This is a genomic window from Haloarcula ordinaria, assembly GCF_029338275.1.
GTDB classification, from domain to species: Archaea; Halobacteriota; Halobacteria; order Halobacteriales; family Haloarculaceae; genus Haloarcula; species Haloarcula ordinaria.
The window spans coordinates 57,672-115,342 of the sequence record NZ_CP119790.1 but is presented as its reverse complement, the minus strand read 5'-3'; the positions used below and the strand labels follow the sequence as shown (position 1 = coordinate 115,342).

Annotated in this window: 55 protein-coding genes and 2 pseudogenes (2 of these 57 cut by a window edge); 31 read left to right on the top strand and 26 right to left on the bottom strand. The window is 60.2% G+C overall.

Features of this window, described 5'->3' with window-relative positions:
- Positions 1-414 carry the 5' portion of a zinc-dependent alcohol dehydrogenase gene (locus P1L41_RS17395; protein ID WP_276298713.1) on the bottom strand. 675 nt of this gene lie to the left of the window's left edge, so the window shows 414 of its 1,089 coding nt (coding positions 1-414); it begins with the start codon at positions 412-414; its stop codon lies off the left edge, out of view.
- A gap of 196 nt (positions 415-610) precedes the next feature.
- Here P1L41_RS17395 and P1L41_RS18695 point away from each other — a divergent pair.
- From P1L41_RS18695 to P1L41_RS17385, 3 genes and pseudogenes are all read left to right on the top strand, one after another.
- Positions 611-829 (top strand): annotated as a pseudogene (locus P1L41_RS18695) (hypothetical protein); the annotation flags it as partial.
- Positions 830-1,624: an ABC transporter permease gene (locus P1L41_RS17390; RefSeq protein WP_276298712.1), complete on the top strand. Its 795-nt coding sequence runs from the start codon at positions 830-832 to the stop codon at positions 1,622-1,624.
- A 2-nt stretch (positions 1,625-1,626) separates the two neighbouring features.
- Positions 1,627-2,547 (top strand): ABC transporter permease, encoded by a 921-nt coding sequence (locus P1L41_RS17385; protein WP_276298711.1) that lies wholly within the window; start codon positions 1,627-1,629, stop codon positions 2,545-2,547.
- Between the two features lie 562 nt (positions 2,548-3,109).
- Here the strand turns inward: P1L41_RS17385 and P1L41_RS17380 are convergent.
- From P1L41_RS17380 to P1L41_RS17355, 6 genes are all read right to left on the bottom strand, one after another.
- Entirely contained in the window at positions 3,110-4,525 is a 1,416-nt protein-coding gene (locus P1L41_RS17380) for an ABC transporter ATP-binding protein (RefSeq protein WP_276298710.1), read from the bottom strand.
- A gap of 2 nt (positions 4,526-4,527) precedes the next feature.
- Positions 4,528-5,814, bottom strand: coding sequence for an ABC transporter ATP-binding protein (locus P1L41_RS17375; RefSeq protein ID WP_276298709.1), 1,287 nt, complete (start codon positions 5,812-5,814; stop codon positions 4,528-4,530).
- A gap of 115 nt (positions 5,815-5,929) precedes the next feature.
- Positions 5,930-7,771, bottom strand: coding sequence for an ABC transporter substrate-binding protein (locus P1L41_RS17370; RefSeq protein WP_276298708.1), 1,842 nt, complete (start codon positions 7,769-7,771; stop codon positions 5,930-5,932).
- Between the two features lie 177 nt (positions 7,772-7,948).
- On the bottom strand, positions 7,949-9,181 hold the full coding sequence (locus tag P1L41_RS17365) for a M24 family metallopeptidase (protein ID WP_276298707.1): 1,233 nt from the start codon (positions 9,179-9,181) through the stop codon (positions 7,949-7,951).
- Positions 9,182-9,297: 116 nt separating this feature from the next.
- Positions 9,298-9,456, bottom strand: a complete 159-nt coding sequence (locus P1L41_RS17360; RefSeq protein ID WP_276298706.1) for a hypothetical protein — start codon at positions 9,454-9,456, stop codon at positions 9,298-9,300.
- Positions 9,457-9,522: 66 nt separating this feature from the next.
- The gene (locus P1L41_RS17355) at positions 9,523-10,506 is read right to left on the bottom strand and encodes an amidohydrolase family protein (RefSeq protein ID WP_276298705.1); all 984 of its coding nucleotides are present in this window, start codon (positions 10,504-10,506) and stop codon (positions 9,523-9,525) included.
- 120 nt (positions 10,507-10,626) lie between these two features.
- Here P1L41_RS17355 and P1L41_RS17350 point away from each other — a divergent pair, with 120 nt between their 5' ends.
- The 7 genes from P1L41_RS17350 (at position 10,627) to P1L41_RS17320 (ending at position 19,060) form a co-directional block, all read left to right on the top strand.
- Positions 10,627-11,529 (top strand): DMT family transporter, encoded by a 903-nt coding sequence (locus P1L41_RS17350; RefSeq protein ID WP_276298704.1) that lies wholly within the window; start codon positions 10,627-10,629, stop codon positions 11,527-11,529.
- Positions 11,530-11,574: 45 nt separating this feature from the next.
- On the top strand, positions 11,575-12,978 hold the full coding sequence (locus P1L41_RS17345; RefSeq protein WP_276298703.1) for an MATE family efflux transporter: 1,404 nt from the start codon (positions 11,575-11,577) through the stop codon (positions 12,976-12,978).
- A gap of 70 nt (positions 12,979-13,048) precedes the next feature.
- Positions 13,049-14,131, top strand: a complete 1,083-nt coding sequence (locus P1L41_RS17340) for a zinc-dependent alcohol dehydrogenase (protein ID WP_276298702.1) — start codon at positions 13,049-13,051, stop codon at positions 14,129-14,131.
- A gap of 157 nt (positions 14,132-14,288) precedes the next feature.
- Positions 14,289-15,311 (top strand): alcohol dehydrogenase catalytic domain-containing protein, encoded by a 1,023-nt coding sequence (locus P1L41_RS17335; RefSeq protein WP_276298701.1) that lies wholly within the window; start codon positions 14,289-14,291, stop codon positions 15,309-15,311.
- A gap of 96 nt (positions 15,312-15,407) precedes the next feature.
- Entirely contained in the window at positions 15,408-16,511 is a 1,104-nt protein-coding gene (locus tag P1L41_RS17330) for an alpha/beta hydrolase (protein WP_276298700.1), read from the top strand.
- Positions 16,512-16,576: 65 nt separating this feature from the next.
- Positions 16,577-17,209, top strand: a complete 633-nt coding sequence (gene rdfA / locus P1L41_RS17325; RefSeq protein ID WP_276298699.1) for a rod-determining factor RdfA — start codon at positions 16,577-16,579, stop codon at positions 17,207-17,209.
- A gap of 75 nt (positions 17,210-17,284) precedes the next feature.
- Positions 17,285-19,060, top strand: a complete 1,776-nt coding sequence (locus P1L41_RS17320; RefSeq protein ID WP_276298698.1) for an archaea-specific SMC-related protein — start codon at positions 17,285-17,287, stop codon at positions 19,058-19,060.
- A gap of 28 nt (positions 19,061-19,088) precedes the next feature.
- Here P1L41_RS17320 and P1L41_RS17315 read toward each other — a convergent pair whose 3' ends face one another.
- Together P1L41_RS17315 and P1L41_RS17310 are read right to left on the bottom strand one after the other, a co-directional pair.
- A complete protein-coding gene (locus tag P1L41_RS17315; RefSeq protein WP_276298697.1) occupies positions 19,089-19,562 on the bottom strand; it encodes an Lrp/AsnC family transcriptional regulator in 474 nt (157 codons plus the stop codon).
- A 108-nt stretch (positions 19,563-19,670) separates the two neighbouring features.
- Positions 19,671-21,104, bottom strand: coding sequence for an aldehyde dehydrogenase family protein (locus P1L41_RS17310; RefSeq protein ID WP_276298696.1), 1,434 nt, complete (start codon positions 21,102-21,104; stop codon positions 19,671-19,673).
- Positions 21,105-21,316: 212 nt separating this feature from the next.
- Here P1L41_RS17310 and P1L41_RS17305 point away from each other — a divergent pair, with 212 nt between their 5' ends.
- Positions 21,317-22,498 (top strand): pyridoxal-phosphate-dependent aminotransferase family protein, encoded by a 1,182-nt coding sequence (locus tag P1L41_RS17305; protein ID WP_276298695.1) that lies wholly within the window; start codon positions 21,317-21,319, stop codon positions 22,496-22,498.
- 32 nt (positions 22,499-22,530) lie between these two features.
- Here the strand turns inward: P1L41_RS17305 and P1L41_RS17300 are convergent, their stop codons facing one another.
- Positions 22,531-23,670: an MFS transporter gene (locus P1L41_RS17300; RefSeq protein WP_276298763.1), complete on the bottom strand. Its 1,140-nt coding sequence runs from the start codon at positions 23,668-23,670 to the stop codon at positions 22,531-22,533.
- Positions 23,671-23,900: 230 nt separating this feature from the next.
- Here P1L41_RS17300 and P1L41_RS17295 point away from each other — a divergent pair, with 230 nt between their 5' ends.
- Positions 23,901-24,296 carry a CopG family ribbon-helix-helix protein gene (locus P1L41_RS17295; RefSeq protein WP_276298694.1) on the top strand — a complete coding sequence of 132 codons (396 nt, stop codon included), beginning with the start codon at positions 23,901-23,903 and terminating at the stop codon, positions 24,294-24,296.
- A 164-nt stretch (positions 24,297-24,460) separates the two neighbouring features.
- Positions 24,461-27,055, top strand: a complete 2,595-nt coding sequence (locus P1L41_RS17290) for a heavy metal translocating P-type ATPase (RefSeq protein ID WP_379789233.1) — start codon at positions 24,461-24,463, stop codon at positions 27,053-27,055.
- A 411-nt stretch (positions 27,056-27,466) separates the two neighbouring features.
- On the opposite strand, the gene P1L41_RS17285 is transcribed toward P1L41_RS17290, so the two are convergent.
- Positions 27,467-27,619, bottom strand: coding sequence for a hypothetical protein (locus P1L41_RS17285; RefSeq protein WP_276298693.1), 153 nt, complete (start codon positions 27,617-27,619; stop codon positions 27,467-27,469).
- A 111-nt stretch (positions 27,620-27,730) separates the two neighbouring features.
- Complete coding sequence (locus P1L41_RS17280; protein ID WP_276298692.1) at positions 27,731-28,504, bottom strand: DUF7847 domain-containing protein; 774 nt, start codon at positions 28,502-28,504, stop codon at positions 27,731-27,733.
- Positions 28,505-28,580: 76 nt separating this feature from the next.
- On the opposite strand from P1L41_RS17280, the gene P1L41_RS17275 reads away from it, so the two are divergent.
- Positions 28,581-28,859 (top strand): hypothetical protein, encoded by a 279-nt coding sequence (locus P1L41_RS17275; RefSeq protein ID WP_276298691.1) that lies wholly within the window; start codon positions 28,581-28,583, stop codon positions 28,857-28,859.
- 729 nt (positions 28,860-29,588) lie between these two features.
- Here P1L41_RS17275 and P1L41_RS17265 read toward each other — a convergent pair.
- A complete protein-coding gene (locus P1L41_RS17265; RefSeq protein WP_276298690.1) occupies positions 29,589-30,503 on the bottom strand; it encodes a hypothetical protein in 915 nt (304 codons plus the stop codon).
- A 361-nt stretch (positions 30,504-30,864) separates the two neighbouring features.
- Between P1L41_RS17265 and P1L41_RS17260 the strand changes: the two genes are divergently transcribed.
- The 3 genes from P1L41_RS17260 (at position 30,865) to P1L41_RS17250 (ending at position 33,120) form a co-directional block, all read left to right on the top strand.
- A complete protein-coding gene (locus P1L41_RS17260; protein ID WP_276298689.1) occupies positions 30,865-31,674 on the top strand; it encodes a DUF7847 domain-containing protein in 810 nt (269 codons plus the stop codon).
- 91 nt (positions 31,675-31,765) lie between these two features.
- Entirely contained in the window at positions 31,766-32,218 is a 453-nt protein-coding gene (locus P1L41_RS17255) for an ArsR/SmtB family transcription factor (protein WP_276298688.1), read from the top strand.
- A gap of 62 nt (positions 32,219-32,280) precedes the next feature.
- Positions 32,281-33,120 carry a DUF7847 domain-containing protein gene (locus P1L41_RS17250; protein ID WP_276298687.1) on the top strand — a complete coding sequence of 280 codons (840 nt, stop codon included), beginning with the start codon at positions 32,281-32,283 and terminating at the stop codon, positions 33,118-33,120.
- Between the two features lie 21 nt (positions 33,121-33,141).
- On the opposite strand, the gene P1L41_RS17245 is transcribed toward P1L41_RS17250, so the two are convergent.
- Positions 33,142-33,741, bottom strand: a complete 600-nt coding sequence (locus tag P1L41_RS17245; RefSeq protein WP_276298686.1) for an LURP-one-related family protein — start codon at positions 33,739-33,741, stop codon at positions 33,142-33,144.
- Positions 33,742-34,124: 383 nt separating this feature from the next.
- Between P1L41_RS17245 and P1L41_RS17240 the strand changes: the two genes are divergently transcribed.
- From P1L41_RS17240 to P1L41_RS17215, 6 genes and pseudogenes are all read left to right on the top strand, one after another.
- Complete coding sequence (locus P1L41_RS17240) at positions 34,125-35,393, top strand: RNA-guided endonuclease InsQ/TnpB family protein (RefSeq protein WP_276298685.1); 1,269 nt, start codon at positions 34,125-34,127, stop codon at positions 35,391-35,393.
- Between the two features lie 442 nt (positions 35,394-35,835).
- Complete coding sequence (locus tag P1L41_RS17235) at positions 35,836-37,236, top strand: COG1361 family protein (RefSeq protein ID WP_276298684.1); 1,401 nt, start codon at positions 35,836-35,838, stop codon at positions 37,234-37,236.
- A gap of 3 nt (positions 37,237-37,239) precedes the next feature.
- Complete coding sequence (locus P1L41_RS17230; RefSeq protein ID WP_276298683.1) at positions 37,240-38,010, top strand: ABC transporter ATP-binding protein; 771 nt, start codon at positions 37,240-37,242, stop codon at positions 38,008-38,010.
- A gap of 22 nt (positions 38,011-38,032) precedes the next feature.
- Positions 38,033-39,211, top strand: coding sequence for an ABC transporter permease (locus P1L41_RS17225; protein WP_276298682.1), 1,179 nt, complete (start codon positions 38,033-38,035; stop codon positions 39,209-39,211).
- Positions 39,212-39,284: 73 nt separating this feature from the next.
- The gene (locus P1L41_RS17220) at positions 39,285-40,436 is read left to right on the top strand and encodes an ABC transporter permease (RefSeq protein WP_276298680.1); all 1,152 of its coding nucleotides are present in this window, start codon (positions 39,285-39,287) and stop codon (positions 40,434-40,436) included.
- Positions 40,437-40,549: 113 nt separating this feature from the next.
- Positions 40,550-40,979 (top strand): annotated as a pseudogene (locus P1L41_RS17215) (EamA family transporter).
- A gap of 206 nt (positions 40,980-41,185) precedes the next feature.
- Here the strand turns inward: P1L41_RS17215 and P1L41_RS17210 are convergent.
- Complete coding sequence (locus P1L41_RS17210; RefSeq protein WP_276298679.1) at positions 41,186-41,998, bottom strand: hypothetical protein; 813 nt, start codon at positions 41,996-41,998, stop codon at positions 41,186-41,188.
- A gap of 374 nt (positions 41,999-42,372) precedes the next feature.
- Between P1L41_RS17210 and P1L41_RS17205 the strand changes: the two genes are divergently transcribed.
- Positions 42,373-42,831 (top strand): DUF5518 domain-containing protein, encoded by a 459-nt coding sequence (locus tag P1L41_RS17205; RefSeq protein ID WP_379789228.1) that lies wholly within the window; start codon positions 42,373-42,375, stop codon positions 42,829-42,831.
- A 53-nt stretch (positions 42,832-42,884) separates the two neighbouring features.
- Here P1L41_RS17205 and P1L41_RS17200 read toward each other — a convergent pair whose 3' ends face one another.
- From P1L41_RS17200 to P1L41_RS17185, 4 genes are all read right to left on the bottom strand, one after another.
- Positions 42,885-44,495, bottom strand: a complete 1,611-nt coding sequence (locus P1L41_RS17200) for a hypothetical protein (RefSeq protein WP_276298677.1) — start codon at positions 44,493-44,495, stop codon at positions 42,885-42,887.
- Positions 44,492-45,268: an ABC transporter ATP-binding protein gene (locus P1L41_RS17195; protein WP_276298675.1), complete on the bottom strand. Its 777-nt coding sequence runs from the start codon at positions 45,266-45,268 to the stop codon at positions 44,492-44,494. Before P1L41_RS17195 ends, P1L41_RS17200 begins: the two co-directional genes overlap by 4 nt.
- 192 nt (positions 45,269-45,460) lie before the next feature.
- Positions 45,461-45,964 (bottom strand): DUF3592 domain-containing protein, encoded by a 504-nt coding sequence (locus P1L41_RS17190; protein ID WP_276298674.1) that lies wholly within the window; start codon positions 45,962-45,964, stop codon positions 45,461-45,463.
- Positions 45,965-46,173: 209 nt separating this feature from the next.
- Positions 46,174-46,575 (bottom strand): hypothetical protein, encoded by a 402-nt coding sequence (locus tag P1L41_RS17185; RefSeq protein WP_276298673.1) that lies wholly within the window; start codon positions 46,573-46,575, stop codon positions 46,174-46,176.
- Positions 46,576-46,862: 287 nt separating this feature from the next.
- Here P1L41_RS17185 and P1L41_RS17180 point away from each other — a divergent pair, with 287 nt between their 5' ends.
- Complete coding sequence (locus P1L41_RS17180) at positions 46,863-47,513, top strand: hypothetical protein (RefSeq protein WP_276298672.1); 651 nt, start codon at positions 46,863-46,865, stop codon at positions 47,511-47,513.
- 62 nt (positions 47,514-47,575) lie between these two features.
- Here P1L41_RS17180 and P1L41_RS17175 read toward each other — a convergent pair whose 3' ends face one another.
- Together P1L41_RS17175 and P1L41_RS17170 are read right to left on the bottom strand one after the other, a co-directional pair.
- Positions 47,576-47,731, bottom strand: a complete 156-nt coding sequence (locus P1L41_RS17175) for a hypothetical protein (protein WP_276298671.1) — start codon at positions 47,729-47,731, stop codon at positions 47,576-47,578.
- A gap of 890 nt (positions 47,732-48,621) precedes the next feature.
- Complete coding sequence (locus P1L41_RS17170) at positions 48,622-48,849, bottom strand: hypothetical protein (RefSeq protein WP_276298670.1); 228 nt, start codon at positions 48,847-48,849, stop codon at positions 48,622-48,624.
- 391 nt (positions 48,850-49,240) lie between these two features.
- Here P1L41_RS17170 and P1L41_RS17160 point away from each other — a divergent pair, with 391 nt between their 5' ends.
- From P1L41_RS17160 to P1L41_RS17140, 5 genes are all read left to right on the top strand, one after another.
- Positions 49,241-49,540 (top strand): DUF8011 family protein, encoded by a 300-nt coding sequence (locus P1L41_RS17160; protein ID WP_276298669.1) that lies wholly within the window; start codon positions 49,241-49,243, stop codon positions 49,538-49,540.
- Positions 49,541-50,207: 667 nt separating this feature from the next.
- On the top strand, positions 50,208-50,792 hold the full coding sequence (locus tag P1L41_RS17155) for a YdeI/OmpD-associated family protein (protein WP_276298668.1): 585 nt from the start codon (positions 50,208-50,210) through the stop codon (positions 50,790-50,792).
- A 237-nt stretch (positions 50,793-51,029) separates the two neighbouring features.
- Positions 51,030-51,452, top strand: a complete 423-nt coding sequence (locus P1L41_RS17150) for a cupin domain-containing protein (protein ID WP_276298667.1) — start codon at positions 51,030-51,032, stop codon at positions 51,450-51,452.
- 226 nt (positions 51,453-51,678) lie between these two features.
- Entirely contained in the window at positions 51,679-52,356 is a 678-nt protein-coding gene (locus P1L41_RS17145; protein ID WP_276298666.1) for a hypothetical protein, read from the top strand.
- Positions 52,357-52,724: 368 nt separating this feature from the next.
- Complete coding sequence (locus tag P1L41_RS17140; protein ID WP_276298665.1) at positions 52,725-52,967, top strand: hypothetical protein; 243 nt, start codon at positions 52,725-52,727, stop codon at positions 52,965-52,967.
- Positions 52,968-53,166: 199 nt separating this feature from the next.
- On the opposite strand, the gene P1L41_RS17135 is transcribed toward P1L41_RS17140, so the two are convergent.
- The 3 genes from P1L41_RS17135 to P1L41_RS17125 form a co-directional block, all read right to left on the bottom strand.
- Positions 53,167-53,613 carry a hypothetical protein gene (locus P1L41_RS17135; RefSeq protein WP_276298664.1) on the bottom strand — a complete coding sequence of 149 codons (447 nt, stop codon included), beginning with the start codon at positions 53,611-53,613 and terminating at the stop codon, positions 53,167-53,169.
- 138 nt (positions 53,614-53,751) lie between these two features.
- Positions 53,752-54,648 carry a DUF3267 domain-containing protein gene (locus P1L41_RS17130; protein ID WP_276298663.1) on the bottom strand — a complete coding sequence of 299 codons (897 nt, stop codon included), beginning with the start codon at positions 54,646-54,648 and terminating at the stop codon, positions 53,752-53,754.
- Between the two features lie 192 nt (positions 54,649-54,840).
- Positions 54,841-55,290 (bottom strand): universal stress protein, encoded by a 450-nt coding sequence (locus tag P1L41_RS17125; protein WP_276298662.1) that lies wholly within the window; start codon positions 55,288-55,290, stop codon positions 54,841-54,843.
- Between the two features lie 1,126 nt (positions 55,291-56,416).
- Between P1L41_RS17125 and P1L41_RS17120 the strand changes: the two genes are divergently transcribed.
- Complete coding sequence (locus tag P1L41_RS17120; RefSeq protein WP_276298661.1) at positions 56,417-56,836, top strand: DUF6069 family protein; 420 nt, start codon at positions 56,417-56,419, stop codon at positions 56,834-56,836.
- Positions 56,837-56,964: 128 nt separating this feature from the next.
- On the opposite strand, the gene P1L41_RS17115 is transcribed toward P1L41_RS17120, so the two are convergent.
- Positions 56,965-57,312 (bottom strand): nitrogen regulatory protein GlnK1, encoded by a 348-nt coding sequence (locus P1L41_RS17115; protein WP_276298660.1) that lies wholly within the window; start codon positions 57,310-57,312, stop codon positions 56,965-56,967.
- Positions 57,313-57,584: 272 nt separating this feature from the next.
- On the bottom strand, positions 57,585-57,671 hold the 3' end of the coding sequence (locus P1L41_RS17110) for an asparaginase (RefSeq protein ID WP_276298659.1). It continues 933 nt past the right edge of the window; 87 of the gene's 1,020 nt are visible here — the last part of the coding sequence; the start codon falls outside the window, past its right edge — the gene reads right to left on this strand; it ends in the stop codon at positions 57,585-57,587.

Genomic DNA, 57,671 nt, shown 5'->3' with positions numbered 1-57,671 from the left:
GAGCAGGTGCAGGGCGCGCGTGTCCACCGCGACGTACTCGGCGAGGCCGCCGTTCGAGGTGAACCCGATGTGCGAGTGACCGTGGTCCGACTCGCCGTAGTGCTCACAGAGGTTGTACAGTCCCTCCATGCATCTCGCACACTCCCCACACCCGACGTGGGGTTCGGCGGCGACGCGGTCGCCCGGCTCGAGGCGGACAACGTCCTCCCCGACCTCCACAATCTCGCCCGACCACTCGTGGCCGGGGATATGGGGGTACTCCGTCGCACCGTACTCGCCGTGGAGGATTTTCACGTCGCTGCCACAGATGGTCGACGACTCGACACGGACGAGGGCCTCACCCGGACCCGGTTCGGGACGTTCGACCTCGCGGATCTCTATCTCGTCAGGTTCCGGAAAGACTACTGCCTGCATGGCTACACGTGTCAAGACGTGGGGGCCACATAAATTCGTGGGGCCGTCCCGGTCGCGACGGGTGGGCTCTCTCTGAAACGACCTAAGGTAGTTTCAATGACCGCGACATCCCGCCGTCGTGATGTTTTGTTGTTCATTGATGTCCGTGGGAGTTTGGCACAAGTATAAGTGGGTTCGTTAGCAACGTGGAAACAGGATGGAACCGAAAGATTATGCTATCCGCCGGATACTGTGGTCAATACCCACACTGCTGTTCGTAACGGTGGTGCTGTTCGTCCTGACACGTCTGTCAGGCTCACCGATTGCGATCTATGTCGGCAGGTTCACCACGGAAGAACAGGTTGCACAGCTTCGGGAGACGTACCACCTCGGAGAACCGATATACGTCCAGTACTTCTACTGGCTCAGAGGTATTTTGCAGGGTGACTTCGGCTGGTCACCGAGTGCCGGAACGGCAGTCACCGACGCCATCGCGACGTTCGCCCCGGCGACGATCGAACTCGCCGTCGCGGGCCTGCTCATCGCGCTCGTGGTGAGTCTCACGCTGGGGACTCTCGCCGGGAAGTACCAGGACACGTGGATCGACCACGTCTCCCGGGCGCTCGCGGTCGGTGGACTGTCGACGCCGCAGTTCTGGTCCGCACTCATCTTCGTGTGGCTCTTCTTCGTCCAGCTGGGGTGGTTCCCGCTGGGACGGGCGACGCAGTCAGTCTTCCTGACCATCGACCACCCGACCGGGATGTACACGGTCGACTCTATCCTCGCACTGAATCTCGAGGCATTCATCGACGCGGTCAAGCACATCGCGATGCCGGCGATGGTGCTTGGCTACACGAACGCGGCGCTGATTATGCGTCACCTCCGCGGTGAGATGGTCGAGAAGAAGAACAAGGATTACGTCACGGCTGCCCGCGCACGCGGGGTCAACAACGACACGGTCTACAAGCGCCACGTCCGCCGTAACTCGCTCATCCCGACGCTGACCATCGCCGGTCTCAGTTTCGCGTTCCTGCTGCGGGGCGCAATCCTTGTCGAGATCGTGTTCAACTACCCTGGGTTGGGGACGTGGATTGCTGCTGCGGCGACGTCGAACGACTTCGCCGCGCTGATGGGGTTCATCATCATCACCGCCATCGCCGTCATCTCGGTGAACCTGATCGTCGACATACTGTACGCGTACCTCGACCCGCGAATCGAACTGGGTGAGTAATCATGTTGCAAACGATACTCTCCGTCATCAACCAGACGGTCGATCGAAGGTCGCTCGAACGGCGGTACAGCCGAATCAAGAAGATCTCGCGCGAGATGCTCGCGAACCCGCTCACTGCGATCGGGCTCGTGATCGTCGCCACGTTCATCTTGGTCGGCCTGCTGGCGCCGGTCATCCGACCGCCGGTCAGCGACCAGGTCTACCAGATGCCACGCGTCTGGGGCACCCAGCTGGCGCCGCCGCTGACGCCAGGCCACCTGCTTGGAACGACCCGGACCGGTGGGGACATCCTCTATGGCATCGTCTGGGGCTCGCGCCTCTCGATCGCCATCTCGCTCGGCGTCGTCACCATCTCGGTCTTCATCGGCGTCCTCTTCGGGACGGTCGCCGGCTTCGTCGGCGGGAACGTCGACGAGATTCTCATGCGAGTCGTCGACGGGATGATCGCGATTCCCGCCATCGTCCTCGCGCTGGCGCTGGTCGTCGCGCTCGGCCCGTCGTACCTCAACATCGGTATCGCACTCTCCGTGATGCTGTGGGGGACCTACGCCCGCATCATCCGTGGTGAGGTCATCCACGTGAAAAACGAGGAGTACGTCGACGCGGCGCGGGTGACTGGCGTCAAGGAGCACACCCTCGTGCTCAAAGAGGTGCTGCCCAACGCCATCCAGCCAATCTTCATCCAGGCGACGCTGGAGATGGGGAGCGTCGTCATCATCGCGTCCGGGCTGGCCTTCATCGGGCTCGCCGAGCCGGGACTCGCGGAGTGGGGCCGTCTGACCGCCCAGGGGCAGCAGGACCTGCTCCGTGGCGCCTGGTGGCCGTCGCTCGTTCCGGGTATGGCGATCTTCCTGTGGGCGTTCGCCTGGAACATGATCGGCGACGGACTCCGTGACGTGCTCGACCCAGAACGGCACGACTGAACACCGCGGCATCTTTTCGGTTTACGCCTCGCTTTGCAGAGCCGTTGGTCGCAGCGACACAGTGCCATCTCCATCATCTCCACTCGGCCGCGAGCCGAACGCTCAGCTGGTCTGTGGCGGCTGTCCATGGCGCGTGCGCCTCTCCGGCGCTGTCAGCACTGGTACGGAACAGTACAGAGGGTCAAGCACTATCTCTGGGTATCACCGTCCATCCCGCTGACTCAGAAGGGTTCTCGCTGACGGAGTGATGCTCGCACGCACAAATTAGAAAGCCGAACGGGACTTCGAAGTCAGACAACGGTTCGTTGGTCAGATAGCAGGAGTCCGCCATCGATGTGGGGTGGGGATGTCCCAGTCCGAGACCCAACCCGTCTGCTGGATACCGGGTGATTCCCTGAGGAAACGTGGGCTTACCACCAATTGACGTCTCATTCGAGAGAGCCGTTCGCAGCGAGGTGGGAGGCGACCGATCCGATACGCGACTCAACTGTCCGGCAGTCAATCGGATGTGCGCGCGGTGTACGTTCGGCGAAGAAGGGATGTCGGTGACAGCAGTACGCAGTTACTCTAGTTCCGCCGCGTACTCCTCGTCGTAGAGGTGACAGGCGACGGTGCGGCCCGGCTGGTCCTCGATGAGCTCCGGCGTCTCGGACTCACGGAACGAGAGCGTGACCGTCCGCCCGTCGACAGAGACGTCCGTGATTGCTTCGAAGGGAATCTCGTTGAACGACCGTAGCGTGTCGTCCTCACCCGCGAGTGCACGTCGCGCGTCGTCGATGTCGGTGCTCCCGTCGAATGTAAAGCTCGCCTCGTACCCGTCGAACTCCGTGTCTTCGAGCGTGTCGTTCAGCTCTTCGACGAACGGGTCCTTGGTCACGTTGGCCTGGACTATCGAGAGCACGTCTGTACCGCTCCAGCCACAGAACGATTCGGCCTTGTGACACCGGGTGTGGAAGAAACACCCCCTCGGCCGGTCCTGCGGGTCCGGGACGTCACCACGGAGTCTGATGCGCTCCTCTCTGTCCATCTCGATGGCCGGGCTCGACGAGATGAGCGCCTCGGTGTAGGGATGCTGCGGGTCCGAGAACAGTTCCGCGCGTGAGGCGTTCTCGACGATCTTCCCGAGGTACATCACGGCGATGTCGGTCGCCATGTGACGGATGACCCCAAGGTCGTGGGTGATGAACAAGTATGTCAATCCCAAGTCGGCCTGGAGGTCCTGCAGGAGATTCAGGATCTGGGCCTGCACGCTCACGTCGAGCGCGCTCGTCGGCTCGTCGAGCACGACGAAGTCCGGGTTCGTGGCAATCGCGCGGGCGATGGCGACACGCTGTTTCTGTCCGCCCGAGAGCTGGTGGGGGTACCGATACAGGAAGTCCGCACCCAGCCCGACTTTTTCGAGTAGGTCTGCAATGCGGTCTTCTCGTTCCTCGGCGGACATGTCCGTGTGGACCTTCAACGGTTGCTCGACCGTCTGTCGGATGAGCTTTCGTGGGTTGAGCGAGCTGTTCGGGTTCTGGAAGACGAACTGCGTGTTCTGGCGGTAGTGTTTCGCACGCTTGCCCGAGATGGTGTTGATCTCGTACTCCTTTCGGAGTTCCTTGAGTCGGTTTTTCTCCTCCTGCGAGCGCTCCCCTTCTGGCGTGGACTCCAGGTCAGAGATTTCGTCTGCAGTCTCTTCCGGGACGTCGAAGTAGATGTTCCCACCAGTGGGTGCATTGAGATTGACGAGGACGCGCGCGAGCGTCGACTTGCCACAGCCACTTTCGCCGACGACACCCTGTATCTCACCGCGGCGGATGCGGATGTCGACGTTGTCGACGGCTTTCACCTCACTGATCTTCCGTTGCAGCACGCCGCCGGTGACCGGGTAGTACTTCTTGACCCCGGTACACTGCATGATGATCTCGTTCTCCGTCTCACTGCTGAGCGATGCGCCGACATCCGAAACGGTCGATGTGTCTGTAGATTGAGCCATTATTAGTTACCGTTGTTCTCGTCTTCAGTGTACAGGTGACACGCGACTGTGTGCCCGTCCTCCTCTTCGAGTATCTCCGGACTCTGCTCCGAACAGTGGTCCATCACGTCGGGACAGCGGGTACAGAACCGACATCCCTCGGGGGGATTCGTCAGGTCCGGAATCGAACCATCGATTCCCTCCAGCCGCTTACCGACCCGCGCTTCGGACGGAATCGACTTGATGAGCCCCCTCGTGTACGGGTGAAGCGGGTTGTTGTATACCTGTTCGACGTCGCCGATCTCGGCCATACTCCCGGCGTACATGACGCCGACGCGGTCGGCGATGTCCCGGACCAGTTCGAGGTCGTGCGTAATGTAGAGGATGCCCGTGTCGTACTGGTCCTGTAGATCCCCGATAAGTTCGAGAATACGGGCCTGCGTGGTCACGTCGAGCGCCGTCGTCGCCTCGTCGGCGATAAGCAGGTCGGGTTCTGCCGCCAGCGCCATCGCGATCATGACCCGCTGGAGCTGGCCGCCGGACAGCTCGTGTGGGTAATCGGTCAGTACGTCCTTCGGCTGGGGCACCTGCGTCTGGCCCAGGAGTTCCAGACTCCGCTCCCGAACGACCCGGTCGATGGCCTGCTTGTGCTTTCGGAACGGCGGGACCGAACCGATCCAGGAGAGTATCGTCGAACGTTCCGCCGTCGCGCGGTCACGCGCAAGCGCGCCCGAGAGCGGGTCGAGATTGTCCACGTCGACGCCTGCCTCGCGCATCACGGAGCGGCCCTGATGGGCCAGGATCGCCTCCGCGAGGTGTGAGCGGATGGTCAGCGACGGATTGAGCGTCGCCTCCGGGTCCTGGAAGATCATCGCGATGCGGTCGCCCCGCATCTGCTCCATCTCTTTCGTCGTGATAGAGAGCAGGTCCTCCATCCCGTAGCCGGTCGAGCCACAGGCCTCGCAGCCAGCGCCGCCACATTCCGTACAGTCGCCTTCGGAGCGCATCAGCACTCGCCCACTGGGGTACCGTCCCGGGGGTGTCGGTACCAGCTGCATGAACGACCGGGCAGTGATGCTCTTGCCACAGCCGGTTTCACCGACGAGTGCGAATATCTCACCTCGGAAGAGGTCGAAGTCGACGCCGTCGAGCGCCTTGACCACACCTCTGTCGGTGTCGAAATGCAACCGCAGGTCTTCGACCCGCGCGAGTAATCTATCAGCGTCTGACTCGGTTCCCGCAGCGGGCTCGCTCATGTCGAGTTGATTGTCGCCAGTCGCAGCCCCTGGGCTAGTGGGAGAGTCTGACATTAACAATACACACAGTACGGTAGTAATTAGTCTTTTTGATGGATGACAGTCAGAAATTCGCCAGTGCAGCCGCTCAGTATCCAGTGAACGACAGAAACGGGCGGCGAAGCCCTAGTTAGAAGTCGATCGGGTCACACTGCGAGATGTCCCACCGCTTGGCGATGGGCTGCGACGCGACCGGGCTGGTCTCGGGCTCGACACACGGCAGCGTGATGCGGACGAGGCGCTCGCCGTTCATCGAGATGGCCGGCGGGTCCTCGTACCCGAGCGTCTGGAGCTCGGAGTAGAGCTCGGCACGACGGTCCGGGTCGAGCGACCGCCTGGCCTCTGCGGCCGCTTCGAAGAACCGCTCGTCGATGTAGTCCTGGTGCCGACCGCCGGCGCCGGGCGGACCGTTGAGCAGCTGGTCGTAGTACGGGGCCGGGTCCGGACCGAACGCCGGGAAGCCACCGATGTCGCACGTGAACGCCCACGGCTCTTCGTTCCGCCGCTCGACGTACTGCGACTCGGTGAACGTCTGGGTGTTGATAGTGATCCGGTCGTTCAGGTTCTCGATGCTGTCCTTGACATAGAGGACCGCGTTCGCCGCTTCGGCGAAGTTCTCGGACATCATCGTGAACGTGAAGCCTTCCTCCCAATAGCCGGCCTCGCGCAGGAGCTCTTCGACCCTGTCGGGGTCGTAGTTGAAGTTCGGCGCGTCCTCGTCGTAGTACTGGAGTGGACCCAGGTGACACGGCTGGTTGGAGATGTAACCGTTCCCGCCCCAGACGGACTCGATGTAGTCCTCGTAGTCCACCGCGTGGCCGAACGCCTGCCGGACGTTGGGGTCCTGGAAGAAGCTCGACGGCACGGTGTCGTTGCTCGGCATGTCGTCCCTGTCGTACGGAATCTCGAAGTTGAAGAACAGGAACAGCTGGGCGAGCGACTCGTAGTAGTTGAACTCGGCGCCGGTCCCCTCGAAGGAGTCGACGCTGGCGAGTTCGTACCCCGACGCGTGTGCGTCACCGCGGTCGATGAACGCCACGGCGGTCGAGACGTCGGTCGTGATGCGCATGAAGATGCCACCCGGACCGACGGATTCAGGGTCCCAGTAGTCCTGGAAGTAGTCGTATCGGAGGTTGGAGCCACGGTTCCACTGTCCCAGCTGGTACGGACCGGTCCCGGCCGTGTTCTGGGCCATGAACTGGTTCCGCGTCCCCTCCTGGACGCCACCGTTGTTCTCGACGGCCTCCTGGCTGACGACGACCATGTTCTTCGACGGGATTGTCCCAGTGAGGAACGACGCGTCGGTTTCGCTGATGGTGATTCGCACCGTGTAGTCGTCGGGAGTCTCGATGCTCTCGATGACGTCCAGGTTGCTGGCGCCGGGCGCGAGGTTCATCGTCCGGACGCGGTCCAGGGAGAACCTAACGTCCGACGAGGTCATCTCCCCGCCGGTGTGGAACTGGACGCCCTCGCGGAGCGGGAACTCGAACGTCTGGTTGTCGTTCGTGATGAGCCCGTTGTCGACCGTCGGAACCTCCTCTGCGAGGACCGGAATCAGGCCTGAACCGCCCTGTTCGTAGAACAGCAGCGGTTCGTACGCGTTCATCGGGAAGACACCCCAAGAGGTGTTCGCCGTCGGCCCGACCGCGTGCGGGTCGAGGCTTGTCGGGTTCCCGTTGATGTCGGTGATGAGATACTGGTCTATCGGACCGCTTCCACCGTCACCGCCATCGCCGCCGTCACCGCCATCGCCGCCGTCACCGCCGGACCCACCGTCGCCGCCGGACCCGCCGTCGCCGGACCCGCCGTCACCGCCAGATCCACCGTCGCCGCCGGACCCGCCGTCACCGCCACAGCCGGCTAGAAGGGTTGTTCCTGCGCCAATCGCTCCGAGGACACCACGACGACGGAATTTCCGCCGTGAGTCTGATTTGGTTTCGTTATCCGAGTTGTCTGAGCTACCCGATGGCATGAGTACATGGTACTGCCCCCTGTACATAAAAGTTCGGCTTAAATTATGAGGAACACCGTGGTAGTGAAACGAGGAAGAAGCAATTGTTGCTCACTCTCGACCTTGGTGAAACACTCTCAGTCTGTATCATTTGGCTCACGCGCCCGCTGAACGCGCGAGTATACGAGACCGCGGGCGTTACACCTGCTGGATTGAGAGCGGATACTGCTGTAACACTTCTGGGCCGTCGTCGGTGACGATGACGGCCGACCCCAGTTGGAGCCCGTGACGCTCCTCGGTCGTGACGACGTTTGGCTGAACGACGACGACCATCCCCGCTTCGAACGTCCAGTCCTCGGTGACCGGATCCTCGGCACCCGGCCAATAGTTCGAGGCCGACGTTCCGACGTACGGGGGCAGGTAGCCGCTGCCGTATCCGTGCAGCGCCACGTCGTAGAGTTTGTACGGCGATGCCTCCAGCGGCTCGAGCGCAGCGTGGACGTCCGCCACCGTGTTCCCCGGCTGCACCGCGTCGAGCATGGCGTCGTACGTCTCCTTGGCAACCGTCCACATGTCGACGTACTGGTCGCTGGGCTCCGTGCCGACGGTGAACGTCCGATGGACCTGGCTCCGGTAGCCCGCGAACGACGCGCTCATCTCCGTCGTGATCACGTCGCCCGACTGTAGTTTCCGTTTCGACGGCTTGTGCCAGGGGAGCGGCTCGCCGGGCTCTGCGTCGTTCATCGGCGCCGAGGTGATGAAGGCCATCCCGAGCGCCCCATCCGTTTCGAGGTAGGTTCGGGTAAGCGCGTCCTGGAGCTCCGTCTCGCGGACGCCCGGCTCGGCAGCGTCTGCGATGGTTTCGAGTCCTTTGTCGGTGAGTGCTGCGGCGCGTCGGATACGCTCCAGCTCCGGCTCGCTCCGACGGCTGACCACGTGGATGAACGGGACTGTCGCGTCGACGAGCTCACCAGCAAACGCGTCTTCGAGGGCGTCGTACTGTTCGTACGAGAGTGACTGCTTGTATCGTGGGTGATGTCCGACGAGTCCAACGGTCCCGTCGCCGACGCCGCCGGCTTCGAGTCGGGTGGCGACTGATTGCATCGGGTCGGGCAGCATCACGTCCACGTCGTCGGCCTCCGAGACCTCCCGAACGTACTGTTTGTGGTTGCTGAGCCCGGCCAGCAGCAGTGAGTTCGCCTCCGGGTCGCGGAAGAAGACGAAATAACTCACGAACGGGGGCGAGTAGTTCGTGAGGTAACTGATGTGCGTGCCACCGAAGCCGGCGTCGCCGCAGATGACCAGCGCGTCGAGTCCCTCACTCACCATCATCTCGCGGACGGCCTCGCGACGACGGTCCATCTCGGCTGCCGAGAAGCGTCCGTAGTACTCGCGACGGCGGTTCTGCTGTCCGAGCCGATAGTCTTCCATGCTGCGCGAGTTCGAGGGGCCCGATATTAAACACCGGGGCGCGACTGACGGCTCGCGAACTACGGCACCTTCGTCTGCGCAGCGGCCGGCCCCTTTCAGCGGCGTGACGACAGGCTTCAGTCGTCTACGTCGTCTACGTCGTCTTCCTCGATTTCCTCGACGTCCTCCAGCGCCGGCAGCCAGTACTTCGCAGCGACGTACTTGTTCAGCGCCAGGAGACCGAGCAGCACCCCGATACCGAGGAGGATGGTCGCGATCCTGATTTCGATCTGCATATGCACAATCATGCAGTTCGACGGTTAATAGCCGTCGGTCCCACCAGTCGGGTGGTCTGTCAGCGACTACAGCCCGAACACGTCGATCGCCGTGTTCCCGAGTATCGCCGCAGCAGCCTCCTCGGTCGGCGCTCTCGCATCGATATCTGCCACCGTCGCCGGCGCGTCTTCCATGTTGAAGGGGTAGTCCGTTCCGAACAGGAGATGGTCGTCGCCCACCGTCTCTATGGCAGCGCCAACCGCCGGCGCGTGGAAGGAGATGGCGTCGTAGTAGAACGACTCGATGTAGTGGTAGATGGAGTGCTCCGGGGAACTGTCGGGGTCGTCACGGAACCGCTCCCGGCCCCGTTCGAGCCGGCCGACGAGATACGGGAGCGCGCCACCCATGTGCGCGATGATAACGTCGAGGTCGTGCCGGTCGAAGAACCCGTCGAAGATGAGGCGCGTTAGCTGGACGGTGGTGTCGACCGGGAAGACGACGGTCGGGTCGAGGCCCCCTTCTTCCGGCTCGAACTGCTCGCTCAGGACGTTGCGCGTCGGGTGGACGAACACCGGTAGCCCGTGGTCCTCGATGCGGTCGAAGATGGGTTCAAATGCCGGGTCCGACAGCGTCCGTCCGCGAACCGCGGTGGGGACTGCCACGCCAGCGAGCCCCAGGTCGGCGATTCGGTCGACCTCGTCGACGGCCGCGTCGGGGTCACGGAACGGCACCGTCCCGAAGCCCGCGAACTCGTCAGGTCGCTCCGCCTGTGCATCGGCGAACCCGTCGTTTATCGCCCGGACCAGTTCGACCGATTCCGCGTCGGTGAACGTCTCGTCGTGTGGGCTCGGATTCGAGATGGACGCGACCGTGCGGTCGATGTCGTGTTCGGCCATCCACTCAGACCGCGCTTCGAGGTCTCGGAAGCCCGGCGCCAGTTCCCGAGCGGTATCGCCGTAGACCGCGTGTGGTGTGCCGTTCCGGTCTTCGACACGGACTTCTTTGCCCCACTCACGGAGCAGGTCACGATACGCTGCCGGCAGATAGTGCGTGTGGACGTCGACGCGCATACGATACTCCTGGACTGCACGGTGGTAAAAATATCCCTGTCTTCGGGAAGTCGCCTTCGAGGGTGTTCGTGGTCTGGTACCCACAACCATTATCAATAGGTCCGTCGAACCGGCAACGCAATGCAACACGATGTGATCGCGCTCGCACTACTGACCGCTGCCGGGTGGGGGGCCTCGGACCCGCTCGCAAAGACTGGGATGGAACGGGGTGGGACTCCGTTACAGGTGTCCCTGACGGTCGTCTTCGTGAGCGTCGTGGTGTACTGTGCCGTGTTGCTCGCCCGTGGCGTAGCCCTGTTCTCCCACCCCTACTGGGTACTCGGCCTGTTCCTCGCGACTGGCTTGACCGCGACCGCGATAGCGCGCCTGTTGAGTTACACCGGCGTCCAGCGCGTCGGTGCGAGCATCAGTAGCGCGACGGTGAACACGCGCCCGGTCTGGGCGATGCTGCTCGCCGTGGTGTTCCTCGGTGAAGCTGTCACCGCACAGGGGACCATCGGCATCGGGTTCGTCGTCGGTGGACTCGTCACGCTGGCGTTCTCGAAGGGCGGCGACATCTCGGGGTGGCATATCCGCGACCTGCTCTTCCCGCTCGCCGCGGCACTGACCTTCGCCGCCGGGAACGTCGCACGTCGCTACGCGTTCACGACGACGGACATCAGTGCCATCGAAGGCGTCGCTATCAACGAGGCGGCGGGGCTCTTCGGACTCCTCGTCTACCTCCTGTTTCGCCACGGGCGTGACTTCGGCGAGTTCATGATGGCCCCACGAGAGGCGTACGCGTACTTCGTCGGCTGTGGGCTGCTCAGCGCTCTGTCGCTGTTTACCCTCTTCGAGGCGCTGGACCGCGGGCAGGTGGTCCTCGTCGACCCGCTCTCGAGTCCGACGTCGCTGTTCGCGATTCTGTTCACCTTCATCTTCCTGCGCGAGGTCGAGCGCGTGACGAAGCGCCTGCTCCTCGGAGCGGTACTCGTCATCATCGGTGTCGTCCTCATCACCGGTCCGCAGGTGTTCACGCTGTGAGCGGCAACGGACGGGCGTACTGCCGGTGACACCCCTTCCGAAACGATGAGCACGGAGACTTCGAATCCGGACGGAGACTGGATAGAACAGGCCAAAGAGGTCTGGCGGTGGACGCTGTCGCTATCGTGGCCCGTGATGATACAGCAGGTCTTCCAGACGCTGATGCGGACCACCGACATCATCGTCACCGGACTGTTTTCCCCGGTCGCGGTCGCCGCCATCGGGCTCGCGGACCTCTACGCACAGATCCCGCTCCGACTGGGGCAAGGGTTGGGCGGCGCTGCCATCGCCCTCTCGAGTCAGGACACCGGCGCCGGTGCCGACGCCAACCGTGACGAGGCAGTCACGCAAGCCCTCATCATCGGAGCGCTCATCGGTGTCCCGCTGGCAGTCGCCGGCGCGCTGTTCGGCTCCACGGCCATCGACCTCCTCGGCGCGGCACCGGAGGTCGTCCGGCTCGGCGGGCTGTATCTCGCGGTCATCCTCGTCGCGAGTCCCGCGAAACACGTCGCCATCATCGGCGTTCGGGCCCTGCAGGGGACCGGCGACACGAAGACCCCCATGCTCATCAACATCGGGTCGAACGTTATCAACATCGCCTGTTCCGTCGTCCTCGGACTCGGAATCGGGCCGTTCCCGCGGCTCGGTATCTTCGGGGTCGGGCTCGCGACGGCGCTCGCCAACGCCTTCACTGCGGCGAGTATCCTCCTGGCGTTCACCACGGACCGAATCGGCCTCTCGTTTCGCCGGCCGCGAGACTGGACCATCACCCGCCAGCTCGTCGTCGTCGGGACGCCACAGTTCGCAGAGGGCATGTCGTCGACCGTGGCGATGTTCCCGTTCAACGCGCTCTTGCTCGGGTTCGGGACCGAAGTCGTCGCGGCGTTCCACATCGGGCGGCGGATGCGCCAGCAGGTGACGGCGCCCTTCTACCGCTCGTTCAGTACCGCTTCGAGCGTCATCACCGGTCAGACGCTGGGCGGTGACGACCCCGAGGCGGCGCGGTTCAACGGGTTGGCAGTGATCGCCCTGGCGTTCGTGCTGCTCGGACTATCGGGCGGGGCGCTCATCGTTGGAGCGGCCCCCCTCGCGCGCGTGTTCACCAGTGACCCGGCTACGCTGGCCTACGCGGTCGACTTCGCCCGCGTGTTCGGTCTCGGGGGCATCTTCTTCGGCATGTTCTTCGTCGTCGCCGGTTGTCTCCGAGGGAGCGGTGAGACCCGCATCCCCTTCATCGCGCGGATGGTCGGCGCCTGGGTGATTATGCTCGGGGGAACGTACCTGGCTGGGGAGGTACTGGACGTCGGTATCGTCGCCGTCTACGCCGTCCTCATCCTCTCGTACCTGTGGATGGTCTCCCTCGCCACCGTCTGGTTCTTCAAGGGCGACTGGGAAGCACGTGCCTCGACGATGATGGACGAACGCGGGACCTCGGACTCCGACTCTTGAGGAATTCGGTTCCCGACGCAGGCTTCTACAGCACCGTAACAATTATACTTGCGTTGCCCGAAGCGAGCCCATGGCAGTAGAAGTAGGTGAAACTATCCCCGAGAGTATGCAGGCCATCGTGCTGGAGGGCCCCGACGACTGGTCGATGGAGACTATCGACACACCGGAGCCTGACGAGGTCGAGAACGTTCTGTGCCGCGTCGAAGCCGCGTCGATCTGCGGGACCGACCCGAAGATCTTCAGCGCTGACGTCGACGGCTGGCCGCCAGAGTACCCGTTCATCCCAGGACACGAGTGGTCCGGTGAAGTCGTCGCAGTTCACGACAGTGTCGACCGGTTCGAACCGGGCGACCGCGTGTTCAGCGAGACCCACTCCGGCTGTGGCTACTGTGAGATGTGCCGGAAAGGACGGTACAACCTCTGTGACAACTACGGTGACTTCGACACTGGCCACCGACAGATCGGCCACACCATGGACGGGTCGTTCGCGGAGTACGTGACCATCCCGGCCGACTCCCTGTACAAGTTCGACGACAGCATCTCGTGGTCCGAGGGCGCGCTGCTCGACGTCAACGCCATCGCGCTCCAGTGTTCCGTCCGTGGGAACATCGAGCCCGGTGACGACGTGGCTGTCATGGGGACCGGCACTGTGGGGCTGCTCTGCCTCCAGCACGCCGTCGCCATGGGCGCAAACGAGGTCATCGGAGTCGGGAGCCCGAACCGAAACGAGCTCGCCGAGAAGCTCGGTGCCACCCACACCGTCTCTTACAAGGACGACGACGTCGTCGAGCAGGTCAGGGAGCTGACCGGCGGGACCGGCGTCGACGTGACCCTCGAAGCGGCCGGGAGCGAGACCGGCTTCCAGCAAGCGGTCTGGATGACCCGGAAGGGCGGAACGGTCAGCCTCGACGGCATCCCGAAGGAGAACCTCCTGAAGATCCCGATGGCCGACCTCGTCAAAGAGGAGATCGACTTCCGCGGTGCGCGAGCCCACGCCAACAAGGCCGAAGCCAGCGCCCGGATGGTCGAGAACGGACAGACGGACGTCGACTCGCTCATCACGCACGAGTTCGACTTCGAGGACTTCGCCGAAGCGTTCGATACGTTCAAGAACCGGAAGGAAGGCGCCATCAAGGTCGTCTGCCGGTTCTAAACGGACGAACAACCAGCGTTTTTTCGCGGTCACGACTCGACGAGTATCGACGACGGACCTCACTTGCGCTGTCCAACCGTCCCCGGCCACCACACCGTGCCGAACCAGAACCCTCCACCAGGGCTACAATTATAGGCCGTCGGTGAGTTGAGCGGCCATGGACTGTCTCGAAATCCAGCAGTGGGGTGGCCCGCTCACACGCAGCGAACGGTCGATTCCGGAGCCAGATGCCGCATCGGTACGCGTCGAGGTCGAGGCGACCGGCGTCGGCGGGACCGTCAGGAACGTCATCGACGGGAACCTCGGGAACGACCCCGAGGGCCTCCCGCGTATCCCCGGCCACGAACTGGTCGGTACCGTCGACGAGGTCGGTGCGGGCGTGACTCACCTCGACGTCGGGGACCGCGTCACCGCATACTTCCACATCGTCTGTGGGCACTGTCAGCAGTGTCTGGCCGGGCACGACTCGCTCTGTACGAACCATGCCGGGTGGATAAGCGTCGACACCGACGGCGGGTTCGCAGAGTACACCTGCCTCCCGGCGGGCAACGCCCTCCGGATTCCCGAGGGTATTCCGCCGACCGACGCGACGGTCATCCCCGACGCCGTCGCGACGCCGGTCCACGTCGCGAACCAGCGAGCGAACGTCGAACGCGGCGACCGCGTCGCGGTGCTTGGAGCGGGCGGTGGGGTCGGTATCCACATGGTCCAGGTCGCCGACTACTTCGGGGCCGACGTGACCGCCGTCGACATCGCGACGGAGAAACTCGACTCCTGTGCGGCGGTCGGGGCCGATATCGTGCACGACCCCGGCCCCGACAACGACCTCTCGGCGCTCGACGCGGGGTCGTACGACGCCGTCATCGACTTCACCGGCGCGACTGACCTGTTAGAAGCCAGTCTCGACTTGCTCGGGCCACGCGGTAGGCTGGTGAACCTGACGACGTTCCCCGGCAACGACATGTCGCTGTCGCCCCGTGCCGAGGTGATGAACGAACTGGACGTCGTCGGGAGCCGGTACTGCTCGAAGCACGAACTCAAACAGGCGGCGTCGCTCGTCGCAGACGGCGACGTCGAGCCGGTCGTCTCCGAGAAGACCGACCTCGATGGCACCGCCGCGCTGCTGGACCGCATCGTCGACAACGAAATCGTCGGGCGGGGCGCGATGCGGCCGGTCTGATTCAGCGTCCCGACTACAGCACAACTGTCGGCTACGGGGTCCACCTCGATATTTCTGGGGACAACACTTTAGTCGGCGCCAATCGACGGTTCGGGCATGTCAGAGTCCGAGGAGCCGACAGAGCGTGGCGCAGACTTCGCGACAGAGTCACTCGAGAAGTGGACACCGCGGTTCGTCGCGAACGGGATCGACTACAACGACCTCGCTCGACTGCAGGAACGCATCGACGACTGGTCGGACTGGTGCAGCGAGTTCGCCGCTATCGGTGACGAGCACGAGGCCCTGGGTACAGCCGCGCTGGACCGGGGGGACGAACTCGCTGCCGGACAGCACTTCCGCCAGGCGTCGATGTACTACCACTTCGGGTCGCACGTCTGGCACGTAGACGACGAGGAGCGTGACGAAGCACACATGGAGGCCGTCGACCTCTTCGAACGGGCCGGAGAGTACCTGGACCCACCGGTTCATCGAATCGAGGCACCGTTCGAGGACTTCACCGTCCCCGGAAACCTCCGGGTGCCGGATGCAAGCCCGGGCGGTGACGACGGCGATTCACCACTCGTCGTCCTCCTGCCGGGCCTCGACTCCATCAAGGAAGAGCTGTCCGCATACGACGCTGACTTCCACGACCGCGGTATCGCGACACTGGCTGTCGACGGCGCCGCACAGGGCGAAACCTGGTACGAACAGGGGATGTCGCCACGGTACCCCGAACTCATCTCGGCTGTCGTCGATCACATCCAGTCGCTGGACCCGGACGGCGTCGACACCGACAGACTCGGCGTCTACGGCGTCTCGCTGGGCGGGTTCTATGCGCCGTACGTCGCTGCCAACGAGCAGCGGTTCGACGCCTGTGTCGGTATCTCCGGTCCGTTCACCGTCGGGTCAGTCAGTGGCCGCAGTTCAGACTTGCTGAGAGAGCAGTTCCAGTGGGCCTGCAAGACGGACTCGCTGGTCGACGTCGACGAGACGACCGACGCGATGTCGCTCCGGGACGACATCGAGGACCTCACCGCCCCGTCCCTGATGGTCACCGGCGCTGACGACCATATCATCCCGCCGGCACAGACCGAGCGGATCGCCACGCGCGCGGAGAACGGTGAGTACGTCCTCTACGATAACGGCAACCACGTCTGTAACAACATCCCGTACAAGTACCGGCCGATGGCTGCAGATTGGCTTCGAGAACAACTCGCCTGACTCCGGCGTCCGCTGATGCCCGGTAACCGTGAAAGTATAACCCGTCCCACCCAGTACCGGTCGATATGACCAAGCGAACGCGCTGCAAAGTCGACGCCGCCGTCGATACGTACGGTATCGGCGCGCAAGGCGAAGCGTTCGATGACGTCCACGAGGAACTCGTTTCGCTGTGGAAAGGAGAGACGAATCGCGAGGCGCTCGGATACCGTTCGCTCGCCGACTGGTTCAACAAACACCTTCTACGAACGGTATACAAAGACAACAATCGATTGACGTTCGGCACACAACTGGACACGGAATACGACATCCTGACGGGGTCTGACGAAATCGCTCGCGGGGAGCTCGTAGACGAGCTCGAACTCGCGGACATCGACGCCCAGCAGGTCCGCGACGACATGGTTTCGTTCAGCACGATGCGCAGGCACCTGACGGACTGTCTCGACAGCGAGAAAGCGCGCCAAGAAGCTGAGACGGACTGGCAGCGGACGAGTGTCGAGATTGCTACAGACCAGTTGTTAGAGAAAGTACAGAAGGCCCTGTCTTCGTACGAACACGAGGGTCGCGTGGCCGGTGCGACAGAGGCCGAGGTGTCGGTACGGGTTCAGCTTTCGTGTCCACACTGCCCGACCCGGCGAAGCCTGGAGGATGCGCTTCGACACGGGTACGTGTGTGAGGAGCATCACGGCGGCGATTCCTGACGATTGATACCCACAATTTACCGTTTTCTGTTCCAATCATTAAACTCATACGTGAGGTTGTAGAATACTCTAGTAATGAACTGCACCATCGAGATTGAGAATATCGCGGGGATTTCGGAGGGGATTGCGACGGTAGAGTCCGGAGTCAATACCGTGAAGGCGTCCAACTGGCAGGGGAAATCTAGTTTTATTCGCGCCATCGAGACAGCCTTCGGGACGAAGACCGCGCTCACCGAGGGAGAAGACGAAGGGCACGTCGCTGTCGACATCGACGGCGAGCGCCACGAGGTACGCCTCGACCGGTCCGGCGGGACGGTCGCGCGACACGGGAATCCGGTCTTGGAAGACGAGTACGACAGGCTCGTCGCGGATCTCTTCGCGTTTCTCGGTGAGGACAATGCGATTCGGCAGGCGGTTCGGAACGGCGACAACCTGGCGCCGTTGCTGACGAAACCGCTCGAGGTCTCGGATATCAACGAGCGGATTGCGGATCTCAGGGAGGAACGGGACGCGGTCGAGATCGAACTGGCGAAGGCGCGAGCGAGTGCTGATGACCTCGTGTCGTTGCGAAAGCAAAAAAACACGCTGGAGTCGGAACTGGCGGACCTCCGCGAACAGGAGCAACGGTTCGACGACGCGATGGCCTCCGATGCCCGGGAGGAGCTGAGCGACCTGCGGGCGGAGCGCCAGCGTGTGAGCAGCCTCATCGAACGGCTCGAGAACACTATCGAACGGGCACAGGAGAAACTAACCGACACCCACGAGGAGTACGAGTCCATCGAGGTTGCCGACCCCGCTGACGTCGAAGACGGGCTCGCAGAGGTACGCGACAAACACGAGCGAGCAGAGCAGGACCTCGAGCTCTTGCAGTCGGTCTACTCGGCAAACAAACGGCTCGTCGAAGAAGAGCGGTTAGACCTCCTCACAGACGTCGACCACGGGCTGCTGGGGGACGCACACACGTGCTGGCTCTGTGGGAGCGAGACGACAGCCGACGAAATCGAATCGCAACTCGACGAGGTCGGTGCGAAGGTGCTCGACCTGCGTGAAGAGGCGAGGATGTACGAGGAGCGTATCGAGGAGTTGGAGTCGAAGCGTGACGACATCAGAGACCAACAGCGACGAAAGACTGACCTCGAGGACCGCATCACGGAACTAGAATCGACCGTCTCCGAACGGTCACAGAACCTCTCGAGCGCGAAGCAGCGACTCGAAACGGTCGAGGAGCAAATCGCGGAACTGGAAACGGAAGTCGAGGACGTCGACCGGGAGATCTCAGACATCCGGAGCGACATCAAGTACAAAGAGGCCGAACTCGAGGACGTGGTCGACGACATCCAGGCAGCCGAGCAGGCAGCCACAACCGTCGAGACGCTCGAAGAGGAGAAAGAACAGCTGTCCCAGGAGATCACCCAGCTCCGGACCCGGAAAGACGAGATACAGACCCGGATTCGGACGGAGTTCGACAACTCGATATCGACCATCGTCTCCATGTTCGAGACGAGCTTCGAGAGCGCGCGACTCACCAGCGAGTTCGAACTCGTCGTCGCCAGAGACGGGCGTGAAGTCGGCCTGAATGCGCTCAGCGAGGGCGAAGTCGAACTGATCGGGCTCGTGACTGCAGTCGCTGGCTTCGAAGCCTACGATGTCGATGAGGTGACGCCGGTCATGCTCCTCGATCAGCTCGGCGGGCTCGCAGATGCGAATCTCGAGACACTGGCGGACTATCTCGACGGGCGGACCGAGTCACTGGTGTTGACGGCGTACCCGGAGAACTCCACCTTCGGCGACCACAGAATCGACCCCGCAGAGTGGACCGTCATCGTCGCCGCGCAATCTGCAGGCGTCTGATTCTGCGGTTGCGACGACCGATTCGTTCCTATTCCCCGCTCTCGGAGACCGGGAGCGCACTGCCGTCGTTGAGAACTGATTTGGTTGCTATCGATGTCTCGTAGTTCGCGATCCCGTCGATGTCGTGGAGGGTCTCCGAACTGAACTCCTGGAACTCGGTAATGTCCCGGAAGTTCGCGTGCGCGATGATGTTGTGCCGGCCCGAGAGAATCCACAGCTTGTAGATGTTGTCGTACTGGCTGAGCAGATTTGCGATCTCGTCGGCCTTCCCAGGTTCAACAGAGAACCCGAACGCGACCGAGACGTAGCCCAGTTTCGAGGTGTCGAACATCGTGGTGAAGCGTGTGATGACGCCCTCCTCCTGCAGCCGTTCGATCCGTTCGCTCACCTCCGCGGGCGAAACACCGACTTGCTCTGCGAGCTCCTCGTCGGGCGTTCTCGCGTTTTCGTTCAAGAGTGCGAGAATTTCCTCGTCCGTCGGGTCGAGGTCGATTGTTTCCATAGTTAACCGTACCCGAGTCAACGCATATAGTCGTTGATGTTATTGGTGGGCACTCCCAGACGCTGGCTGTTCCTCGACCGAATGGCTACGAGCGGGTGGGTCCGCCGATCAGATCGACAGGTCGCTGGTCGGGCGGAAACAGATCACGCGCTCTTCGGTGAGCTCTTCGATCGCGTACTTTGGCCCTTCGCGGCCGATGCCGCTCTCTTTCGCACCGCCGTACGGCTGCTGGTCGGCCCGGAACGTTGGGATGTCGTTGATCATGACCCCGCCGCACTCGATGTTCATCGCCGCGGTGAGTCCCACGTCGTGGCTCGCAGTGAAGATACCGGCCTGGAGCCCGTACGGGGTATCGTCGGCCAGTTCGATGGCCGTCGAGAGATCCTCGTACGTCTGGACGGCGATGACAGGTGCGAACGCCTCCTGGCAGACGACGTCCATCTCCTGGGTCGCCCCGTCGACGATAGTGGGCTGGACGACAGCACCGTCTCGAGTTCCACCGAATTCCACGGTCGCACCGTCTTCTTTGGCCGATTCGACCCACTCGATGATTCGCTCGGCGTCGTCCTCGGAGATGAGCGGTCCGACGTCGGTGTCCTCGTTCAGCGGGTCGCCCACGACGAGTTCGGACGCCTGCGAGACCAGTTCGTCGAGCAGTTCGTCGTGGCGCGACTCGTGGACAAGTATCCGCTGGGTGCTGATACACATCTGTCCGCCGTACGAGAACGCGCCGTCGATGATCCGGCTCGCCGCGTCGGCGATGTCGGGGGCGTCCTCGTGGACGATCGCGGGTGAGTTGTTCCCGAGCTCGAGCGAGACGCCCGCAAGTCCGGACCGTTCTTTGATTCGCTTGCCGATGGCGCGGCTCCCGGTGAACGAGTAGTGGTCGATATCGTCGCTGTCCAGCAGCGCCTCGCCGACCGTCGACCCACTCCCGATGACGAGGTTGAGCGCGTCACGCGGGAGCCCGGCCTCGAACAGGGTCTCGGCCAGTTTTACTGCAGTCAGTGGGGTCGTCGTGGCCGGTTTGTGGACGACCGTGTTGCCACCGGCGAACGCCGGTCCGAGCTTGTGCGCGACGAGATTCAGGGGGAAGTTGAACGGGGAGATAGCGCCGACGACGCCGACCGGGAACCGCTTGGTGAACGCGAGTCGGTTGCCGTTACCGGGCTGGGCGTCGATCGGAATCTCCTCCCCGGAGAGGCGTTCGGCCTCGCCGGCCGAGAGCTGGAACGTACTGACCGCGCGTCCGACTTCGCCTCGGGCTGTCTCGATCGGCTTGCCTGCTTCGGCCGCCATGACCTCTGCGAACTCGTCTTTCCGCTCGTCGATGAGTCGACTCGTCTCTCTGAGAATCGACGCGCGCTCGTGGGCCGGCATCGAGGCCATCGTGTCCTTCGCGTCGTTGGCCGCCTCGATGGCTCGGTCGACGTCCTCACGCGTTGCTCTGGTCACCTCGTCGATAACGCTCCCGTCGAACTTGTTCAGAACCTCGATAGTCTCGTCTCGCTGTATCCACTCTGATGCGATATGGATTGACATAGTCTACAATGGTCGATAGACGTACTGCGTATTAAGTTCTGTCGGGAAGCCGGTGTTCCCGGGGAGTTCCGGTCGGAAAGTGGTGTCTTTCGACTGTCCCGTCGGACCGCGGTAGTCTGCTTTGTTTCTCTCACTCGAAGCCCCAGACCGACCGCCGACTATAGCGCAAAGCAGTACATTTAATAATTATGATTGAGTGCGTCGCCACTGGTATGGTTGACGCACCAGCCGTCGGGGAGCTTACACCACCGAACCGTACGTTGATGGGGCCCGGTCCGAGCGACGTCCATCCACGCGTTCTTCGGGCGATGAGCACGCCGCTCGTCGGCCACTTGGACCCGTCGTTCATCGAGGTCATGGACGACGTGCAGGACCTGCTTCGGTACACGTTCCAGACCGAGAACCAGTGGACGATTCCCATCTCCGGGACCGGATCGGCGTCGATGGAAGCTGCCATCGGCAATCTCGTCGAGCCGGGTGATACGATGCTCGTTCCGACCAACGGCTACTTCGGCGACCGGATGGCGAGCATGGCGAACCGTGCCGGTGGCGAAGTGGTCACCGTCGACGCGCCGTGGGGGGAGCCACTCGACCCGGTCGACGTCGAAGCCGCGTTCGACGAGCACAGCCCCGACGTGTTCGGGTTCGTCCACGCGGAGACGAGTACTGGTGTCCTCCAGCCGTCGGTGCCGGAGCTGACGAGTATCGCCCACGCGAACGACGTCTTAGTCATCGCGGATACGGTCACCTCCCTCGGTGGCGTGGAGTTCAGGACCGACGACTGGGACGTCGACGTCGCGTACTCGGGGCCCCAGAAGTGCCTCTCCTGCCCGCCGGGAGCCAGTCCACTGACGCTCAACGACGACGCGATGGACAAGGTACTCTCCCGCGAGACCGACCCGCGGTCCTGGTATCTCGACCTCTCGCTACTGGAGGGATACTGGGGCGACGAGCGGGCGTACCACCACACGGCTCCGATTACGAACGTCTACGCCCTCAGGGAGGCGCTCCGACTCGTCAGCGAGGAGGGCATCGAGCAGCGATGGGACCGTCACCGGTCGGTCGCCGGGGCACTGAAAGCCGGCGTCGAGTCCATGGGGCTCGAGATGAACGCCCCCGACGAGTACTGGCTCCCGAGTCTCAACACGGTCCGAGTTCCCGATGGCATCGACGATGGCACCATCATCCAGTACCTCCTCGACGAGTACGACCTCGAGATTGCCAGCGGCCTCGGTGCGCTCTCGGGTGACATCTGGCGCATTGGCTGTATGGGTCACTCCGCTCGCCCGAGGAACGTCAGTTATCTCCTGACTGCGCTCGGCGATGCCCTCGCCGAACACGGCGCTGACGTCGACGTTGACGCTGGACTGGCCGCGACCAGCGACGCGCTGTAAGGGCGACCGAATCTCGGTCACGGTTTACGCGCTCAGCCGGCTTCCTCTTGTTCTGACTCCGCAATCGGTGCCTCCCAGAGTAGAATGCCCAGAGAGCTGACGACGAGGACACCGCCGGCCATGGCGAGGGCGAACGACGGGGAGACGATATCCGAGATGATGCCGCTCCCGAGCTGGAACGGAACGACTGCCAGCCCGCTAACCATCGCCATCGCACTGAGAACAGTTGCACGGCCGGTCGTCTCGATACGGTCGTTGACGTACTGGCCGGCGAACGACTGCGTCACGTCAGACAGGCCGCGAATCAGGAGGAAGGCCGGCAAGGCTAGGACTGGAATGAAGTACAGTCCAATCAGAGCGGTGCCAACGACGAAGGGCAGCCACAGAAACCATCTTCGGAGGCCGAAGCGAGCACGGATTGCGCCCGTGTAGTAACTCAGTCCAGCGCCGAAGAGACTGTATGCCGCGTAGAACCACCCGAGCAGAGCTCTGACCTGTGACTGTGTCGCACCGAAGTCGAGGACGACCGTCTCGAAGATCGGCTGCAGGAACACGAACACCAGGTAGGTCACGGCAGCGTAGAGAACGTAGTAATACAGGACGAAGGCACGGATATTTCGCTGCGAGAGAGTTTTCCGGACGACCGAAAGCGTCCGACGGAGACTCAACGCTGCCGCGTCGGTCCGCTCGTAGGTCGTTGGTTCCTCCACGGTCAAGAGGACGGGCACACCGAGCGCCGTAACTGATGCGGCGACGAACCAGGGATACGACAGGTCGATGGTCCCGAGGTAGCCACCGACGATCGCCGCGCCGGCCCCGACGGCTAGCGAGACAGATTCGCCACGGCCACGAACGTGCGCGAACTCCGCCGCAGAGAGGTCCTCCGTGAGCGTATCGTACAACCAGGCGTCTTCGCTCCCCGAGCGGAAGTTGTAGCCCATCGACCAGCAGATGTACAGGCCGGCTAATATCACGAACGAACTTGCAAGCCCGATGCCGAGCAGTGTGAGTGCGATAAGCGTGCTCCCGATGAGGAGACTGGTGCGCCGCCCGACACGGTCCCCGATATAGCCGGTCGGAATCTCACCGACGAGTGTCGTGAGGTTGTACAGCGCCTCGAGGATCGCGATTTGGGTGAAGGAAAGCCCCTGCGCGAGGAAGAAGAGGTACATGACCGGCCGGTAGAACTCGACCGCCTTGGTGGCCTTGTAGAGATAGTATTTTACGACGCTCGTCGGCGGTCGGTTTGGGCGTGAAGACCAGGACAGGGCGGTCGTATCGAGCGTCATTGGAACGAGCGCGTATCTGATACCGCAACGAGAACACGGATAACACCTGTTAATACCGCAGTCGGATCGGCGTAATACGGGGTGTCTTGTGTATCGAGGGAGAATCGCCCCCTATGCGTACGAGTTTCAACATCCCCGACGCGGTGGTCGACGAGTTCGACCAGGTGTGGCAGGAGGAAGGCATGGAGAACCGGTCGCGAGCGGTCAGAGAGGCCATGTTGGAGTACATCGAGCGTCACTCGCGGCTCGAAGCCGCCACCGACGAGGTGGTCGCCCTCATCGGCTTCGATTATCGATACCACGACGTGATCGAGGCAGTCCACAGCGTCCAGCACGAGTACCAGGACGTGATTCTGAACACGAGCCATACCCATCAGGGCGAGTGGTGCCTCGAGTCACTGTTCTGTCGGGGTGACGCAGCCCGAGTACGTGGCCTCACCTACCGGCTCCGGGACTTCGACCGCGTGCGACGTGTGAAGATTATGAGCATCCGCGGTCAGAGCGAGTGACGGGACTCCGGTTGTTCTCTGCCAGCCAGCCGTCTCCGGTACCGCTATCGAGTGACGCGACGCGAACCATATTAACTCACACTCCAAATTTTAACAAACTGTATGACTTAGGCGGCACTTGATAACAGCCAATTTAATAAACCGCTGGCGGCTAGATCCATCTAATGAATACTTCCGGTTCGGACTGCGACGAGCGTCGTAGTTCCGACGACGGTGTGTCACCGGACACGCCGGATGGGAACACGACGATACGGCTCAGTGTCCCGGACATGGATTGTGCGTCGTGTGCGGGGAAGGTCGAAAGCGGTCTCGACAGTGTCGACGGCATCTCCGACTACGAGACACACCCGGCGACGGGCCGAGTCGTCGTCTCCTACGACCGTGAGCGGACTACAGAATCCGCCATCGTCGGCGCAATCGAAGGCGCGGGATACGAAGTTACCGACAGCGACGGGACCGAGACGGTGCGACTCTCGGTCCCGGACATGGACTGTGCGTCGTGTGCGGGGAAGGTCGAAAGCGGTCTCGACAGTGTCGACGGAATCACTGGCTACGAGACGCACCCGACGACTGGGCGAGTGGTCGTCTCCTTCGACGCCGACCGCACGAGCGAGCGCGAGCTCGTCGCTGCAATCGAGGGGGCGGGATACGAGGTCACAGACAGTGACGGTGGGGCTTCCGAGGAGGAGGGCGAGCAGGAGACCGCACCGGGCGTCTGGCGGAGCGAGCGTGCGAAGAAGACCGGTGTCGGCGCCGTCTTCCTCGCTGTCGGTCTGGCACTGGAGTTCTTCCTCGCGGGTCTCAATCCATCGATCGCGACTATCCTCGGGGAGCCACTCCACGTCGCCGACCTGCTGTTCCTCGTCTCGGTCGGGGTCGCCGGCCAGTCGATCGTTCGCAACGGGTACTACTCGGCGAAGAACCTGAACCTGGACATCGATTTCCTGATGACGGTCGCTATCGTCGGGGCGCTGTCTGCCAGTCTGGCCTTCGGCGAGGCGTTGTACTTCGAGGCGGCGACGCTGGCGACGCTGTTCAGCTTCGCCGAGCTGCTTGAACGCGCCTCGATGGACCGTGCCCGTGATTCTCTGCGGGAACTGATGGACCTCTCGCCCGACGAGGCGACGATCAAACGCGGCGGTGACACCGAAACGATTCCCGTTGGAAACGTGGCCGTTGGCGACGTCGTCGTCGTCAGGCCGGGCGAGAAGATACCCATGGACGGCACCGTGACCGACGGAACCAGCGCCGTCAATCAGGCCCCTATCACTGGTGAATCCGTGCCGGTTGACAAGACGGTTGGCGACGAGGTGTACGCAGGGACGATAAACGAGGAGGGCTATCTCGAACTCGAGGTCACGTCCGCGGCCGGGGACAACACGCTCTCGCGCATCGTCGAGATGATCGAGGACGCCCAGTCGAACAAGACCGAGCGCGAGCAGTTCGTCGAGCGCTTCGCGGGGTACTACACCCCCGTCGTCGTCGTCTTCGCCGTGCTCGTCACGGTCGGGAGCCCGTTCGTTCTCGGGGTGACGGTGTCCGAAGCGGTCGTTTACGGGTTGACACTCCTGGTACTGGCCTGCCCGTGTGCGTTCGTCATCTCGACGCCGGTCTCCGTCGTCTCCGGCGTGACCAGTGCCGCGAAGAACGGCGTCCTGATTAAAGGCGGTTCGCACCTTGAATCGATGGGTGCTGTGGAAGCCATCGCCTTCGACAAGACGGGCACGCTGACGAAGGGTGAGCTGACGGTGACTGACGTCGTGCCGCTCAACGACAACACCGAGACGGACGTGCTCCGGTGCGCCCAGGGGCTCGAGAAACGGAGCGAGCACCCCATCGGTGAAGCCATCGTCCAGCGAGCTGACGGGGCCGATGTCGCCGAGCGCGACGTCGACGCGTTCGAGAGTATCACCGGGAAAGGCGTGCAGGCCGAACTCGACGGGACGCCGCATTACGCGGGTAAACCCGGTCTGTTCACCGAACTCGGGTTCGACCTCTCGCACGTCCACGCGACGACCGACGGGGGCGTCGTCACACAGACGAGTCAGCAGCTCTGCGAACGAGCCGGCTGTCTGAACCTCCTTTCCGATACGGTCCCCGCCCTCCAGTCCGAGGGAAAGACGGTCGTCCTCGTCGGCACCGAAGACGAGCTAGAGGGCGTTATCGCTGTCGCCGACGAGGTCAGGCCCGAGGCGAAAGCGGCTATTGAACGGCTCCGGGCGTTGGGTGTCGAGCGAACGGTAATGCTTACCGGGGACAACGACCGGACCGCTGCGGCCATCGCCGACGCGGTCGGCGTCGACGACTACCGTGCCGAACTGCTCCCGGAGCAGAAGGTGACTGCCGTCGAGGACCTCGTCGCGGAGTTCGAGGGCGGTGTCGCGATGGTCGGCGACGGCATCAACGACGCGCCGGCGATGGCGACGGCCACCGTCGGTGTCGCGATGGGTGCTGCCGGGACCGATACCGCACTGGAGACGGCCGACGTCGCACTGATGGGCGACGACCTCTCGAAACTCCCCTATCTCTACGAGCTGGCGGGCGACGCCAACGGCGTCATCAGGCAGAACATCGTCGCGAGTTTGCTTATCAAGGCTGGGCTCGCACTCGCCGTGCCCTTCGGCTACGTCCCAATCTGGCTCGCCGTTCTCGCGGGCGACGCAGGGATGACCGTCGGCGTCACGGCCAACGCGATGCGTCTCTCGCGTGTCCGGGCCGATGCTGAGTCGAGCACCAGCGACTCGAGTCCCACGGCATAACCAAGGGTACAGCGCCGGCGTCGAATACGAAAAAAGGGACTATATTACCCAAATGAACCTCATTTGGAACAAATTAATACTCAGATTACCCCATATCGACCCATATGTATTATATAATGGCTCATATACCCCTCTCATGGGAACATATTAAAAACGAAATGGGCTTTTTGCAACTACTATTGGCAAAAAAGGAACTAGAATCGAATCCGTTGTTCATTAAGGCAGAAAAATACGTCTGCTTACAATGTATACATAACGGCAAAATAACAATGGTTCCCTTCGTGACTCGAATCGGTGTGCCTCGAACGGTGAACTCCATTTATCCAAATACCGTCACACGTTGTGGATGAAGTCCGGTCGATTGCATCGAAGGCTGATACCGAGTGGTTGCTACTCGGTGTGTTTCAGTATTTACGGGGTGACGATCACCTCAAGGGCAGCAATCCCGAGTGCGACCCAACGGATTGTGCCTTCAAGGAAGGCGAATGCAATGAGGGCGATGAGCGCGGCATTAACGAAGCTTATACCATAGCGAATGGCTGGATTGTCGACGATGGAGGACATCTGTGGGGTTTGATTAGGAGTACAATCATGTTCTTGTATATTCTCTCTGGGGATCCAACTCTGATCAACAGACGTGTCTTCGCCATCGGTTATCGAATTCGGATTTTCTAACTAGCTCCCGATGCCATCGAGTGATTCAGAAACCCCACTCGTATCGATACGTTCTGGGCTGTCTCCTTGCAGTTGTAGATAGGCCGCAGCGATCATCCCGTATAACAGGACGAATAGGATGCTGTTGAGCGTATTCACGATGAGCTCACCGACAATCGCTGCGTTGGTAATGTCGAACAGCGTTCCGACGATGCCGCTAATGAATCCGATGACACCAGAGATGATTACGAGGACAGCTAACTTCAATCGGTTTCCACGCGAAAGCGCCCAACTCTGTTTGAGTGCGCCGATGATTCCTCGATCCTCGACACCGACGACGAACGTGAAGAACAGGAAACAGACTGCAAGGAATATCCCGGGAAGGAACAAGAATGCGAATCCGATCATGATGGCGAGGCCGACAACAAGCCCGCCGACGAACATCGAAAGCGTTGCTCGCCCCATCCGATGCGTGTAGAGGTCACTCGGAAAGCTCGACAATTTTCCTGTCGGACGGGTGAGTGCCCGTGAAAGGACGACAAAATACGCGGAACTGAGGATGACTGCTCCGACGAACAGGCCACTGGCAACAGTGCCTGATACGGGGAGTGTCAATCCGAGGGCTGCTTCGATTTCACCAGCCGGGCCTTCTGGGAAGAAACTGATAACTGCCGTATTGATCGATGCCTGTGTCAGTAACTGAAGTGCGAGAAACGCGACGAGCAGTATCCCACCGGTCGGCGTGAGGACTCGCTTGATTCCATCACTGATCGCTCGCCCAAGTTGGAGGGTCATATTTTGTTTTGGGTATCGGCAGAGAATAAACACAGGGAAGACTCATATCGTGTTTTAACTCTTCCAGGCTCCGTTCTTGTACTCAAAGAGTCGTCGCACATCAGCATACAATACGTTCTTCCTACTCGTTGCGCTGCCGGGCTTCGCACTGGGTGCGGTTGGATACTTCGTGCTCAATGGGCCGCTCGCTGCGGGGGCGCTCGTCGGTGGGGGTGGGATTGTCGTTGCTGCCATCGTGGGGTCACAGACGGCCTCTGCGATTGTCCGGACGTCGCTGTATCGATACGCGACGACGGGTGAAGAGGTCGGTCCGTTCGATGCTCGGAATCCAGACACGATCTTCCCCGAAAGCTGACGATGCCGATTTACGACCGGCGGTCACCTTCGGAGTACGAACTCATCGATCGATGGGACACCGGAATCGGGTGGCTCGCGCACCCGAACGAAAACCGGTCGCCGGACGAGTCACGCCGTCATTGGAGAGGACGGTGGCGTGTGGCTCGTCGATCCGATCGGCGCGCCAGGGTTCGACGAAGAGCTTTCGACCCTTGGTGACGTACGCGGTGTGATCGTCTGCTCGAACTATCACGTCCGTGACGCAGACATTTTCGCGGCGCGTCTAGATGTACCAGTGTACTGTCCCCCGTGGCTTTCCCGAGCAGCATCTCAACTCGATGCTCAAATCGAAACGGAGAGGAAAACGGTCGGTACTTTCGCATTCGAACTACGTCGTTGCCGTCCGTTTCCAGGCTGGTCTGAAGCAGTTGCCTACCGGGTGGCTGATCGGACGCTCTACGTTCCCGACATACTCGGGACTTCACCGCTGTTCACCGTGGATGAGGAGCGACTCGGGATGTACCTTCTGTGTCGGTTCGCCCCGCCCCGACAGGTGTTCGAGGGACTTTCTCCCCAACGAATCCTGGTCGGCCACGGAACCGGGATCTTTGAGAACGCCTCCGCTGCCCTGCGGACGGCACTTGATGGAGCACGTCGCCGCTTACCTGCAGCATTACGATCCAACGGGTGGAGACAACTCCGGGCGCTGACAGCGGCACTTGGGGGTCGAAGTTAGATCGGATTCTATTCAAGGATAGACAGCTAACTCGAATTCGTACCAATTCCCGTCGTAGATCGCGTACAGATTCGGAAACGTCGTATATTCTGCATAATCGCTGTGGTCCCGTACGTGATCGGCGGCGTTGAGCTGCGTGAGGACTGTGTCGAGTCCGTCCGACAGTGGTGGCGACTCTTCATAGAACCCTGAGACTGGTCGCCCGTCCGTTGCCGTGTCGAGTACGTCCGTTGCTTCACTTGAGAGCGAAACCGTCGAAAAGTCGACTTCGAGAACGGTTTCGCGTACGTGTTGCTTGTATTCGGATCGTGACTCCCCGATTTCCTCGGCTGAGAACGTTCGTTCAGTAACGGAGATCGCATTCTGCTCGGCCTGGGCTTGGAATAAATGATCGTTGTGTTGGAGATATTCGAACGGGGGTGATGGAACGAGGTCGCTGGCTTCGGAATTGAGTAGATGGTGATATGTGACGCCGCGTGAACCGGGCTCCTGATCACCGACATCGATGGCTGGGTCTCTATCCGCGGCGGCGGCTTCCATAGCCTGCTGTAGTATCTGCTGGTCACGATTGGACAGTGACGTGACCGGTACTGTTACCGGATTAGTACTGTCGGGCTGTTCCGAGTCCTGTAAGTCGAGATAGAATTCCCACCAGTCTCGTTCGACAGTGTGGACCGTCTCGACGTGGATCCGGTAGTACTGATCGCCGTCAGTAGCGAACTGAGGGCGTTCCCGTTGCTCGGAGCCAAATTCGTACTCGTAGGCCAACTGATAGTTCAGCACCGTAACCGAGCCACTCGCAAGCAGTTCGTCGTAGACGGTACGCTTGTACTCGTCAGGGTAATCGATAGCGAACTGTGCTCGCTGTCCCGTCGGATCTGCCTGTAGGAACGCCTCGTACGGATCTTCTGTCGGATACGCACTCAATCGAAAGCGACTATCACCCGACGCGAGACAGCCGGCGACACTAGTGACTCCCGCTGCCCCGAGTGTCGTCAACAGTGTCCGTCGAGAATATTGAGCACTCATTTGCTACGTCTACCGACCACCGGTAGGGTTCGAAACAATTCTATCTCACGGAACGGTTCGAACAATATACGATACTGACGTATTATCACGAGTAGCCAGTTATCGCTGGGCGGGATGCTTCAAGACCCCGATAGCTAAAACCGAAACTGTGCTTTGCACCGTGTTCACGAAACAGGCGTTAGAGGGGGCTCAAAATGGTTAAATCTAGTTTTGATACTACGTTCGACCTAATATGTGACAGCGGCAATCCGTAGATACGATGGTCACAGTCTCCGCATTCAAAGATGGATTCACCGCCCTCCGTGCGAATCCAGTCCTGCTCGTCGCCGGCCTCCTTGTCGGGGCCGCCAGCCAGCTACAATACGTCGATCATCTGATTGAATCACCACTCCTCTCGGCAGGCGTGTCGCTCGCCTGGCTGATCGTCTTCCCGTTCGTTCTCGGCGGGTTCCTCGGCACTGCCCGAGCGGCGATAGACGGAACAGACCCGTCTCTCAGCGGCTTTTTCACTGCCGCCCGGGCACATTACCTCCGACTGCTACTCGCAACTGTGTTGTTCGTGCTGCTCGTCCTTGGAACAGCTATCGGACTCGGACTCGTTGGGTTCGTTCTCGGTATCGGGTCGATGGCGCTCGCTGCGATTCACGAGATGGCTGCGTTCGTCGCAGGCGTCATCTCCCTGCTTATCTGGCTGGTGTCGATCCTCGTTGTCATTATGTTCGTGCAGTTTTACGACACTGCAATCGTCATCGAAAACGAGAGCGTTACTGATGCGTTCCGGAGAAGCGTTGGGCTCGTTCGCTCGAACCTGAAAAGTGTCGCTGGATTCTCATTGGTGTGGCTCGTCCTGCTGAACGTCTTTTTCATCCCCGAATACTATCTCCAGTTTACGATGACGAGCGCTGGTCCAACTGACGTGTTACCGATTGACCTCGGGATTCCGGTCGCTGTCCTGCTCCCGATTGGGATTGCTCTTTCCGCGGTCGGCTTCGCGTACTTCTATACCGTGTACACGGCCTACTACATGCGATTAATCGCTGTCTCACCAACCGCCCCGAAATCAACATAAAGACCTACCAACAATTACGAACGATAGTTTCGACTAGCCACCGATCGAACCAGATCCCCCGCAACCGCCATTCACAGAACCTAACCCCACTATGCCACAAATCCTTCCGACACAAACGGACGCCACCGTCGAACGAAGCGATACCCCAGCTGTCCTGAGTCTCGACGACGACACGACGCGAGACGTGATCGAAGCATTGTCCTCCGAGACCGCCTACGAGATATTTCGGCTGCTCAACGAAACGCCAGCGACGCCGTCGCGGATCGCTGACCAACTCGACCAGAGCGTGCAGAACGTCCATTACCACTTGGAGAATCTCGAAGCAGCCGGCGTGATCGAAGTCACTGACACCTGCTATTCGGAGAAGGGCCGTGAGATGAGCGTCTTCGTCGTGTCCGGGGATCCCACGCTCCTTTTTCTCGGTACCGAGGACGATCGGCCGAGTCTCAAGCGCGCGTTCAAGTCCTTCGCCTCGCTGCTTGGTCCTCCGTCGATTCTGCTCGCGGCTGGCGAATCCATCTCCCAGTTCGTTACTGCCGAATGAGCGAACATACCGACACACCGAGCCGAAGGGGTTCTACCCCCGCCGACACAACCACGCGTGACATGGCACCGACGATCAAGGCCCGAGACGATGTCGATGGGTGTGGCTGTCTCGAATGCCGCAACATCGAGACCACCACCACCAATCGGACCGTCCTCGACGCGCTCGTCTGGTCCGTTCGCTTGTTTCGATCCTACCCATCGATCCTCGCCTTCGCTGGCGTCATTATCCTCGCCAACCGCCTTCTTGAGACCGATAGCATCAATGTACTCCCACTGCCCGCGATCGGCGTGGTCGAGGCCCTGACTGCGTTCGCGTTCATCATCTCGATTCGCGCTTACGTGGGAACGATCGTCGCCGGCGAACTATCGGGCGAGCCCGTCACGATACGCGAGGGACTGCGTCGAAGCATTGCCCGGACTCCGGCGCTAGTCGGCGTTATCCTTATCATCGTGTTTTCGGTGATGACGATCCCGTTCTTCGTGTCGCTTCCACTCTTCCTTCTGGTCGGTGTGCTCCCCGTCACGCCGGTTGAGATGGTCAGTTTTCCCGTCGCTGCAGCGGTCGGCGGGATAATGTTTGCCGTGCCGTTTCTATTTCTCCTGTTCAAGTTCTGGTTCGCGCCCGAGGCGTGCGTCATCGGCCAGTATGGTCCTCTCAAATCACTCCGAGTGAGCTGGCGCATCACGACGGACTACCGACGAAAGTTCGTCCTCATCGTCGTCATCGCTATTGGAAGTGCACTCAGCCTATATTTACCAACAGTTCTCCCCGGCCTCGAAACGGGATTGACGCTGGTACACCCTGTATTGCATGTGATTTCTTCGAGTGCCGGTGAACTCCTCTCGATCGTGTGGGCAAGTGCGTACGCACACATCTACGTCCAAGGGATCGTCTCGTGAATCCGGAATTGTGCTGGGGATTCAATTTCCTTGAATCGCATCGATTACGATCGCGGCGATCACGATTGGCTCTGTCGGGATCGAACTCGTATCGGTAAGACTAATCTCGTACTGATCGAAGCCAAACAGCGCGAATTCGCCCTCGATTGAGCCGACTGGATTGCCTTCTGATTCGGTTATCTCGTACTGGTGGGCGATCCCTTGACCGACTGGCAGGAATTTCCGTGCGAGGGTAATGAGTGCACCACGTGAGCTAATCTCAGCAAGCAGCGATTCATCGTCGACATCGCGGAGTCGCCACGTGTCTTGCAACAATGACAGGTCATTGTCGAGGATAACGAGTTCTTCGTCGGTACGGCTATCCGTGAGGAGATAATCGCCAGCAATGTCCCACGTATCGATCGCTTTCACACGACAGATCTCAGTCCCGTCGGCATCGACGAAGGGAAACTCGTCTTTTCCCTCGTACATCTGGTACGTGGTACGAAAAAGCGTATCACCCGTAACGTCTCTCGCTTCATACTCGGGGCGAAAGTTCTTATCGCGCCCAGTCTGCTCGACAGTATACTGGTTTCCATCGAGATCAATCGCGGAGAGTCCATACTGTTGTAAGTCTGTCATAGTTCGATGTGTTCAACCGTGGCAAAAGTAACTACCGCCTGTAGTAGCACACCGACGTGATTCGAACACCCCCTAACCGAAATCGACTCGGACCTGCCGGTTGAATCTTGCAACGACACGTGACAGCCAGCATAGGGACTCCGCGCGTTGTGGTACTGACTGGTGGGACGAGCGGTATCGGACGTGTCGCTGCAACAGAACTCGCTGCACAGGGAGTGTCCGTTGCGGTTATGGAAGTTGCAAGGCTAAAACCCCGCCCTTCAGGGCGGGGATACAGCCGACAACTCCTCCACTAACCACGCTCGATGGCATTGATGGATATTCCACGCTCAGTCGTTACTATTAATCTGAAATCATTCATAACTAGTTATGGACACAGTACGATGCTGGAGACAACTCGCACATTTCGAGCGAAAATCGTCAATCACCAACAGGTGAGCGGCGACCTCGACGAGTGCGGGTTCTCCGCATCCAAACTGTGGAACGTCGCCCGATACTACACGCAAGGTCGATGGGACGACGACGGGGAAATCCCCGACGACGGCGAACTCAAATCCGAACTCAAGGAACACGAACGATACAGTGACCTACATTCTCAGTCAAGTCAGCGAGTTCTCGAAGAGCTTGCTGAGTCGTTCACCAGTTGGTACAAAGCACGCCAACGCGGAGACGAGGACCCCAACCCACCCGGCTACCGCAAACACGGCGACGAACACCCGCGCTCCACCGTCACGTGGAAGCAGAAGGGTATCAAGCACGATTCCAAGCACAACCAACTTCGTCTAAGCAAGGGCTTCAACCTGAAGACCCACCGCTCGGACTTCATCCTCTGCGAGTACGAGACACGCCCGGACGTGACCGTGGAGAACATCCAGCAAGTGCGTGCTGTCTGGAACGGTGACCGTTGGGAACTTCACCTCGTCTGCAAGGTCAAAATACCCGTTGAGGATGCCCCCGGTGACAACACGGCGGGCATCGACCTCGGCATCACGAACTACCTCGCCATCGCCTACGACGACGGTGATGCGGAGTTGTATCCGGGGAACGTGCTGAAACAGGACAAGCACTACTTCACCCGCGACGAGTACGACACCGAGGGAGAGAACGGCCCGTCAAGCCGGGCGCTTCGCGCCCGTCAGAAACTCTCGCGTCGGAAAGACCACTTCCTGCACGCCCTCGCCAAACACATCGTAGAGCAGTGCATCAACCACGAAGTTGGTTGCATCGCCATTGGTGACTTGAGCGAGATTCGAGAGAATGAGAACGGTGACACGCGGAACTGGGGGAAGCGCGGGAACAAGAAACTCCACGGCTGGGAGTTCGACCGCTTCACCCGGTTGCTCGAATACAAAGCCGAAGAGCACGGTATCCCCGTAGACCGCAAGAGCGAGCGAGACACGAGCAAGACGTGTTCGTGTTGTGGGCGGAAGCGTGACGCGAACCGCGTGGAACGTGGGTTGTACGTCTGCGAGTCGTGCGGTACGACGATGAACGCGGACGTGAACGGCGCGGTGAACATTCGCAGAAAGATAACTCAGAGTCCTCCTACGGAGGATATGAGTAACGGTCGTTTGGCACGACCAGTAGCCTACCTGTTCAACCAAACCTCCGGGTCGTTTCACCCGAGGGAACAGGTGGGTTGCGAACCGTAATATCCCAACGCTCGGGAATCCTCGGCCTTTAGCGCGGGGAGGATGTCAACCCTGTGGTGAGTCGCCAGATATTGCTTGATTTGGCTCCGGTGGACCGACGTACCGTTTCGACTTCGACCCACAGCGTTCGAGCAGGAACCATCGGCACTGTCTGTCCCGGTTGGCGTCTGATATGTCACACATTCGCCAGCGGAGTCATACACGGATATCCGTCGCGACAGAGTCTGTGTAGGATGGACGGCTACACAGGCGTAGCAGACACGATTGTTACATATCACCAGAGTTAATATCTATTGGAGAGAACGGGGAACGGAATGGTCCCCAATCAAGCCCCTCCACTAGCATCGCACAGATGATCGGGTCGGTGCGAACGCGGTCTCCAGCATCGATTTGGTCCGTGATCGTCCTCACGTTACTCCTCGTCACAGTCGCTCCAATCGCTGTGGAGACAGTGTCGGCCGAATCCAACATCGCCATCACTAACGTGACACTTTCGACCGAACAGCCGGCCCCCGGCCAGCTGGTAGAGGTCAGGACGACTGTTCGAAGCTCGACGAACGAGTCGAAAGCGGTGAAGATAACGGACGTATACGTCCGACCGGCGGGTAGTGCCAACGACAGAGCGCGAGTAGAGAACATCGGAACCGTGAGTGGCGGCCGGAGTTTGACGGTCCCACTGACGCTCTCGTTCGACGATCCCGGCGTGAAGAACCTCCGCGTGTACGCTACCGGACGGATGCCCGACGGCGACTACGTCCGGCGCGAGTACCCCCTGACCGTCGTCGTCGGCGGCGATGGTCCGGGACTGAACGTGCGGGCACAGAATCCGAAGGTCGGTGGCGAAACAGAGGTGTCGGTCAACGTGACCAACGGCGAGACGAACGAGATCCGTGACGTCCGCCTCCTCGTAAACGGCTCTAACGTCGCCGTCGAGAATCCCGAGCGTATCGCGGCAGTCCTCGAGTCCGGTTCGGAGCGGTCGTTCACCTACACCGCGACCTTCCTCGAAGACGCTCCGAGCACGGTACGGGCAACGCTCCAGTACACCACAGACGGTGGGCAAACCAGAACTGTCACGAAGCAGATGAGCGTCGGAACCGACCGACTCTCCGCATCCGGTGACCGACCCCAGGTCGAGCTCTCGGTCCGTGACGCAGTCCCGGGTGCAACCAGGCCGGTAAACGTCACCGTTGCGAACGGTCTCGACGAGGAGGTCCGACAGCTGCGGGTCAGTGCGTCCTCACCGTCGGCGGCGTTCGACGTCACTCAGCGCGTCCGTGCCAACTTGTCGGCCGGCGAGACGGCCACGTTTACGTTCCCCGCGACCGCCGAAGAGGCCGGCACACTCCCGGTAAACGTGACGCTCGAATACACCCAGGACGGAGTGCGGCGCTGGACGACACAGACGATCCAGGCCTCGTTCACCGCTCCACCGAACCCCGCCGAGGTGACCCTGACAGATCTGGATGCGGTCCAGAGAGGCGGGCGGATCGAGATCTCGGCAACTGCCGGGAACGTCGGATCGACGGAAGCGGAGGCCGTCGTCGTTTCGTTCGGTGATGCACAGCGAGTTGGTGCCGCCGAGTACTTCATCGGCGAAATAGCGGCGAGCGACTTCGCCTCCTTCACCCTCCGAGCGAACGTCGATGGGAACGTCTCCTCGGTCCCGGTCGAGGTACAGTACATCGTCGACGGCGTCGAACGGAGTGCGGTTACCGAGGTCCCCGTCGAGCGCGAGGTCGTCACCCGAACGTCCAGTGGGGGCGGATTCCCGGTACTGCCCGTCGTCGGACTTGCCATCGTGCTCGCTCTGGGCGCGGTCGGGTACCGCGTGTGGCGGTGATCGATGGTGCCTGTCGACGACCGACCGGGAGACGGCGATGGCAACGAAGTCACCACGGGGACGCCGCTCATCAGTGGCACGAACGTCGTCAAGGAGTACCAGACCGGTGGGCAGACGATCCGCGCGCTCAAGCGAATCGACTTCCGGATCGATGAGGGCGACTCAGTCGCAATCGTCGGCCCCTCCGGCAGCGGCAAATCGACGCTCCTGAACCTGCTGGGTCTACTGGACGTCCCCACGTCAGGTGAGATCCGCCTCAGGAAACAGGACGTCGCGACGCTCTCGGACAGCGAGCGCAACCGCGAGCGAAAACAGACGATCGGGTTCGTCTTCCAGAGCTATTACCTCATTCCCACGCTGACGGCGCTCGAGAACGTCGAGATGCCCCGGATGCTCGACCGGACCCCCAAGAAGACGCGTGATCGAGCGATGGAGCTCCTGGAACGAGTCGGGCTCAGCGACCGGTTAGATCACACACCAGACGAACTATCGGGCGGACAGAAACAGCGGGTCGCGATCGCTCGCTCGCTGATCAACGATCCAGAGCTCGTGCTAGCCGACGAACCGACGGGGAATCTCGACCGCGACACCGGCGATCAGATCCTCGATCTGTTCGAGGAGCTCCGAGCTGAAGAGGGGGTTGCCGTCGTGATGGTCACTCACGACGAGTACGTCTCGGAGGCCGCCGACCGAGTTGTCAATCTAGTCGACGGCAACCTTCGAGCGCCAGACACGGCCACAGGCGCCGATGGAGGGTATCGTGACCGGGAATAGTGACGGTCGAGACCGCTCGTCGATGAGCAGGCTCAGGCACATCGCTGCCCTCGCACCGACTGTCTTGCTGGCGCGCCGGAACGTCTCCCGGGCGACCGCACGGTCGACACTGGCTGTCGTCGCTGTCGTCATCGGGGTCGTGGCCGTCGGAGCTATCGGCACCGGGGGAGAAGCCTTCAAACAGAACCAGGTCGCGGCGTACGAGGGTTTCGGGGGTACGGCGACCGTCCATCCCGTCGTGTATCCAGAGGCCGAGGACCCCAACCGTAACTTCTCCGATGCGGAAGTCACCCGGATGCGCCGGGCGGCAGAGGGTGCGACGGTCATTCCCGTCGTCCAGCCGTTCGGCTCGCTCGTCCGCACTCCAGCCGGAGAGACCGTCGTCACCGCGCAGGTCAAAGGTATAGAGGACCCCGGGACGTTCTACGAGACTGCCAACGGGTCGGTCCCGGAAAACTGGCGGCGCAGCGTCATCGTCGGTTCGCGGATTGCTGCCGACAACGACATCGAGCCCGGCGATCAGATGACGGTCGTCGTCGAGGACGAACTCGAGGGGACATTCCCGGTCGCAGCGGTCCTGCGACCACAGGGGTTTGCTGACCCGCTTTCGGCCGATCAGTCGATCTTCGTTCCCATCTCGAGGTTCGATGACGCGACGTACGACGAAGTGATCGTGAGAGTCGACCCGTCAGCGGGCTCGGTCGCCAGGGCAGCTACCGATATCGAGACTGAGTTCAATTCGCGCAGACGAACCGTCTCCGTCCAACAGGTCCAGCAACAGCGCGAACAGTTCGAGCAATCGTTCGAGACGGTCAACCAGTTCCTCATCGGCGTGGGCGCTATTTCGCTGCTCGTCGCGGGTGTCACGATCGCCAATACGCTGCTGATGTCCGTCATCGAACGTGAGGGGGAGATCGGTGTCCTGCGTGCAGTGGGCTACACCAGAGGCGCCGTGGTTCGCATGCTCGTCGCCGAAGCGACGATACTCGGCATCATCGGGGGCGTGATTGGCGTACCGATCGCTCTCGGTATCGGCGCGGTGATCAACGTGTTCCTCGTCGGCGATCCACTCGCGTTCACCCGGGCCGGGCTGCAGTACGTCGGTATCGGTTGCCTCTTTGGAATTGCGACCGCGCTCGTCGCCGGCGTCTATCCAGCGTGGAAGGCCGCGAACAAACGACCTGCGGAGGCGTTCGACTGATGCACAGAGCCGTCCCAGCAGTCTGGACCGACATCTCACTGGATAGGTTGTACGGCAAGCGAGGTGAGCGCAGATGAGCAGACTCTACCGGTTAACTGGCCGATTCCCCGTGGTCGTCATCGCGTGGCGGAACGTTTCGCGTGCGAAGGCCCGATCGGCACTCGCGGCCGCAGCGATCGTCATCGGTGTAGTCGCGATCGGGGCGATCGGGGCAGGCGGGGCAGCGTTTAAACAGAGTCAGTTCCAGTCCATCCAAGAGCAGGGTGCGACGGACGTCTTCGTCGCCCCAGGGATCGACAAAGAGCCCGGACACTTCGATCGTGAGGATGTGCAAGCGATCGAGGAAACGGTCGGTTCGGCAGGCGTCGTTGCCACCAGAGGGGGAGAAGCGGAGTGGGTGAGACGGGGCGACAGGCGCGAGTCAGTTTCGATCACGTACATGGACGATCCGCGGTCGCTGTACACCATCAACGACGGGGCGATACCTGAAAACTGGCGGCGGAGCATCGTAGTCTCGAACGAATTCGCCCGGGAACACGGACTCGGCCCCGAAAGCCGACTCACGCTCGCGCTCGACGAGGACACGGGAGCGACCTACCGGGTCGTCGCCGTGCTCGCAGCGACGCAGGGTTTCGGATCGAGTGACGTGTATCTCCCGATCGAGCAAGCGCCTGCCCGTGAGTACGACCAGGTCCGCGTTCGAACGCGGTCCGTCGACCGGGCAGAGTCCACCGCGGATGCCCTTCGGGAACGATTCAACGATCGGGAAGATCGACTGCTTGTCTTCGAACTCACGTCCCTGGTCCGACTGCTCAAGACGATCGTCAACGGAATCAACGTGTTTCTGACAGGATTGGGGTCTATCTCGCTGCTGGTCGCTGGCGTCTCGATCACGAATACGATGCTGATGGCGGTCATCAAGCGCCGCGAAGAGATCGGCGTGCTACGGGCGATGGGATATGGGAAAGCCGACATCGTCCGGATTCTTCTCGTCGAGGCTGTTATGCTGGGAGCGATCGGTGTTGTCGTCGGGTTGACGATCGCCTTCGTCGTTGCGTCGATTGCCAATGCGATATTTCTCGGCGACCCCCTCGCGTTCACGTCCGATTCGCTCCTGTATCTGATCGGCGCTGCAGCGTTCGGCATACTGACGAGCCTCATAGCCGGGGCGTATCCGGCCTGGCGTGCGGCGAACGAACGTCCCGTTGACGCGCTGCGTGGCTGAGGCTGTTCGTGATCGACTTCGCTCGGTCGGGTGTCACCGATGCGCTCTCTCACGGGAGCCTCGCCGCGGTCGCAGGTCGTCAAACACTTGTCTGTATCCGGCAAGGCGTGCGTATGGGCGCTACATACCTACACTACGCGCTTCTCGCGATGGGGGCGTACGCGCTCGTTTCCCCACTCATGCGCGTAGCGACGACCGGTCCCGACGCGATTCCGGTCAACGTGGCCGTCGTCATCTCTAACACCCTGCTTATAGTGATGTCACTCGGTGTGTTGTGGCACACGGACCAGGGCATAGTCCCGTATCTGTCGTCACGAAAAGTGGCGTACGTGCTCGCGGCGGGCATTTTTTGGGATCGGAATCATCTCGTTGTACCAGTCGTTGTCAATGGGCCCTGTAAGCGTGGTAACGCCCATCTTCGCGATGTTTCTCGTCTTCTCCTCGACGATCGGGCTTCTCGTTTTGGGCGGGGGGGTTACCACGCGCAAAGTGCTCGGCATATGCTTCGCCATGCTGGCCGTCTACTTCATTTCGGGCGCGTGACGAACGCGACGACACGACCGTGAGTAGTCCCCGAAACACAGGACCGACTCCATGCAAGATTCGTGCTCTGTATCCAGCACTGTCTCGATATATTGTCTGCGAATGAGTCTGTCAACAGCGCTAACTGGTCCGGGGAGTGTGAGGAGTACACTATACATGCTCTAAAACGAAGTGGCACTAGAACGGACATCGGCATTTCTTGATGTCTACGTCGAATCGGTCTCGCCGACCCACGTCGGCCGTTGGGGGTCAGACCCAGATTGGTCAAACTCGAACGAGATCCTGTACGACGTCGGTTCGTCGGTGAGCGATGCGACCAAGACGTACTCTGCGTACGTCCCTGCAGGTGCCGTGACGTCCCAGGTCACGTCTGCCGATTTGACCACGTGCGTGTCGGTATCAGCACGTACCGTACCCGAGGCTCCTGTAATGTGGTACGTCTCCAGCCCGTCGTACCATCCGGACTGTGGCTCGTAGACAGTCACCGCCGACGAGTCGCGTCTTTTGGCTTCGTACCCGGCGAGGAATAGACTGTTGACGAACACCGATGCCGTTCCCGAAACTGGTTGCGTGACGCCAGTGCCGTTCTCTTCGACGATGAACGTCGCGCGCTCTCCGTTCCGGCCCTCACGAACGAGTTCCCTTCCCTCATCCTCGGTGATCAGTTCCCGACGCTGCTTGGCCTCATCACTCCCCTCTATCGACAGTCTGTGATAGACTGTTTCGTTCGCAGTGGGTTGGTATGCCTCTGAAACGACGTCGTCGTCCACGACCTTCTGATACCATACTCCGTCCGAGGTTACGAAACCCTCGAATGCCAGTCTCACCTGCCCGTCCACGACAAGACGCCCACTCGCGGTGTAGGAGTCTGTATCGCTAACGGTGAATCGGTCGCCAGGAGGAGTCGCCGCGTGTGGGTCGGAGGTGGTGAGCGGGTACACGGCAGAGAAGATGAGTCCTAGACACACCACCGCAAGGATGCCAATCAGGACACCGGCAGTGCGATTCTTCATACTCATTCGCGGAACTCAACGGATTGAACGTATCAAACCACCGGAAACTGAAACGTGACTAGTATCCTGCACTGCCGTCACCACCGTGGGAGTAAGCACGTGGATTCCTCCTCAACCTATCAGGATGTGTATCTTGACTACAGAGAGTCTATCTTTCACTGAAACCTCGTATACCGAAAATAGAAGGCTAATGCCCGCTCCTCACAGTGCCTCTTTCACATACGAGTGCGTCCGCTGCCGTTTCCTCGGATGAATTGGTGATGACCGTGGGTCCACGCTCTTCAAATCGGAGCACCCTGTCGCTGTCCGTATCGGCAGTACTCTGGGAGTGAGCAATACAGCCACGCATATTTTTTGCGTAACGGAGAGTAGCCGTCGGCGTGCTCCGGATTGGTCCCCTTCCCCTATCCCTCCCGGCGAGTGAACCGTGGAAGTATGCACTGTTCGGTGGTATAGCCTCGATGCCGTTCACCGTCTGGCAGTACTTGCAGTCAAGCCCGGAGAACGAGTTCTCACTCGGTGCGGTGTTTTTCGGCGGTCTCTTTGCTGGCTATCTTGCCAGCACAGCGGCGACGGAGATAGACGTAATCGACGTCGGCTTTCGTGCAGGTGTCATCGGCGCTCTGCCGGTTCTGTGGATCCTGGTCGATTTCCTCGAAGCCGCGAGCGTACTGGGCGGGCCGCTCTGGTTTCAGGTCATCGCCGTCTCGATGGTCGTCCTCATCATCACGTCGGTGATACTCGGGTTTGCCGGTTTCGTCGGGCTACTCGGGGCAAAAATCGGCGGCTGGCTGGCGAAGAAGGCCGGAACACGCCAAACCGCATCGGTCGAGAATTGACGGCCCGCGTAACAGACGGATACTGACTGTTGCCACTCCCGAAATCCGAATAACTACGCCACGGTGTATCGCCGATAGCGTCGAACGGCATATCTGTACGAGCCGTACGACACCCCGACGGTCAGCAAAAGGTACAGACCGAAGCCAAGGCCGAATACGGGTGTCAGGCTCACGTTCCCGGTGACCCCGAACCAGGTTACGACCAGCCCGAGAGCCGTTCCACCACCAACAACGAACAGATACGCCACCATCACGAGCGTTGAGGGGACGACCGATTCAGTCCCCCAGAACTCTCGCTCCTCGTAGATGGGATACGCCGAACCGACCCCGACGGCGAACATCGATGCAGTGAGACACATTCCGGCCCCCACTAACCCGAACGATAGGACGTACAGTGGTGGCGTTCCGAGGCCCAGAGAGGCCAGCGGTACGAGCACGGCGACCGGGAGCCCGACGGCGAGGCCAGCGAGCAACCGGCCTCTCGTAACGGTTCGAGGACTCGTCTCGGTGAGCAACAGCAGTGGGAGCTGGGGTCGGTCGTCACCGAGCGGGTTCAATCCGAAGGCCGCGCCGGCGAGGTACGTCCCGAGACCGACGCCAGTCCCCGAAATCAGGGGCCCGATGGCGTCACCCGACGACTGCACGACAGTCGTCCCGAGCGGCCCGATGAAAAAGAGGGCCATCACGAGATGGCTGAGTTTCTGTGGGTGGCGTCGGGCACGGACGAGAAGCCCCCACGCGATGCGGCCGGCTCTGCTCCACGCAAACGGTCGCGGAGCAGTGAACCCACCGCTCGACCTCTGCACCTGCCGCGCTCCGCTCCGAGTCGGCGTCTCGGAAAACCAGAACGCCGATGCCTGCTTCGTGGCAACGGCCAGTCCGATGGGAATGAGCGCGATGAGCGCGACGACCACTGCTATCGAACGCATCGATGTCGGCTGTGCGAGTGGCGATCCCGCAAAGGCAAGCGCGACGTACTCGACGACGGGGCCGAACGTGATCGCGGAGGCGAATCCTCGTACTGCGCCTCCTCCCTCGACCAGCTGTCGCCCGACGAACTGCGAGCCGACGACGAAGCCGAGTATCACGAAGACCCCGAGTCCTCGCAGGACGCGACGGACGCCGGGCAACCGTCGTAACACCCGCAACGCGCCGATCCCACAGGCGTATCCCCAGACCGTGCTCGATACGATGATCGGGAGGAGCACGATGCCACCCGTGACGAGCAACATCGGTGATCCGAGCCCGAATGCAAACGCGGTGACGAACGCCCCTACCGGAATCCCGAACCACAACAGCAGTCGCCCGACCTCTGCAGTGATGAGGCCAACGACCACTGCTCGCGGATGGACCGTCGTCAGAACCAACTCTTCGGATTCGATGCGCGCGATACGTTCGAGCGTCCTGAGCGTTGCTAGGAGCAGGAAGAGCACTGGAAGCGCAGTCGCGGCGGGGCCGAATAACGGAATGGCGGTTACAGAGCGAGCGGTTTGCCCGAGCACGTACGCCGCGGGGAGCGCAACGAGGAGGCTCCCGCCGAAGAACAACACGACGAATGCGAGTCCGATGAGGTGGCGTGTATCCCCGAGATAGCCTCGCAGGCTTCGAACGAACTCGGCGCGACCGATCCTGAGTCCGTGACTGAGGTCCCGTCGGAGGGTCATGCTTTCTCGCGGCCCGCGCCCGCATCGGTCTCGCTGGTAACGGCGAGGAAGGCGTCTTCGAGCGAGCCGTCCCCGTCGGTCGCCGCGCGGGATTGCACCTCCGACGGCGTCCCTTCGGCGACCAGCCGGCCGTCGAACAGCACGCCGACCTCGTCGGCGACAGCCTCGACGACCGGGAGGATGTGTGTCGAAAGAAAGACAGTCGTTCCCGCGTCGGCGAAGTCGGAAATCGACTCGCGGATGGTCCGTGCCGCTCGGGGATCGAGGCCCGACGTCGGTTCGTCGAGGAACAGAACGTCCGGGTCGTGCAGGACGCTCTGGACGAACGCGGTCTTCTGTCGCATCCCCTTCGAGTACGCGTCGATGCGCTTGTCGGCGTCGTCAGTCAGGTCGAACGCGTCCAGGTACTCGTCGATTCGCTCCCGGGCGGTGGCCCGCGGAATGTCTCTGAGGTCGGCGACATACTCAAGCTGTTCGCGAGCGCTGAACTCGTCGTAGAGGGGCGGTTCCTCAGGGAGATAGCCGACGTGTGGCGCGAGTGCGCGTCGGTCGGCGACGTCCACACCGCAGACGCGAACGGATCCACTTGTGGGCTGTGTCAGTCCCGTCAGGAGCCGCATCGTGGTCGTCTTCCCCGCGCCGTTCGGGCCGAGAAACCCGTAGACGGTGCCGGTCGGAATCGAGAGCGATACACTGTCGAGTGCGACCTCGGAACCGTACGTCTTCCGGAGGTCTGTCGTCTGAATGGCGAGGTCGATGTCGGTGGAGGGCATCGAAGACACGTCCCACTTGTACGGACGGCCCTCTATTCGTTACGGAGGACGTCGTATCCGAACTGAACCCGTCCGGGATCTCCCATTCTCGAACCGTGCGGCGACTAGCTCCCCACGCGTACGCCGACTCACTTCGCTCCGAAGCGAGGCCGGGTTCTGTGGTCGGATTCCAACCTGCGCGATGGTCCGAAACTAGCCACTGCGGTACTGTTTCAAAGTCGCCGCACTGCCAAGCAGCGTCAACACCACCCCGATTCCCACTGCTATTAACGGGGCAGTAGACGTCTCCTTTTTCAGAAACGCGTTCCCCGGCTCCTCAGGGTCTACGTGCGCTGTGACCGTCTGGCCGGTCTCGTACTCCTGTACGGCCGCTTGGGCTGCCGACCGTGTATCGTAATTCGGAGGGATGTCTGCGGGGAAGAGATTCGTTCCCGTGTGCGATTCCCCTCGATATTCGTATGTGAACCTGACACGCGGTTCGTAACTAACCGATGTACTCGAAGAGCTGCCCGAAACCGACTCGACACCCACTTCGGTAATCGTCGCCTCGATCTCGACCGAGTCCCGTATCGAGTCAGATTGCTGCACGTAGTCGAACGCCCCGTAGCCCGTGATACAGAGGGCGACGAGGAGGAAGGCCACCGAACCGCGAAGCGTCTCTGGACCGTTGATACTGAGGCCAGAACTGTCGGACATATTATCGTCCACCCGTACTCGGTTGTGTGGTGAGCGAACGAGACTGTTGGAGGGCTCTCGTCATTCGGTGGATGGTTCTCATCAAGGATTAAATATGCTATGAACGGTTGACAGAACGGGAACAGAGCTGATAGGATTTGTTGAACTACTCCGAGAATTACATGGTTGCCCGGTGATGTGACCGAATGCAGCCCCTCTCGAAGTCGCGGTTACTCCAACGCATTTGCGGAGTTCCATCGTGCGGAAACGGCGTTCGCTATTAATCCACCAACACGGCCGAATACCAGACCGAAGATTGGAGCGACGCACAGTACCAGTCCACTAGCGAAGACGAAGAAAACGACTCTCGACAGCGGCCACACCGTCGTCGTGCCCACCGTAAAGAGGAACGTGACGACGCCGACGACAGCACCAAGGAACCCAGCACGGCGAATTGCAGCGATAACACCTGCGATGAACGCGCCGATTATCATGATACCGCCACCAACAGTCGCCTCCGAATCTGGTAGCCAGTTCACAACGACACTGAGGGGTAGCGAAACGAGTGCGCCGAGTATAGCGAATCGCCACGCTACAGAGAGAGTGTAGGTGCGGAGGGAGGGCAGGGACATTAGTGGCAAGGAATTCACAAGGGCGTCGGATATGATTTTCGTAGGGTTGCGGACACCCGTCCGAGAGGCAATTGTTGAAGACACCCACTTTGTGGAGCACGCACTTCCATCACGTTCTGAGGCTTTCAACAGAATCAGCTGGTCGGATTACCTGACGAACCTGGAACGCTTCGTGGACTTCGACAGAGCCAGCACACACTGGACACCGGCGACGATATCGATAAACAGGGGTTATCCAACAACCTATTTCAGCAGACATAATTACCCAGCATTAGGGGATTCGCAGGATGCCCTCCACGAACGATATCGACCGGCCACAGGAGGCAGTCGATGTCGCAAAGCGATACCTCAGACGCGAACGTCCGCTCAGTGCACTCCTAGTCGTGCTCGTCGTGTCTATGTTCCTCGGGACGTTCCTTGTTACCTCGCTGTTGCCAGCGCTCGTCGTCGGGGTGATCTTGGTCATCACCGCTCGCGCACCACTCATTCAGTCCCGCGGGACGGCTCGCCTCCAAACTAAGGACACGCCGGACGTGGTCGTCGATGCGTTCACCGGGCCCACGCCGCCGGTACTCGCGTTTCAGTGGGGAATCGCTGACGAAATCACTGCAGACGGAAACACGGTAACGTACGGTATCTCCTATCTGTTCGGCCTGCGTTCCGTCGAGTCGAGAGTCCGTTCACAAACAGAGACCACACCAAGCGGCGCTCGTCGAGTCGAGTTGGACGTCACGGTAAACGGTCAGCCCTGGGCGACGTACACCGTAACGGTCAGTACGGACAACGACCAGACCAGTATCGATATCGAGCACACCTTGAACCGGCGTTTCGGACTGCGGCGCATTCCACAGCAGATCGTCGCAGAACGCTACCGCACTGAGGCGCTCACAGCGCAGGGCTACACCGTCGTTGAACGCGACACCTATTTTGGCATGTGAGATATCTGGCTCTGTTGGATCCTTCAGCAGCGTACAGTACTGGCGTGACCGATACAGTAGCACTACTGGTCGTTCGGTGGCTCGTACTCGTCTGAGAGGAAGATGCTTTCTCGGTCCGGGTCGAAGTATACTTCTAACGCCCGAAGCGTGCCGGCATAGGCAGCCCCCATCACGAACACGAATCCAATCAGGGCTGGCAGGAGGTACTGAAAGACCATTGCTTCCACTTTTTCAGGGCCGTGGATAAACAGATACTGGTCACGAAGCAGACTCAGTGAGTCGTGTATAAACCACTGAATCGACGAAAGAAACGAAGCCGTCTTACTGACTGACTCCTCGCTATTTCACAGGCCATTCCTATTACCGGCAGAGGATTCTATCGGACAAGCAATTTTCAACCGCCGTGGCGAACCAGCGCACGAGTGCCGTAGTCCCCTTAGAATTACCACTCGTGGACTCACAGTATGTCTTGTGCCCTCCAGACGTGAACTGATTACGGGTGTAGCTGGCATCTTGAGCGTGACCGCTGGCTGTCTCGGTAACGGGGAGTTCATCGCTCGATGTTCTAGTCGAGGAGTGGGTAGCGGCTCGCAACACCTCCGCGAGATTGCCCCAATACAAGGTGACGAACAGATCGCTCTCGGGATTCTGGTTTCTGAGCAGGCTGTTTCCGGTGAACTGTATCACACAGTACGGATACGAGATAGTGACGACACTCTCGTTGCTTCGGTCCCGCTCATGACGGATCGTGGGATGAGCAGTCTTGATCCCGAAGACTACTCGGTATTCGGATCCAGCCGTGGCGAACTATACGCGGTACCGTTGGGTCCGCCACCGGTTCATGGTGAGTACACGGCATCGTTGATGAGTTCGGAAGGCGAGCAACTCGCCACCGCGAGTCTCCGGTTCAATTGCTACGCGGAGGACGGAACGCTCCCGTAACTGAGATTGATCGGTTGCAATGAGGTGGCTATGTGCTGTATTCACGCTCTGTATCGGTCACACCTGTACTGACAGACTCGGAGTGAGATCTGAAAGCGGTACTGTACGCAGAGTGCGAGTCGGTCGCACATATTTTCGACACACGGCGGTCGGTAGCTCTGCATCGTTATGCTCTGTATCGCTGGATCATCATCCATCCGAGTGACGCAATACCAACCAACAGGAATGCGCTACCGAAGAATACCGACTGGTTCCCGAGAAAGTCTGAAAGACCGAAGAAGTCGGTTCGATTGAGGTAGCCAAGGCCGAAGAAGATCCCGATGACGACGATTCCAGCACCGATACGTAGGCCCAGATCACGCAGAAAACCTTCTAGCGTTGGCTCCGGAACCATACACATCGGTCCCTGTCTGCGCTCCCTTATGATATTTTTTCCGAATGCCGGATGTGCTTCAGCCCGAGAGAACAACGGCAAATCGGCGGCCTTCCATCGCACATCGCTGGGTCTATCGCGGGGGTTCTTCTGCCGACTCACTCCAATCAACACTCTATGATGGAGACCGCGAACTTGACTGTCAAGCGTTCGCTCGGTTTCGTCGTCAGAGCGTGTTCCTGGTTCTGTGAGTTCCGAGTAATTACACTGCTGTAGGTCAGCTATAACACCAAGCGTGCGGTAACGCGTGTATCCCACCGTCCTATAGCGATTCACCATAGCCATTTACAACCAGACTGCTCAAGATACGTTCGATGGGGCTTTTTTCACATCTGGGGAGGAATTGCACTTGATGCCCTCCTTCATCAATCAAATTGTGTTCAGTGAACCCGCCGGTCGGCCCAATTCAGTAGTTCAGTTTACAGCCTCACTCGTTTTCTTGGGGATGTACCTATACGCTTGGAATGGTGGTAACGGCGACTCCAGCAGTTGGTTACTTGTAATGATGGTCGGATCAGCCTTGTCTGCAATCGCTGAATCGCTGCCGAAAGATCAACAACTTACGGCCGGTATCCTTCGGGCGACAGCGGTCACCGTATTGCTGTGTCTTCTCGCCGCTACGGTCTTCGCTCCGGAGTTCGTTGTTGGATAATCACAAAACATACTACGCTACCACATATCTATGCAATCGTCCCGTTTGGGACCTATCCGAGCCACCATTCCTGGTTGCTTGGTATAGTGCCGGGCTTGCACCCCGACATTACTGCTTTCATCCGATATCGCCTGCTCAGTGCTTAGAAATCGAGAGCGCTGGTCGTCCAAACCAAATAATTTGAACCCACTGGCTTTGTTGAAATACTCAGAAGATGACCGGTTCTGGCTCTGTGCGGTCAATACAGGTGATGCACGTATCGACCCGTACAGGCAGAAAACCTATTAATATCATCTATCTTCACTGAGGTAGAATAATACCATGCCCTCCATCAATAAAACAACCATCGCCGCTGTTGTCGGCGTGTACGTTGTTCTGGTACTACTTTGGGGATTATTTATCGAACAGCAAATATTGTTGTCCGTTTATATTGCGATTCTGGGGTCACTTATTATGGGGCTCGCATATGTAGCGTGGCAATACTTTGGAGGCCCGGGTGGTAGCAACGGTGAAAACCTACGGACCTGATCTTCTACAGATTCCTCGGTTGGATGAAGGGGTATGGTAGATACGCACGTCTACTGACCGGCTGTTTCGCACGAGAACCTGTCTGAAGAATAGGATTTCAACGGAGCCGGTTATTGATATATGGTGCCTTTCTTACTGCATGGACCCACTATTCTTCGAGTCTCAGAACGAGTTCCGTATCTGGCTAGAAGAGCACCACGACACGGAAGAGGAGCTGTGGGTCGGGTACTACAAGGCCGATGCCGAGCGAGTCGGTATCGGCTACGACGAGTCAGTTGAGGAAGCGCTCTGCTTCGGGTGGGTCGACGGCCTGGTCAAGGGCATCGACGATGAGACGTACACCCGTCGGTTCACGCCCAGGAGCCCCGACAGCAAGTGGTCGAAGGCCAACAAGGAGCGGGTCAGCGCGATGATTCAGGCGGGAAAGATGACCCCGGCCGGAATGGAACTCGTCGAAGTGGCGAAAGAAACGGGCGAGTGGGCAACTGCATATCGCCTCGGCGACGACCACGAAGTCCCGGCCAAACTTGAGGCAGCGCTGCGTGCGGACGAAACCGCCTGGGAGAACTTCCAGAACTTCTCGAATACGGACCAGTATGCTTTCATCGCGGCCGTCGAGGAGGCCAAGACGGACGAGACCAGGCAAAAGCGGATCGAGCGAACGGTCAAACTCGCGGCGCAGGGCCTCCGAGCATACGATGAGAACAACAAGCGGCGGCTGTGATGTGCTCTTTCGGAGGTACCCGTTTCTTAAGAACTCTCTTCTCTCGGAATGATTAGGGTTGACGGAGTGCTACTAGACCGGATGGAATCTCGGGCAGATACGCAACAGTCGATGACACCAGATGGATCTAGGAACGACGATCTACCTGGGTATCCGAATACCGTTGAGGACGTGTCGACAGGCGCGTCTATCAAGTTCCTTGAACACAGTGTTGACGAACAAGGCGCGTACTTGTTGATGGAAGGTGTTCTCCCACCGGGAATAGACAGTGGCCCCGCCCGTTTTCACCCGAGGGCGGAGGCTCACTCGGAGGTCGTTGCGGGTCAAGCCGACATAACGGTACGCGGCGAAATCCACAGTTTGCTTCCTGGCGAGTCGCTGACTATCGAGATTGGCGAGGCCCATAGTATCCGGAACAGCGGCACCGACACGCTTGTCGTTCGGACGACGCTACGCCCACCAGGCGAATTCGAAGCCGCGATTCGAGCGCTCTATGAAGCCAGTGCAGGCGGGAAGCCGGACGTACTCGCGGTGGCGGCGGTGCTATCTCACTACCGGGCGGACGTGCGTCTCGCGGCGGTCCCATGGTGGCTGCAACGCTCTCTCTTGAGCGTGCTCGCCAGGATCTCGACAGTGCTCGGTCGGAATCCGATCAAGTAGTCCGCAGTCCAGACACACTCGGTGTGCTGTGGACGATCTTGTTTCTCGACTGTGGGGCAAGACCGCGAGCTCGTCTGAATCGTCTGGATAGGGACGAGGACAGTCTGATTAACGAGTGCGGCACCTGCGACACCCTTATCTCCTCAGATGGCTATTGTAGATTAAGTGATATAAAGTGGTATCGTCTACTAACCAAGCAGTCGAGAGTATTGAGCGGCCGACCGGTGTGAGTCGGTGGAACTACCTGCGGATCGGCGGGCTGGCAGCGCTCACCGAAGCGGCGATCTACGTGGCCGGCATCGTGTACTTCCTCGTGGTCCTTGACTTTGCGAACGTCACCGGGCCACTCCAGCAGATCGAACTGTTCGTGGCGAACCAGACGAGTCTGTACGCGATGTACCTACTCATCTATGTGGTCTTCGGCGTCGTTTTGGTAGCGCTCGTCCTGTCACTCCACGCGCGCCTCAAGACAGACGCACCGATGCTGATGGGGGCGACGACCGCGTTCGGACTGATCTGGGCCGGGCTCGTCATCGCCAGCGGTATGATAGCCACCATCGCGATGGGCGTGGTCGTCGACCTCTTCGCCACTGACCCGGCGCAGGCGACAACGGTCTGGCTGGCGGTCAGCCCAGTCATCGACGGGCTTGGCGGCGGCAACGAGATCGTCGGCGGTATCTGGACCCTCCTCGTGAGCGTGGTCGCACTACGGACGCGGGCACTGCACCGAGCGCTGAACTACGTCGGCCTCGTGGTCGGCACGGCAGGCATCCTCTCTGCCATCCCGGCGCTCGGCGAGATCGGCGGTGGCATCTTTGGCCTCACCCAGATCGTCTGGTTCGTCGGCCTCGGCATCCTCCTGTTACGCGCGAGTCGGCGTGAGGCGGCGTCTGTACCTCGATAATCCACGTGGACACTATCTCAGTTATGTCCAATACAAAGAATAACAGCGACGGTTGCGACGTGTTCCGTCGTCCACTCTAGCTGTGAATCGGTGGAGGACCTGTCTTTGAATCCTAACGCGACGATGGGATGTGTCGGCGTCTGCCGTGGACCTGGTGGAATCCTTGTACTGCACATACTCTCTGTATCTCGCACCCCCTATGTCTCAAATTCTGAGGATGTCAACAGAGCTTCCTGCTTCATACAGACCGCGTCGCGGTCACTGTTCGGTTGCCATCTGCCATACAAATGAACTGTAGAGCTAGTTTCTATGCCCGGCACTTCCGAACCGACCGACGTTTTTTCACCCCAAACACTCGTGGTGTGCATATGGATGCCGCCGGGGACATACTCATTCGTATCGATGCGTGGCTGTTCCATCTGTCCAATGTCCTCGTCGGCGTCGCCGTCCTCGTTACAACGGTTCTATATACGCCACCGGGGACAGTCTCTCTTGACCTCCTTATAACACAGATAGACCCGTTCTATGTCCTCGTTCCCCTCTCAGTGCTGTACGCTTGCTGGAGTGGTGCTGAATTGTGGCGATGGGTGAACGGAAGCGAGCTGCTGTGAAACTGTGGACGGACGTTTCCACACAATCGGCCGGTTCGCTCCGCTTAGATTGAAACAGGACAAACTACTGAGGGCACTGTCTGTATGCAGCCCTATAGTTGCCTCTGGTTCGAAGGATGTCAACAGGGCCGGACAGTCTCAAACATTCAGGTCAATTACCGGATTAGGTATCGGTCCAAACTTCTAAGCAGAGACGGTGTTACCGTATCGCCTCGTCGATGGCCTCGACGAACTCCTCCGAGTGTTGTGACCCAACAAGCACGTCACGCTCGTTCATCCGTTCAATCCAGACCCCTCGACTACCACGTACGTTGTAGGCAAGTTTCCCAGGTGCCCAGCGAATTCCCCAGCCGCCGAACTCACGGAGTGGGCTGTACCCTTTGGCTTCGTAGCGTTCGATCTCTGACCACGGTATTCGACGGAACGAACGATGGATCGGCCACATTTTGAGGTAGATGCCGTCACCTCTCACTTCCGTCGTGAGACGAAGACTGAAGACGAACCCGGCGACCGCCCCGACGACAACGAGTCCGCCCCACGAAACGGGCCCCAACACGATCATGAGGAGCGCAACGCCCCCGAGGAGTGTCCAGAGCCACGGCTGGCGAAATCGCTGGACTTCACGGAACAGTGGAGTCTCTTCCATGAATGGGTGATACGCGAGTACCGCTATTCAGTACTGGCCTCGCCGGACATCGAGAGACGACTGAGACAGATGCACACTGTGTCTGCAGTAGCCAACTGATCTTCGCTCAGCGGAGCTATCACGTCAAAGGAGAGTGTTCTATGTGGCCTCTGTGGGTGCTCGTTTGCCTCGGCGATAGCTCCGCATGAACGCATACAGTAATCCAAGCAGGCCGCCCACACTCAGGACACCCGGACCGAGGCTAATCGAGATCTCATTTGGGGTGTTGACGAACGCGAAGAGATACGTGAGGGTTCCGGGTTTCCCGACCGTTATTGACTCGACACCGAGCGCCGAGAGGAGTATCGGACCAGCAAGTGCAAGCAGAATCCCCACACCGAACAACGCCACTGCTGCTCCGGCGAGTGCGTCCCAGACGAGCGATGTTATCGACAGTGACCGCGGTCGATCACTATCCCGTCCGAGGATTCTAACGCCGTTTTCGTGATCGACGATGCGAATGTGTGCCGGGTAGCTTACCACCATGAGCGTCATCCAGACGTCCGCGACTGCCCCGGCGGCGTTCAACGTCAATGGAATGGCCAGCCACCCCCACTCAAGTAGAAGCATCAGGGGAACGCCGACGAGCGTCATCACGACGAGGGGCGTCAAGAGGACCACGATGAATTGGTTGCGTGTGAACTCGTGGTCGGTCGTCGCGTACGCATACGGGAGGACGAAGTGAGCGACACCGACACCGTATCGAGGTTCGCCACCGTAATATCGGATTGCGAGTCCGTGGAGCAACTCGTGGGGAACGAGAATCACCGTTCCGAGAAACACGAGGACGAGAATATTCAGTGGGGTTGCAAGCCACCCGACCGATGCCGGCGCAAATTGAAACGTTACGATGTTCCCGGTTGTAACCTGATAGAGGCCGCTGAAGAGCGTCCATCCGACGAGCATCCCCAGAGTGCCGATTGCTAGCATCTGAATCGTAAGCCCGCGAGTAAGTTCGAGATCAGCGAGCACTCGCTCAGGAGGCACGTTATTCATTCACTAGGTTGACATACCTCTTGCAGAAAAGCGTTCCCACCATACTCCATACGCGCTTTCGTTTTCCTCCCGTCTGAACAAGCTCTCAAACCTCAGTCAAAAGCAGCGTGACCGATACAGAGAATACAGTCAGCACACTGGACCTGCGAATTCCAGTCCGTTGGCGGTGAATCGAGAACGTTGGCTGCGGGGCTACTCGCTGACTTCTGTCTTTATCACCGTCGCTGGCCGCGTCGTCAACCGGAGGACCCGATCGGTGACGCTCCCGAGAAGCGCTCGGTACTCCGCGGGTCGGCGCTTCGTCCCGAGCACCAACAGGTCGATGTCGCTCTCGTCAGCGTACGTCACGATCCGCTCCGCGGGGCGGCCTTGCTGTAGGGCCTTGACGACCTCGATGCCGCGCTCGTCTGCTTTGGTGAGGATATCGTCGATTGTGTCTCTGCCCAGCTCTTCCAAGCCGTGCTCCGGACCCTCAGATTCGTCGACGTACTCATCACCACTATAGGACGTCACCACATCCTCGTCGACGACGTAGAGCACGTGCAATACGGCGTCGTGAGCTGCTGCTAATTCGATTGCATGCGATTCGGCCTCCTCAGAGGCGACCGTGCCGTCGGTCGATAACAAAATTCGGTCGTACATTCGAGGGTATTTCGACGACGATGGAGATAAAACCAGTCCTGGCTCTTATGGTCCGAGGAGTACGTCGAAAGGACGAGCGCTCCACCGGTAGGCTGCTCGACCGGTTTCCGTCTATGTTTGGTTGCGTTCAAACGGAGGGACCCATGCCCGACGGGTGTGCGTCTCTTCTCAGAGAGTTCGAACGTGGCCTAATCGACCGCCCTGGCTCGGTGAATTCGAACTGACCAGACGCGTTTTTCCGCACCAACATCCAAACAACCGCGACCGATTTGCGCTCTGTATGCAGCACGGCCTCAACAATCTACCAGTGTCCAGTCAGTACCTCCGTGCAAGATATAGAGAGTGTAGTCAGCAGTAAGCCATCGTTGGTTTCACATCGATTCTGAGGTATCAGCGGGTCAGTAAACCCTCCGAGTCTTGCACGCTGATTCTGACAGCTTCTGGAAACATTGAATCGGCCGTGCGAGATACAGGGCACGTATCGGCCAGTGTCCTTCCGCTCAAAGTCAGAACCCTATATCGGTCAATACAGAGCGTGTATTCAGCACTTCGGTTCTGCGTATAGTGCCGGGCACACGGTACATTATTTCATACAGGGAACGACGTTTCCATCGAGTATGGAGTTATTCGGACGAATCATCGCCGTCTGTAAACAGTACGGCCCGGACCGGCTTCCGTACTCTCATCGGCGGGATGTCGGCGCAGGCTATGCGATGGCAACTGTCGCAGCATTCGCGACGACGGCGTTTATTCTGGTGACACAACTCGTCGGTATCTCAACGATTATGTCCTCATGGTATGAAGCGTACGATGGACCGCTTCTGAGCAGTTCATCGACTTGTGGTCGACAAATAGTTCTACCGCTGTTTCGGTATCGAGTGGTTCGAAGTTGTCGTCATCCGCGGTCATAGTTGACACGGACACCCGTTAGACGGTTTCTCGCGTGCAAGATTGTGGGGGAAAAGTTCGTACGTAGTACATACCCTTCCCGCCCCGTCCCGCTCGACCGGTGGGATTTGCTCCCCAATTCTCCGTCCGGTCTGCTCATAGCCGGTCTGGGCGTTGAGCGACGGTCGGCGACCCGTAGTGTCACGGCTTTATCTAGTATTGTCGCCAATTCGTGGTTATGGGAACTGCATCAAACAGCTCGCAGCACAGCAACGCGCCCTCTATGCCGGTTCGTGCCGGTGTCGCGATTGTTCTCGGTGTCCTCGTTAACGTGGGCATCGTCCTCGGCGCGACAAGTCTGGGCGTGGCGCCGGGCTTCCGGCCGTTGAGTGTGCCTCCGGTCGCCATTTTCTCAGCCGTTGGTGCCGTCGGTGCCGTCGTCGTCTATCAAGGCTTCCGCCGCTACGTTGACCGGGCGGACTACTACTTCGTCCGCGTCGCCGCTGTCGTGCTCGTCCTCTCGTTTCTGCCCGATGTCGGCTTGCTCTTTGGTGACCCTGCGGCCACTGTCCCCGGCGTCGTCGTCCTCATGTTGATGCACGTCGTGGTTGCGACTGCTTCTGTCTGGGCCCTCGTTTACTGGACTCGTTCAGAGTAATCGAGGCGGGGATGCTGTTACTGATACGTGCTCTCTGTATGCACTCTCACGAACGAACTCCTAGCGTTCCACCATATCCCGCCTGACCGGTCTATAGGGTGTCTCAGTATTGAGTAAAACAGGCGGCCTCAAACCGCTTCTGGGCCCTTAGTGCCTGTGCGGATCTGCTTTGCGTCATTGACTGGTAGGACGAATACTTTACCATCGCCAGGGACGCCGGTATGTGCGCTCTCCGAAATAGCTTCGACGACATTTTCGGCAGGAATCTCGGCGACGACACATTCGATTTTGACTTTCTGGTGGAGGTCAACAGTGTACTTCTCGCCGCGATATTGGTTGACCTGTTCGGCCTGCGACCCACGACCGGAGACATTTGTAACCGTCAGCGAGGGAGCGCCAGCCGCCGCCAACGCCGTCTTCACGTCGCCCAGTTTGTCCGGCCGGACGAACGCGACTACCAATTCGATTTCAGACACTTACGTCCACCGCCGTCACAGCGTCGCACGGTCGCAGACGCCCATCTCCAATCCGTGCAGTTCTCGGGCCGATATGGAGTTTAACGATGGCCATTATCCACCTCAATAGTGTACATAACTCTGACTGTGATATCTTTCCCACTCTTATTTAACAATTTCTTACTATATTACTGTATAAATTCGACATCCTAATACAGTATAGTCGTTGTTCCACGCGAAAGGATGTGCCTCCTACCCATCCGACTGCAGCTGCGTATCCAACGGTATCCGCCTCAATACGTCTCGAAGAACTCCTGCAATTTTTCCGGGTCCGACGTTTCGGTGAGCCCTAACGCGAGCAAAATCCGTGCTTTTTGCGG

Coding starts and splice junctions, on each gene's coding strand:
- P1L41_RS17385 (WP_276298711.1), top strand. CDS start 1,627: ATGTTGCAAACGATACTCTCCGTCATCAACCAGACGGTCGATCGAAGG.
- P1L41_RS17380 (WP_276298710.1), bottom strand. CDS start 4,525: ATGGCTCAATCTACAGACACATCGACCGTTTCGGATGTCGGCGCATCG.
- P1L41_RS17375 (WP_276298709.1), bottom strand. CDS start 5,814: ATGTCAGACTCTCCCACTAGCCCAGGGGCTGCGACTGGCGACAATCAA.
- P1L41_RS17370 (WP_276298708.1), bottom strand. CDS start 7,771: ATGCCATCGGGTAGCTCAGACAACTCGGATAACGAAACCAAATCAGAC.
- P1L41_RS17365 (WP_276298707.1), bottom strand. CDS start 9,181: ATGGAAGACTATCGGCTCGGACAGCAGAACCGCCGTCGCGAGTACTAC.
- P1L41_RS17360 (WP_276298706.1), bottom strand. CDS start 9,456: ATGCAGATCGAAATCAGGATCGCGACCATCCTCCTCGGTATCGGGGTG.
- P1L41_RS17355 (WP_276298705.1), bottom strand. CDS start 10,506: ATGCGCGTCGACGTCCACACGCACTATCTGCCGGCAGCGTATCGTGAC.
- P1L41_RS17350 (WP_276298704.1), top strand. CDS start 10,627: ATGCAACACGATGTGATCGCGCTCGCACTACTGACCGCTGCCGGGTGG.
- P1L41_RS17345 (WP_276298703.1), top strand. CDS start 11,575: ATGAGCACGGAGACTTCGAATCCGGACGGAGACTGGATAGAACAGGCC.
- P1L41_RS17340 (WP_276298702.1), top strand. CDS start 13,049: ATGGCAGTAGAAGTAGGTGAAACTATCCCCGAGAGTATGCAGGCCATC.
- P1L41_RS17335 (WP_276298701.1), top strand. CDS start 14,289: ATGGACTGTCTCGAAATCCAGCAGTGGGGTGGCCCGCTCACACGCAGC.
- P1L41_RS17330 (WP_276298700.1), top strand. CDS start 15,408: ATGTCAGAGTCCGAGGAGCCGACAGAGCGTGGCGCAGACTTCGCGACA.
- rdfA (WP_276298699.1), top strand. CDS start 16,577: ATGACCAAGCGAACGCGCTGCAAAGTCGACGCCGCCGTCGATACGTAC.
- P1L41_RS17320 (WP_276298698.1), top strand. CDS start 17,285: ATGAACTGCACCATCGAGATTGAGAATATCGCGGGGATTTCGGAGGGG.
- P1L41_RS17315 (WP_276298697.1), bottom strand. CDS start 19,562: ATGGAAACAATCGACCTCGACCCGACGGACGAGGAAATTCTCGCACTC.
- P1L41_RS17310 (WP_276298696.1), bottom strand. CDS start 21,104: ATGTCAATCCATATCGCATCAGAGTGGATACAGCGAGACGAGACTATC.
- P1L41_RS17305 (WP_276298695.1), top strand. CDS start 21,317: ATGGTTGACGCACCAGCCGTCGGGGAGCTTACACCACCGAACCGTACG.
- P1L41_RS17300 (WP_276298763.1), bottom strand. CDS start 23,670: ATGTACCTCTTCTTCCTCGCGCAGGGGCTTTCCTTCACCCAAATCGCG.
- P1L41_RS17295 (WP_276298694.1), top strand. CDS start 23,901: ATGCGTACGAGTTTCAACATCCCCGACGCGGTGGTCGACGAGTTCGAC.
- P1L41_RS17290 (WP_379789233.1), top strand. CDS start 24,461: ATGAATACTTCCGGTTCGGACTGCGACGAGCGTCGTAGTTCCGACGAC.
- P1L41_RS17285 (WP_276298693.1), bottom strand. CDS start 27,619: ATGTCCTCCATCGTCGACAATCCAGCCATTCGCTATGGTATAAGCTTC.
- P1L41_RS17280 (WP_276298692.1), bottom strand. CDS start 28,504: ATGACCCTCCAACTTGGGCGAGCGATCAGTGATGGAATCAAGCGAGTC.
- P1L41_RS17260 (WP_276298689.1), top strand. CDS start 30,865: ATGGTCACAGTCTCCGCATTCAAAGATGGATTCACCGCCCTCCGTGCG.
- P1L41_RS17255 (WP_276298688.1), top strand. CDS start 31,766: ATGCCACAAATCCTTCCGACACAAACGGACGCCACCGTCGAACGAAGC.
- P1L41_RS17250 (WP_276298687.1), top strand. CDS start 32,281: ATGGCACCGACGATCAAGGCCCGAGACGATGTCGATGGGTGTGGCTGT.
- P1L41_RS17245 (WP_276298686.1), bottom strand. CDS start 33,741: ATGACAGACTTACAACAGTATGGACTCTCCGCGATTGATCTCGATGGA.
- P1L41_RS17240 (WP_276298685.1), top strand. CDS start 34,125: ATGCTGGAGACAACTCGCACATTTCGAGCGAAAATCGTCAATCACCAA.
- P1L41_RS17230 (WP_276298683.1), top strand. CDS start 37,240: ATGGTGCCTGTCGACGACCGACCGGGAGACGGCGATGGCAACGAAGTC.
- P1L41_RS17225 (WP_276298682.1), top strand. CDS start 38,033: ATGAGCAGGCTCAGGCACATCGCTGCCCTCGCACCGACTGTCTTGCTG.
- P1L41_RS17220 (WP_276298680.1), top strand. CDS start 39,285: ATGAGCAGACTCTACCGGTTAACTGGCCGATTCCCCGTGGTCGTCATC.
- P1L41_RS17210 (WP_276298679.1), bottom strand. CDS start 41,998: ATGAGTATGAAGAATCGCACTGCCGGTGTCCTGATTGGCATCCTTGCG.
- P1L41_RS17200 (WP_276298677.1), bottom strand. CDS start 44,495: ATGACCCTCCGACGGGACCTCAGTCACGGACTCAGGATCGGTCGCGCC.
- P1L41_RS17195 (WP_276298675.1), bottom strand. CDS start 45,268: ATGCCCTCCACCGACATCGACCTCGCCATTCAGACGACAGACCTCCGG.
- P1L41_RS17190 (WP_276298674.1), bottom strand. CDS start 45,964: ATGTCCGACAGTTCTGGCCTCAGTATCAACGGTCCAGAGACGCTTCGC.
- P1L41_RS17185 (WP_276298673.1), bottom strand. CDS start 46,575: ATGTCCCTGCCCTCCCTCCGCACCTACACTCTCTCTGTAGCGTGGCGA.
- P1L41_RS17180 (WP_276298672.1), top strand. CDS start 46,863: ATGCCCTCCACGAACGATATCGACCGGCCACAGGAGGCAGTCGATGTC.
- P1L41_RS17175 (WP_276298671.1), bottom strand. CDS start 47,731: ATGGTCTTTCAGTACCTCCTGCCAGCCCTGATTGGATTCGTGTTCGTG.
- P1L41_RS17170 (WP_276298670.1), bottom strand. CDS start 48,849: ATGGTTCCGGAGCCAACGCTAGAAGGTTTTCTGCGTGATCTGGGCCTA.
- P1L41_RS17160 (WP_276298669.1), top strand. CDS start 49,241: ATGCCCTCCTTCATCAATCAAATTGTGTTCAGTGAACCCGCCGGTCGG.
- P1L41_RS17155 (WP_276298668.1), top strand. CDS start 50,208: ATGGACCCACTATTCTTCGAGTCTCAGAACGAGTTCCGTATCTGGCTA.
- P1L41_RS17150 (WP_276298667.1), top strand. CDS start 51,030: ATGGAAGGTGTTCTCCCACCGGGAATAGACAGTGGCCCCGCCCGTTTT.
- P1L41_RS17140 (WP_276298665.1), top strand. CDS start 52,725: ATGGATGCCGCCGGGGACATACTCATTCGTATCGATGCGTGGCTGTTC.
- P1L41_RS17135 (WP_276298664.1), bottom strand. CDS start 53,613: ATGGAAGAGACTCCACTGTTCCGTGAAGTCCAGCGATTTCGCCAGCCG.
- P1L41_RS17130 (WP_276298663.1), bottom strand. CDS start 54,648: ATGAATAACGTGCCTCCTGAGCGAGTGCTCGCTGATCTCGAACTTACT.
- P1L41_RS17125 (WP_276298662.1), bottom strand. CDS start 55,290: ATGTACGACCGAATTTTGTTATCGACCGACGGCACGGTCGCCTCTGAG.
- P1L41_RS17120 (WP_276298661.1), top strand. CDS start 56,417: ATGGGAACTGCATCAAACAGCTCGCAGCACAGCAACGCGCCCTCTATG.